This window comes from Pirellulales bacterium (assembly GCA_035656635.1).
Classification (GTDB): Bacteria; Planctomycetota; Planctomycetia; order Pirellulales; family JADZDJ01; genus DATJYL01.
Map to the genome: position 1 here is coordinate 57,672 of DASRSD010000158.1, position 46,711 is coordinate 104,382.

Consider the following 46,711-nt stretch of genomic DNA (forward strand, 5'->3'; position numbering starts at 1 on the left):
TTCGCCGGGCGAACATTACCGCATGGGTAGCAGCAACTCGAAAGATGGCTGCAACTAGGGTAGTAGCTGACGCACGGAGAAATTGGCTCCGCAATCAACGCTGGCTGGCAAACAAACTGTTCGGCCACGACGGGTTGGCAAACCGGGTAGCAAGATTCGCAGCAAGTCGGATAGCAGTAATTGCAGCAATAGTCATAGCAGCAGTTACTGTGGCAACAATGATTGGAGCAGCAATCGTGGGGACAATTACTACACCTTGCCCCGTTGCCGCCCGTTTTGGCCATTGCATTTTGTACGGCAACGAAACTCACTACCAGCAAAACGGACGCAACAATTTTCACGGAACGTATCATGGCACAGTCCTCCATACTCGAACTTCTTTTTTATTTCGGCCCGGGCACGGTGCCCGGGCCGCTAAGAAATTCAGCGTGGAACGGGCCGGGATGTTACCATGGGCGAGAAAGCCTGCACCACAGCACTTACTCAGTTTCTAACCTGAACGGCATGGAAAATTTGGATAGCGGCCAATTGAATTGCATGAAACAAAAGCGTGGGGGCGGTGCTGCTCCAATTGGTTGCGGAAGGCGCACAAAAAAAGCCAGGTTCCGACAAGCGGAACCTGGCTAATTTTTGGCTCTTTCGCATGGCCAGTACACAAGTTGTGTACTACCCCTGCGGAGAGACTAGCGACGATAGCTCACGTGAGCAAACGCATACGGAGCCCGATCGCTGTTGATCGAGGTCATCGGAGCCGGGGGAGCAGGAGCGGCAGACTTGTCGTCCTTCTTCTCGCCACCGCAGCTCGGGGCTTCGCCGCCGCAGCAGCTATTTCCGCCACAGCAGCAGTTTCCGCCACAGCAGCAGTGGTGACGGTGATGATGGTGGTGACCACCGCAGCAGCAGGAATTTCCGCCACAGCAGCAGCAACCGTGACCAGCGACGGCCACTTTCTCACCGCCCACTAGGGCGATGCCGACGATCGCGATAAATATCGCGATGCCTAAAATCAAAATACGGTTCATCCTCGAATCCTCCAACAAAAACAGGTACCTTGGCGTAACAAACACAATACCGTCCAAACTCGTCACCCCCGCTTGGGACGGCCGCCAAGCGAAGGAACCAAAAATCCGTTTACGTCCTATTGCTGATCGCGTCTGCTGGCCTAATCCTTCCGGCTGCCAAGTAATAAGCTTTTCGGATTACGCAAAGAAACGCGAATAGCTAGGTTAGGACGTTAAGTTAGCATGGAACGACTTCTTGTCAAGCATCCATACAACAGATTACAAAGCTCTGGAGGTATGGGTCGACTGCGAAAAATGTTCCTTCAACTGTACATCACCTTTATGCCGCGCCTAGTGAGTAGCGAAAAAAAAACAGGATCCCGCAAATTGCGAGATCCTGTCAATTTTACAATCAAACTTTAACGTCTTTATTAGCAATGCATTACAGCGAGTTAAACAGGCTGTAATATCAAACTAAATAGAATTGCGCAGACTCCGTAGTTTGCGCGAAATATTCCGATGATTTCGGTTATTATCTTGCCACCGGTGCCGCCATAGCCGGCCGTTCGGCTTGTGGTTGACCAGTCTGCTGGTTTTCTGAACCGCCACTGGTGCTATCATGCAGCAATTGCTGCTTGCGGAGCATGTCTTCCGGGTCTTCAAAGTTAAGAACCAAAGGGGGCTGATCGGGAAATACTTTGGTCACCATTCCGGCAATTCGCCACCCCTCATCCTCACGCCGCAGCACCCAGATGATATTGTCAGTGCGCGTGTGTCCTTCCGCATCAACCTGGTCTGTCCAGTTGCACCAGACGTGGGCGCCATCCTTATTGGGCGTGACGTACTCGACCTGGCCCACTTTGAATTGAGCTGTCGGACTGCCCGGGGGCGCCACGACCATTTGCATTTCCGTGGTTTTTTGCCGTGCCAAGGGGGTCAGCATGGTGGAAGCCTGCTGATCGTTGCCCGTTCGCACCGCTTCGAGGAAATCAAAAACGGCCCGGTCTGGCGTATCGGCGGCGAAGCCATTCGCGGAACTGCCTGAGGAAACTCTGTTGTTGGCCACGTTAGCTTCCGGTTGGCTTGTTTGGCCGCAACCGACGATAAACAGCAACAAAGTGACCGGCCAAAATTTGCGGTCCATAGTGGCTGCTCCCTTCCCTGGATAATTTAAATTCAAAATTTTCTGATGGTGGATGACCGCGGCCGTTTTCCTAACTAACGGAATTGCGCGCAATCGGGATTAGCGCGGGGCGAAAGTTTCGCAAGAAGCGCCGCACAGGTCAAGAGAAAAACGACTTTGGGCCCTGTCTTAATTGGCCGCCACGGGGAGCCCAGACCTGCTAGCAATGCCTTCAGAATCGGCAACCGCAAACACGCTGTGCCTGGAGAGTCCCGATTGTTTAGCGTCGGGGGGTTCTCGAACAAAAAATACATACAGCAGTAGCGCAAATAGCAGCACCACGAGACCCAACAGGACCAAGCTCAGCGTCGCCCGGATTTCTCGCTTTCCACGGTGACGTTGCCGCAACCACGTTGCCGGGGTAGCGGTGGAAGCCGTGCCGCGGACCGCCTCGGCCAAGGGATCATCCAGCGAAGAAGCAACTGCTGAAACTGGTTGTGGTTGTCCGGCGGTTTGGTTGCTATGCCACTGTGGGAAAACCGAGGCGGCCGATTGCCAATGAGGCCAGCCTTCGCGCCACAGCATGTCATCGGGACTAACGCGTCCTTCGGAAATCCACATGCGTAGTGCGGTTTCATCAACCGGTCCATATTGCTGGCCGGCGGCAGTTTGCACATACCAATCGGAACTGGAGCGGATGCTGGCTACCGGGGGGTGGCTCCCTGCCGGCAACAATAAATCCTCCGCAGCCCCTGACCCGGACAGGGCCGAAAGATCAACTCCCAAATCGTTCGGCTTTGGCGAGGCAGTAATCATCGACCCATTTGGCGACGACAGCGCCGGCGTTTGCCGAGACACCACGGCCGGCTCAGAGGGAATGGTCGTGATTTCTTCCTCTTCGGCATCATCTTCATCATCCGCGACGTCGGTCGCCGAGCTGGCAATCGCTGCCGCCTTGGTACGATCGCGCTTTACGCTCTCCAGGGGAATATCAATCCGCACGCCGCACTTTGGGCATAAGCCTTTCTTGCCCGCCAGAAAGGACTTTACATGCACCTTATGCCCATTGGGGCAATAAAACTTGATGCCCATCGAATCAGCCTTGAATCGTCCGGTGTTTTTCCATTACCACACGGTGTCCACCGTCAATGTATTCCACCCGCGACATATAGTTCCGCATGAGCATGATGCCTCGGCCGCCGGGCCGCTGCAGATTTTCCGACTGAGTGCAATCGGGCACCAGCGTGGGATCAAACCCAGCGCCTTCATCTGTAATTTCCAGCAGTAGCCGGTGCGGACTGAGTTTACACGCCACGTGCACATGTTTACTGCTGTCGGATCCGTTGCCATGGCGGATGGCGTTCACCAGGGCCTCTTCCACGGCCAGATGAATACCGAAGATTTCGTGCTCGCTCCATTGCACTTGCTTTAGAACATGGAGCAACTCGCCCAAGAACGGTTGTCCCGCTCCGCGCAGGCTGGGAAACTTGAGTTCCCTCGTCCAAGTCCAATCTGAATGATTGTTCATGCGCTGCACGCTCTGTTCCGCGGTCTGCTGCCTATTCCCTACCTAAATTATAATGATCTGCAATCCGCCAGCTATGCGGAATGGGGCCATTTTGCGCGGATTTTTGCCTGTCGTTTGCCACGCCATTTGCTCCAACCGCGCGGGTTCAGTATGCTCTAGGCACTGCTCTTGTCACGGCTTCTTGGCGTGCCGATTTCATGCAACCCAGCACCCGTCTGCCAACAAAATCCATCGAATTCTCCTGGTTGCCGCGATACTTTCGGCCTGCGCCTCCAGCGGCGCCAATCACGAACCCTACGGTAGTCCGTGAACAATATGCATACTTTCGGCCGCGCATCCTATTTTGGACGACAATCGGCTATGGAACGTTTTACTTCGTCCGTAAGAACTATTCGTTTTGCATGCCGCTTTTGGAAAAACAGCTGGGCTTGTCGAAAACAAACCTGGGATTGATTCTGACCCTGCACAGCGTTTTGTACGGTGTTTCCAAATTTGCCAACGGAATTGTTGGCGACCGTGCCGATGGGCGCAAGTTAATGGCCTTCGGATTGGCGACGTCGGCGGTGGTAAATGTGTTTTTCGGATTGAGCACGGCACTGCCGGCTTTGATCGTGTTTTGGATGATCAATGGTTGGTTTCAGGGAATGGGTTACCCACCCTGCGCTCGATTGCTGGCCCATTGGTTTTCGCCACAGGAATTGGCGATAAAAATGTCGTTTTGGAACGCCTCGCATTCGCTGGGCGGCGCTGGCATTTTGATTTTGTGCAGTTATTTGGTCTTTTGGACGGGAAGTGGGCCGGACGAACCGGGCGATTGGCGGATTTGTTTTTTTGTTCCCGCCGGAATTGCTTTAGCGGTTGCCGGTGCACTTTGGCTGTGGCTGCGCGATACGCCAGAATCGATCGGCTTGCCCGAGCTACCTGGAACACACGTGGTTGCCAAGTCACCAGAATATGATCAGCCGCCGCAAGAATTTCGGGCATTTCTTTGGGAGCGAGTCTTTTCCGACAAATATATTTGGATTGTGTCCGCCGCAAATTTTTTTGTGTATGTGCTGCGCTATGGAATTTTTGACTGGGGCACCACCATGCTGAAGGAAACAAAAGGCATCGATATTAAAGATGGCGCTCGAATGCTTGCCTTTTTTGAGTTTGCAGGCTTAGGCGGAATGATTCTTACCGGATGGCTAACGGACCGCGTATGTGGTGGCCGTGCGGCGCCGATTTGCGTGGTATGCATGTTGTTGGCGGGCTTGACCATGTTCTTGTTTTGGCAAACACCGCCACATCATATGTGGCTGAGCACGGCTTTATTAATGGCCGCCGGTTTTTTCATCTATGGCCCACAAGCGCTGGCCGCTGTAATCGTCGTTAAGCTGGCGACCAAGCGTGCCGCAGCCACGGCCGTTGGTCTGACCAGCATTTTTGGCTACGCCAGCACCGTGCTTTCCGGTTGGGGAATGGGTGCGCTGGTGCAACATTTGAATTGGAACTGGGCGTTCGGCGAGCTGATTGCATTTGCCGTGATTGGCGCTATTTTGTTTGCCGCTGCGCTGCCGGCGAATGTGGAAAACTATTCGCAGCCGGTTCCCAAGTGAGTATGCGGCCGTCGAGCTACGCCAGAGAGCCGGGCTACGCCAGCGAGAAGTGCCAACTAAAACGCCGCGATGGCGTCGGTTTCGTCATCTTTGATGTCGAACAGCTTGTTGAGCTTCGTGATGGCGAACACTTCGTAAATTTCCGGCCGAATGTTGCTGAGCTTGAGCCTGCCGCCGTTGGCTTTCACTTTTTTGTCCAGCGTAATTAGCTTGCCCAGCGCGGCACTGGAGAGAAATTCCACGTTGAAGAAGTTGAGCAGCAGGTTTTTGCGCTTTTCTATCTCGACCAGCTTAAACAGCTCCACGCCCAGCTCTTGAATGTTGGCTTCGTCCAAGATCTTGCGATCGACGAAGCGGACCACGGTCACTTCGCCTTTCTGCGTAACGTCAATACGTCGATTACCGGCCATGGGGAAACCCTCGAGAAAATCAGGCCGCTCAAAGTGGGCAGACCACCCACCATGCGTAGAAACGTAATCATATTCGCCCGGGTGCCAGTGTCAATGGTTGCTATGTGCGGCTCGTGCGGCAAATGCGCTGGCTAAACCCGCCATTCACGCCACTCACGGGCCTAAGGGCGCGATGCGTCTGAGTAACATCCTGTTTCGTCGAAGCAACATCGTGTCATTGGCAGATGGCCAGCGCGTTGACGCTGCAAGAGTGCAACTATGCTGGCCAACAAAGTTTAGGCGAAATGCCCCGCCAGCGGCCTGTTTTGGGTATCGACTTTGCCTAGGCTATGCAGCACGTTCGCTGCTCCATCAGGAGCGTTTGTTCGTACCCTCCGATTCAAGCTGCAAGCCAAGTGGCCGGGGCCAATGTTTGTGGGCTTTCAACGAATTTGCTCGTATCGATTATGCCGCCTGGCACAGTCTGCTGCTTGGCTGGGTAGCGGCGCTTTTGCGTTCCTGCTTTCCCAGGCTGCTGTAGCGACATTCGCCGGCGAGCCAATTGCCGTAGCGGTTCATAGCGGCAGAATTTTTACCGGCGAAGTGGATTCACGCACCGACGGCTCGCAACTTTGGCTGCGATATTCGGAACCGGGTCTAACACTTTACCGGCCGATTGATTGGGACAACATTGTGCTGGCCCAGCGCGGCGACCGGCAATTATCGGCCGTGGAATTAAAGTCGCAAATCGATGAATTGAAGTCGCCTGACGAAAGTCAAGATTTGGCTGCGGCGACCCCTGCACTCCCCCCTGCCACTACCGAAGAAGTGCCGCATCCGCGGCCTATTCCCTGGCAACCCGACACTCGACTATCGGAATATATTCAAGCGGCGCGGGAAAACAATACGCAGGTTAATTCGGTTTCCATCGACGCCCATCTGGCGCAATGGAGTCGCACGGTGCAATCCAACGGGATCATTTTGCACGTCTTCCCGTTGGATGCCTACGGCCACATGGTGTCTGTCGATGCCACTTTGGATGTGGAATTGATTGCCCAAACGCCGCCAGGCTTGCATGGAGGGCAATCGCTGCCGCGCATTGACCACTGGACCGTACGGATTACGCCCGATCAGTTTGGGCCCTCCGGAGCCGTCGTCAAGCTGCCGTTCCAAAGCGTGCAGCCGGAATTCGATTTGAACTATGGCCCCTACGGGTTAGTTCACGCCACGCTCAACGTTCCGGGAGCGGGCTCATTCGAAACGAGCCAAGCCATGACGCGGATTCGACAGTACAGCGAGGTGCGGGACGAGCAGCAGCAACGGACCGGCTACCGCTACTTCGATGTCGAACGAGTTGACCGCTGGGCGCCGTGAAAATAGTAGGTGTACAGCAGGATGCAAAAAAGCGTGGTCATTTCAGATTCCCTTCTGATATTAAAGTAATTGCCCTTCTTGATTCGCTCTTTGCAAGTTCGGCGTTGCTATCCGCCCGGTTTTTTCATCGCCAGGCTGTGCAAAATGCAAACGGCGCCACTCGAAACCAATGCCCAACCAAGCCATTGTGGTGGCTGAATCACCTTGTGGACGGCCGAACCCGGCAATACCGCCATCATGCCCGATGGAGCCGATGCCATGTGGGTAGCTAAGAACTGGGTGGTTTTTTCGTTCAACGTGGCCGATTCCACCAGCCGAAACTGAATGCCCAAAAGCACCAGCAACACGCCGATCATGAAAAACTGATTGCGATTGAATTCCATTGGCGCTCGGTGACCCTTGATAATCCTGTTTGGAGGATGCGGTCTTTAGCCGTTCATCCCGTGGTATCGAATGGCGGCTGCTAGCGTCTTTATCTACCCGGCAAAGTTGACGCCTGTTGCGAAATTGCCGCTGGCAGCGGCGGTGAGGAATGCACGGTGCGGCAACGATCCGGCGATCTTCTGCTGAAAGTGGAAGCGAGTCTTCCAACCGATCTTGTCGCAACGACCCGTTTTCGCTACAAGCCTTGGCCCGGAGCAGTTTTTTGCTGCCGGAGTCTGTTCCCAGGTGTTGGAAGGTTCCTTGCAGCCATGCGGAACAGTCTGTTGGCGCCCCTTTTCTATTCGCATTCGCGATTTATTAGCCCTACATTCAGGAGAGTTCCGATGCGCTTTTCCAGCGTCATCGCTTTTATGGTTTGCGCCGGCTGGCTGGCGCTGGGTTCCGTCGATAGCGTCTCACGCCAGGCATTCGCAGCGGACCAGCTTCCCTTTACCGCCTACGCCAATTCCAACGACGTGTATGTTCGCAGCGGACCGGGAAAAAACTACTACCCTACCGATAAATTGCCCCAAGGCACGGCCGTGGAGGTTTATCGCCAAGATCCGGGCGGCTGGTACGCCATTCGCCCGCCGCAGGGAAGTTTTAGTTGGGTGCCGGCCGATGCCGTCAAGCCACTGGGCGAGCATCTGGCGGTGGTGGAAAAAGATCACGCCATGTGCTTCGTCGGCACGCGATTTAGCAATGCGCGCGATGTCCATCAGGTGCGATTGGACAAAGGGGAACAAGTAGAAATTCTCGACATCAAACAACTGGGCGACGGGCCCGATGCTCAAACCTGGTGCGAAATTGCGCCTCCTTCGGGCGAATTCCGCTGGGTGTTTAGCAAATTCCTCGATCGTGATCCACCCTCCGGCCTGTCTCATGCAATTGCCGACGACAGCCATGCCGCACGGCAGCATGCGGAGCTAATGGGCGATGTCCCTGCTGCATCACCAACCGAGTGGACAACCAAAGGAAGCGGCGCGGTGGCCACTTCGGCATCAGCGGCGGCCGGCGGCATAGCCAAGCACGAATCCGATTGGCGGGCCACCAAGGGCGCAACTGACGACAAATCGGCGCCGGCGGTTGATCCCTTTCAGGCGGAACTAAACGCGATTGATTTGCAGGTTTCGCAAATCGTGGTTGATGACCCGGCAACGTGGGAATTCACGGCGTTGCGTCGCCGCACTGAAGCGCTTCTGCCCAGTGCAGATACCGCCTTGGAGCGCGGCCGCGTGCGATTGGTGCTTAACCGCATTGCCCGGTTTGAAGACGTGAAGCACCGTCAGGATTTGCTCGGCGATCCCGGAAGTGCCACGGCCAGTGCGCTGGCCAGCCATCGGCCATCGGTCTTGCCAACAGACGATCCGGATCGGTTCGACAGCGTCGGGAAACTCACTCCAGTAATTTCACAGCGACCAAATGCCCCGGCTTACGCGCTGGTCGATCCGTCGAACCAAGTGGTTTCGTTCATTTCGCCGGCCCCAGGAGTCAATTTGCAGCCCTACGTCGGCAAGGAAGTGGGCATCAGCGGCCAGCGCGGCTTCATGCCGGAACTACAAAAACCGCACGTAACGGCCATGCACGTGAACATTCTCGACGACGGTCCAATTCTGCGGTGAACGAATAGGCCGTCGTGACCAACGGCGGCTCGAACGTTTCTGGCGAACGTGTAGCGACAATCGCCGAATGCTCACAGCATCCGGACCGGACGGCGTGGCCGTCCGGCTGTTCTTAACGCGCCACATTGAACTGTGGATCGCTATAGTGCGGTTGAGAGGATTTGAACCAGCAACCGAGCACATCCGACAGGCGTCGGAGGAGCGCAGGGCGGTAGCTAGAGCCAACTGTGCGACAACCAGTGCGGTTGAGAGGATTTGAACCTCCACGACCTTGCGGCCACAAGCTCCTGAGGCTTGCGCGTCTGCCAGTTCCGCCACAACCGCTGATTCTGTTTGGCGAGCGTTCAATCTAGGGCTAAATGTAGCGGCCTTCAAGGCCGGCGAATTCCTGTAACATCGGTCCAGGCAGGCGATTTCCCGCCGTTTATGCCGGATATGCGGCCCGTGCAAGTCTCCCTGCATCTGGGCAGCATGCCAATCTAAGGTAAGCGTGCGCAAACAGAAGTTATAATTCTCAGTCACCAACTACGAATTGCGCTTTCGTCATAACTTGCATTTTCGGTCGCCGGCCATGGCTTACCTTGCACCCCATGTTTTCGAAAGCAAATTCACTTGCCCTCATTGTGATACGGTAGCGAAGCAAAATTGGCAGGCGCGAACCGAAGATTTCTCGCAATTTGAATCGCCCGAGCATAATGCGATTCGCGTCGCCACCTGCGAGCAGTGCAATCACTATTCACTATGGCATGCGGACGTAATGGTTTACCCCAATCATGGCGCCGCGCCCCCCTCCAATCCCGACATGCCCTTGGAGGTGAAGCAATACTATGCCGAAGCGGCGACCATCGCTCTGAAATCGCCGCGCTCGGCAGCGGCGCTGTTGCGGCTGGCTATTCAACTATTGTGTGCAGAACTCGGCGAAGACGGGCAGAACCTGGAATTCAGCGTTATGTCCTTGGTGCGTCGCGGCTTGCCTATCACAATTCAGCAAGCCCTGGATGTAATGCACGTGATCGGCCCCGACGCAGTTCGGCCAGGGTTCATTGACACGGACGGCGAGCACGTTGTTTTTCGACTGTTTGATTTATTGAATTTGATGGTCGAATACATGGTGACGCTGCCCAATCGCGTCGACACGCTCAACAATCGGCTGGCGTGCGAAACGTTGGAACTAATTCAGCAGCGCGGCACGTAAGCAGCCAGCTTCGGCAAACATCCGCCGCATTTCTCGCCAGCTCTAGTTAGTAGCGCGGCACGCCCGGATCAATTTCTTGCGACCACTGGTCGATGCCACCGGCCAGGCTTTGGACTTGTAAGAAGCCTTGGCCGCGCAGCCAGCGTGCCACGCGCATGCTGCGGCCGCCATGATGGCAATACACCACCACTTGCCGCTGCCGATGCGGCTCAAGTTCGTGCAGGCGCTCGGAAATTTCGCTCATCGGCATGAACTGCGACGGGGTAATTTTGGCCGTGGCATATTCGTCCGCCTCGCGGCAATCGAGCAGCAAAAAATCTTCGCCGGCGTTCATTTTTTGCTGCACGCTGCGGCAATCGATTTCCAGCGGCAGGCTTGGTTCACTGTTCATGGTGTCGTATCGTTGTAGATCTATTATGGGTTGCGCTGTAACCAATCGGCCAGGCCTCGTTCTCCGCGGCGCATGACGTAATTGTGGTTCGCAGCGAATAGCCACTTCAAGAGCGGCGACAAGCGATTCAGCCAACGCCCCTGCGTGGCCACGTTCCAATGCAGCGTCACTTCCGTTCCGGCGGTTTTCCCGGCGGCGGAGCCCGGCGGCGTGTTGGGCGTAATTTCTTTCAACACAAACTGCCCGTCCCCGACCAAATCGCCTTCCGCATTATATGCCAAATCGTGCGGCGGCTCGGAGCGCGTAATGGTCGTCGTGTAATGCAACGAATAGGGAAGAAAGCCCCGCACCGCTCGCTTGCCGCAGGCTCCCACGCCACGCGGATTCTCAGGCGTAAGGCACTGATAATACGACACGTTGGGCCACCACAGCGGGTAGTCTTCCGCTGCATTCAAGGCTTTCCACACCTGGCCGATCGGCTCGGAAAATCGCCAAATGGTTACAAAGCGATATGCAGCCATAATCGGTTATTCCAGGAAGGCGGAAATTGCAGTCCGCATAATTGCGCTGCCTGGCAAAGTGGTGAAGGTAGTTCCCAGCAGACGACGAGGTTACGATTGACGGAACATTTCGGCAAGACGAATGTGCGCGATCCACCGCTACCCTAATCATCCCCGATGCAACCGCTGCCGTTGAAACATGCCCGTCGCCGCTTGCAAGCGTTTCGGGATGACAATGGAGTCCCGCACATTACCGCCGGCTCCTGGCGGGCCGCGCTATATGGACTCGGCTACATGCACGGGCTCGATCGGCCCACGCAAATGCTATTTGCCCGAGCATTGGCCAGCGGCCATTCCGCCGAGCTCATTGCCGATAAGCCGGAGCTATTGGAAACCGACCGGTTTTTTCGCCGCGTCGGTTTGCACTTGCTGCTGGAAGACGAAGTGCGGCGGTTAGACGACCGCTCCTTCGGCGACATCACCGCCTATTGCGAAGGGGTGAACGACGGCCTGCACGAATCGGGCCGATCGCTGCCAATGTGGGCCACGGGGTTTCATCCACAACCGTGGAATCAGCAGGCGGTGCTGTTGATCGGCAACTTATTGAGCTACGGCGGATTAGCCGTCGGCCAGCAACAAAACGAGCGGCTGCTCGTGGAGCTAATTCAAACCGGCATTGACGACACCCGCTTGCGCGAACTTTTTTATCCGCAACTGGAACGGGTGAATTTAGAACTGCTGCGGCGCGTGCGAATTTCCAGCCAGCTTTCCGACGAAGCCATCGAGCTCATCACCGATCTGCCGCGGCTGGCCGGCAGCAATGCCTGGGCGGTTTCGCCGGCGCGAAGCGCAACGGGGCAGGCCCTGCTGGCCTCCGATCCGCACTTGGAAATCAATCGGCTGCCGGCCATTTGGTACGAGGCCGTGCTGCGCTGGAACGACGAATACGTGCTCGGCGCCACATTGCCGGGTTGTCCCTTATTCGGCGTCGGCCGCACCGAAAAGTTAGCCTGGGGCGTCACGTACATGAAGGGAGACGCCATCGATTTTTTCATTGAAGATTGCCGCCCCGGAGGCGCTACCGGTTGGCAATATCGCCGGGGCCAGCAGTGGTGCGATTTTCAATTGCGCAACGAAATCATTCAGCGCAAATCGGGGTCCCCGGAAACATTTCGCGTGCTGTTTAATCCCCAGGGCATTTTGGAAAGTGATCCCAGCGGCGCAGGGGCCGGCTATTACTTGTCGTTCAGCTGGATCGGCAGCTCCGCGGGGGCATCGCGCTCGATTGCCACCTGGCTAGATATTATCGGTTGCCGCTCGGTCGCCGACGCCATGGAAGTGGCCCGAGAGTGCCCCCAACCCACGTTGTGCTGGGTGCTGGCAGACAAGCTCGGGCACATCGGCCTGCAAGGCGGCGGCTGGTTACCCAAGCGAAATCCCGCCAATAGTGGTTTGCTGCCGGTGCCGGCGTGGGACGAAGCCAATCACTGGCGGGGCCGATTGGAAAGTTACTACTTGCCGCACATTTATGATCCGCCCGAGGGATTCATCGCCACCGCCAACGAAAATCTTAACGCGCCAGGCGATCCGCCGCTGGTCAGCATGCCCGTGCCAGATTATCGCAAAAGGCGCCTTGTCGAGCGGCTGAGGGAATTGCCCCAGGCAACTTTGGCCGACATGCAAAAGCTGCAATACGATGTTACTAGCGTGCAAGCCCGAGAGCTGCTGGCGGTTTTTTTGCCGCACTTGCCCGAGGGCAAGCTCAAACAGCGGTTAGCCGCCTGGAACTGCAGCTACGATCCGGCGAGCTTGGGAGCAACTTTATTTGCCAAGCTATATCGCAATGTGCTGTTGGTGATTTTTGGCGAGGCGCCGCATCGAGAAGGAGGAGGCCTCGGCTGGCGGCGAATGTTGTATTTATCGTCCCGATTCGGTTATTCCACGATGGTGCTCACGTGCATCGACCGCTTACTGAAAGAAGAAAACTCCCGGTGGTGGACTGATCGCAGCAAAGGGGAAATGATTCGCCAGGCCGCCGAAAGACTGGCCAACGAGCCCGATGAGCCCTGGGGCGAATTCAATTCCTTCCACTTCGTCAACCGCTTTATTGGCGATCGGCGAATGGGGCGCTATCTCGGCTTTCACACCAAGCAAATGCCGATGCCCGGCTGCCATGCCACGCCCTTCCAAGGTCACTTGCTGACCACCGCCAAGCGCGAAACTACCTTCGCCCCGTCGTATCACTTTGTGACCAACCTGGGCTCCGACGAGGCGTGGACCAATCTTCCCGGCGGGCCCAGCGAAAGCCGATTTTCTCCTTTTTACAAAAACGACATCGTCCGCTGGCAAACCGGTACGTACAAGCGTTTGGCGGCGGCAGACACGGCCCTAGGTGCAGAGGACAAGGAGCAGAAGCGAGAAAGCGAGCAGGACAAAACCGAGGGAGCAGCCTAACAGCGACGCAATTCGCAAAATTCTACGCCGAGCTGATCAGCCCCCATCTTCCGATTTCACTTTGGCAATCGCCGCTAAAAACTGCTCCATGCTCGGGCAGCGTTCCTCCGGGTTGGCCGTTAGGCACCACATAATTGTCTTGGCCAGCGTTTTGTTGATTTTTGGCAGCCGCTGGGTAATTTCGATCGGCGGCGCTAAATCGTGCTCCAGCGCCGCGCGGCCATCGATGCCACGCGTCCACGGCAGATCAAACGTCATGACTTCGTAAGCCGTAACGCCAAAGGCGAACACATCGACACGCTGATCGGTTTTTCTCCGCCGCACAATTTCCGGCGACATGTAATTGGGCGTGCCCGTACGATTGCCCGGCTGCATAAATTCCGCCCTGGCAGGGAGCGTCAGGCCAAAATCGATGAGCGTGACCCGATCGAATTGCGGCGAAACCATGAAGTTTCGCGGGCAAACGTCGCGATGGATGAAGCCCGCTTTGTGCACGGCGGCAATCGCTTCCGCCATTTTGCGGATAATGTCCAATCGCCGCCCGTCCAATTGCACGCTGCGGCTAATCAACAGCGAGTTCAATCCCACCCCTTCCAGAAACTCCAGCACAATGAATTGCTTATTGTCGTAGCTTGTGCCGTGCGCGATGGTCTTGACAATATTGGGATGACTAAGCGCCAGCCCAATTTCTGCCTCGCTGGGTTTATTGCACCCTTTGAAACGGCTTTCGACAATTTTTGACTTTTCCGAATCGAGAATTTTCAAGCCGACTATTTGTCCGGTTTGCCGATCGCGGACCTTGAAAAAGCTGGACATCGTGCCGGAAACCGTCTCGCGCAGCATTTCGTACTTGCTGTCGATGTCGACCTTGCTGGACAGCATCGACAGGAAATGATCGAACAATTTGGCCATACGTAGCAGTTCCTGCTGCCGATGATGCCGACCGGCCGCCAGATGTCGGCCAACACCGCGGAGTATGCCGACTCAAAGGAGGTTCTGTTCCGTCACGTTCGCTGCCCTTCAATTTACTGTAAAGACAGCGGGCTGATCAGGCAAGCGGATCAACGAGGCTTCGGCGAATTTCGCGGCGGCGAAAGCTCACAGCGATCCGGCAATGGCCCTTCGGCCAAATAGGCGCCGCCCCCTCGCGCTTTGGCATTGTACATGGCGGCGTCGGCCCGCGAAATTAGTTCTTCGGCCGTCAGCACTCCGTCTGCAGCCGTGGCAATTCCGATGCTTGCGCCGATGGTTATCGCCCCGGCGCCCGTTCCGTCGAGGGCAAAGGGCAAATGCAAATGTTCCAAAATCCGCTCGGCCACATTGATGGCGTCTGCCGGCTGATCGAGATCGTCCAGCAAAATAATGAACTCGTCGCCATCGCGCCGGGCGACCATGTCTTGCGGCCTCACCGCTTCCACTAAACGATGTGCCGCATTCACCAACAACTTATCGCCCAGCACATGGCCGTATTGATCGTTGACGCTTTTGAAGCGATCCAAATCGACAAATAGCACGGCAAAGCAGTGGTGCATTCGGCCGGCTCGTTCGATGATTCGCTCCAAGCGGCGCTGGAACAATCGTCGGTTGGGAAGCCGTGTCAACGGATCATGAAAGGCATCGTCAAATGCATCCCGGCGCGGCATTCCGCCATCGGCGGCGCCGCCAATCGGCCGTAAGCCCAGCACCGTTAGTTTCCGTTCGTCCGTCAACACAGCCGAGTGGTTTTCCGGAGTTACTGCGCTGAGTTCGCGCTCCGCATCGGCCAGGGGATAAAGATGCAGCATCACTTCCCGCAATTCGTCCGTGCCGGGGTCAATGGCTCGGCTCAGAACAAAGCCGCTGATGGAATCGACCAGCGACGAAAGCTGAAGCTCGGGCAGCAAATCGGCAAGCATCCAGGAGCCAATCCCCTGGTGCGAGGGCAGCCATGTATCAGCAGCGGCGTTCAACGCCCGCAATTCTTCTGTGGAAGAATCAACAAGAAACAACGCTTCCGGCAGGGCGTCCAATACCGCCTGACGCAGGCCGGCAATCGACCGACTTCGGCCGTCGGAAGTCAAAACAAGTGGATTCATCAATGTTGCCGCCTCAGAGAACGTGAAACGTGGCGCTCACGTGTCCTGGCCTTGTCATGTCAGCTTAGTCGTCGATTGCATGGCTGGCAAGTTACGGCCCAACTTGAACGCCGTGCGAGCTAGCAAAACATGCAGATTCCGAATATCGTTATAAGTATGCGTGATTTAGGCGGTTACGAAGCCGCATCGACCTCGCTTGCCAGCGTTGGATTTTCGATTCGTGTTATTTGTAGTTAGAAATTTATAAGGGCAACCTTTCCAGCAAATCATGAGTGTTGCCCTCATTACCGGTTCCGCAGGGCTGATTGGCTCGCAAGCCAGCCGCTATTTTGCCGAGCTGGGCCTGGATGTCGTGGGCATCGACAACGACATGCGCCGGCATTTCTTCGGCGACAATGCATCAACCCGCTGGCAGCGCCAAGCGCTGGAACAAGAACTGGGCCCGCGCTACCGACACGTGGATGCGGATATTCGTGACGCAGATGCCATCCGGGCCGTTTTTCAACATCACGGTTCACAAATCGCGCTGGTGATTCACACGGCGGCTCAGCCGGCGCACGATTGGGCAGCCGGCGATCCAACGACCGATTTCAGCGTCAATGCGGTCGGCACGTTGCAGCTTTTGGAAGCCACGCGCTTGGCGGCGCCGGAAGCGGTGTTTATTTTCACCTCCACCAACAAAGTGTATGGCGATGCCCCCAACCGCTTGCCGCTCGTGGAACTTCAGACGCGCTGGGAAATTGATCCCGCGCATCCCTGGAGCAGTGGCATTCCCGAGGAAATGTCAATCGATCAAACACTGCACAGCCTGTTCGGCGCGTCCAAAGTGGCCGCCGACGTGTTGGTGCAAGAGTACGGCCGCTATTTTGGACTGAAAACGGTCTGCTTCCGCGGCGGTTGCATTACGGGACCTAACCACAGCGGCGCACAATTGCATGGCTTTTTGGCATACTTGGTGAAATGCGCCGCCACCAACACGCCCTACACCGTCTTCGGTTATCGTGGAAAGCAGGTCCGCGACAACATTCACAGCAGCGATTTAATTTCCGCCTTTGCACATTTTTTTCGTCAGCCGCGCCGCGGCGAAGTGTACAACATGGGCGGCAGCCGCTTCAGCAATTGCTCCATGCTGGAAGCGATTAAGTTGTGCGAAGACCTGACGCACAGGAAACTGCATTCCACGTATTCCGATGCCAACCGGATGGGCGATCACCAGTGGTGGATCAGCAGCGTGGCCAAGTTTCAACAGCACTATCCCGATTGGAAACTGACGTATGACGTGCCGCGAATTATTCGGGAAATTTACGAGGCCAACGCCGACCGCTGGAATCCTGATGGCAATCATTGAGCGCAGTGCGGAAAACCCGCAACCGGCGGCGCACAATGGTTAGGACCTTTTAGAAAATTTCCGGGCTTGTGCGGCAATATCTAGCTCGGCCATTTCATTCCACGCCGCAAGCAGCTGTTGAAACACCTTTCCAGGCTGGCCGTTGCCAATTGCCTGGCCGTTTAAGCGCGTGACCGGAAGCAAGCAATTCGGCGTGCTGCTGACGAATGCCTCATCGGCGCGGGCAAATTCATCCGGCTTCAAATCTTTGTTGGCAAATGGAATTCCCAATCGACCGGCCAACTCGGTCACCACTTGCAAGCTGATTCCAGGCAGAACTTGTTCCAGCGGCGGCGAAACTAAGCCCCGATTGGCATAGTAAGCCACGACGTTGGCCGTCGACGTTTCGGAAATCAGGCCGCCCGCGTTCAACAGCAAAGCCCGCGATCCTGGCTCGGCCTCCGCCGCTTCCTGATCGGCCAAAAAATAGTGCATGCGGCTGCGGCACTTCAAGGCCGCCGGCCAACATTCCGGCGGAACTTGTTGGATGGGGGTTGTGCGCAGCGCCACGCCTTGCTGATACCGATCGGCCCACAGATGAAACGGCAATCGATAGGTATGCAACCCGACAGTCGGTCCACCGGCAACTCCCTCCGCCATGGATGTGTAAGGACCCGGCGTAATGAAAATGCACAGGCCCAAGTCGTCGGCCGGATCGATCAGCCTGCGGTTATCGGCCACGAGCCGGGCGGCAATGTCGGCCAGCTCGGGCAACGATTCGCGCGGTTCAATGCCGGCGGTTTGCAGCGAAGTGTGCAAGCGGTTCAAATGCTCGGGCAGCCGAAACAACTCGCCCCGAAAAGTTCGCAATTGCTCGGTGACCGTGGCGCCTAGCACGAACCCGGTGTCATATACCGGAAGCACCGCCTGCGAAGCGGGAAGCAATTGACCGTTCAAATAAGCAACCGGCTCAGGCATGGCGACGCAAAATGGCGGAAAGCAACTCGATCTTGCGGCGAAAATCAACGCATCATTTTCCAAGATGACAGACGGAGCCAATCGCCGTCAAGCCACAGGAAAATTCTGCACGTTTGGGTTCGGCCTTCGTTAATCGGCCAATCCAACATACGGCCGCATCATCGCCACGATGCCGGGGTTATAAAAATAGTTTCCCCAATAATGCCGTTTCCCCACGGCGCAGCACATATTGTATTCGCTCAACTTGCTGGCGTTTTCACCCAACGGACCCACCGCGCCGGTGTAGCCCAGAGCTTGGGGCTTATTGCAGGGATCAATCACGTCGTAACGTTTTAAGGCCATGTCGCAACCATTGTTCAGCGACAACATTCGCTCCACCGCCGGCAGGGCCTCGCCGTGGGCGTGACCAATGGCCAGCCAATCATTGTTCACGGCCGGCGCCACCAACACAGCCTGCATGGGCGCCAATCGTTTCGTGGGCGGCAGTGCCCAACCGCATAATGTGCCCCCGCCCAGCAGATGCAACGCCCCGGTTACAATGCGGGCGCCGAAGCTGTAGCCAATAATATCGACCTGAAGGCGCGAATCCATTTGGCTCACCAGCCAGCCCAAGTAATAGCCGTCGACATTCGTGCGGGCGGCTTTCACTCGGGCGTCTTCTTTCAAGCCATGAATGGGAGCGGAGGGCCAGGAAAAAATGACGAACCGGATGGGCCTATCGCCGGAAACACCGGCCGTTAATTGCTGATAGATTTCCATGGCATCTTCGCGCGCTTCGTCGGCATATTTCCGATTGCCATGCACCCAAAACACCGTGGGCAGCGCGGCATTGTTGGCGGCTAGAAAAGCGGCCTGCGAAGAGCGGTTCCACTCGTGCGCGTTCAAATCGCACTGCCACACTTCCAATTGCGGCGGACTGGCTTCGTGATCGGGACAGCCCAGGCCGCGTGTGCTGACCAGCCACACCTCGTCGTGCGTGCGCGGCAAGCAAACCGCAGGCTCAGGAGGGCATGCAGCCGACGAAGTGCCGCAGTGCGCATCGTCGGCGGTTGCTGGCCGCAACGCGGCGGCTATCAGCGCCACGTACACCGTAGCGCAAGCCGCGAGCACTTTCAGCCCAGGTGCCGGCCGCGGCCACGAAACGAATGACCTTTGCATAATCGGCAAATCCGCCAGAATCCGTTTTTGCGGTGAAGATGTTGCGCGCGGACCTTCCGCGGTGCGTCACAACACGTCATATAGGGGAAAATTATCACCTTTTCCGCCCACAAGTGTTGAGAAAAAAAATCCCGTTGCGAAAAAAAATCGTGCGTGTTGCGTTTGCACATCACAGGGCGTGGTGTAGAGTTGCTCGACCCAAACCGAATCGCCTCCCCTCCCGATTTCGTTTTGCACTGGAGAGTTGAGCCATGAGAAGGCTTTTAATTGTGACGACCCTGGCGGCTTTGACGAGCGTATCGCTTGGCTGCTGTGGCATGGGAAATCCTTGCGGCGGCATGTTTGGCCGACGCGGCGAATGCTCGCCTTGCGGGGAGCCCGTTGAAGCCGCTCCCTGCGGCTGCAACCACTGCGATGCCTGCAGCGGCGGAGTAATGGGCACTCCCATGATGACCGCTCCGGCCACCACAGTGACGCCAGGTCCGGCTTACACCACCGGCTATTTGCCGCAGAAGTAAGCTCACCGTTTGCGGAACCTGATGGGCGTGTTTGACCGGCGACAGATCCTGCGCGGGCAATGGGCGATGGAATCATCGCTCTGCCATTGCCGTTGAGTCAGGTTGTTGCAGTGCTCGATGTTCCGCTCGCGAATTACAAATCAAAAAATTTGCCGCTGCGCGCGCCGTGCCATCCTGAACACGAATGCACGCAGCGGCGAATCCCGCTTGAGGCGCCGGCAAAAGTCGGCGCCCAGGTGAGGAACTTCGTTTCCATTGCACAGGGCGAATGATGCACGGTTTTGCTTCCCGTTCGCGCTCTTCACGGCGCGGTCGATTGTTTGTGCGCACCGTCGTAAAATCGGCGGAAACAAATCGCACAACTTCACCCGCTTTACCTCTGCGAAAAACCGATTTATGCGAACTCACTCGCCCCGCGCTGCCAGCCGGCACGAAATCCGCCCGGTAAAGCCGCTGCCAGTTCCACCGCCTGCGCCGTCCCCGCATCCGGAACTGAATCTGCCGCTGATCTTCCAGCCGTCGCTCAATTAAATTTGCCACGAGTTACTGGCCGCCGATCGTGCCCCGCGCTGCGTAGGCTCTATCTCTTCGATTGCCGGTCGGTTATGCTCAATACTGCGCTGGTTGCAGGCCGCTGCGGGGTGGCAGAGTGGGTGCCCGGGGTCGAGGCCGCCGAGCCACCGGAATCCAACCGGTTGGGGGGCTCACTTCGTTCGACCCCAGCCACCCGACCGCTGCAGCACCGCGCGAGATTTTCATAAGATGCGGCCCAGCCGCTCCGCCATTGAGTATCGAAATGTCGCATGCCGCAGAAACTGTCGATTCCATTTCACTGGCGCGCGAAGCCGCCGCCGGACTGGGCGTGGCCCAAGTAATTCTCAGGCCGCGCAAAGCGCAGCCTTTTTTCGGCCGGCATCCGTGGGTTTTGGATACCGCGATTGATCGAATTGAAGGCACAGTTTCCAACGGCGACATCGTCGATCTCATTTCCGACAAAGGGAAGTTTATTGCCCGCGGATTTTATAACGGCCACAGCCGCCTTCGTGTGCGGCTTTACACGTGGGATGCTGGCACTCTGCTGGACGAAGCACTTTTTCGCCGCCGCCTGGAAACGGCCATCGCCCTGCGAAAGCGTTTGGGCTACGACAACCCTGCCGGCGCCGCACGGCTGGTGTATAGCGAAGCCGACGGACTCAGTGGGCTAATTGTCGACCGCTATGGCGAATATTTATCGGTGCAGGCCACGTCGCTGGCCGTTTGGCAGCGGTTGGACAAAATTGTGCCGCTGCTTATCGATTTAGTTCATCCGCGCGGAGTGGTGTTGCGCCAGGAGCGCGGCGCCGTACAGATGGAAGGCATGCCGCACGAGGAAGGACGCGGCTGGGGCGATTTGCCCACGGGCCCTGTCTTCATCGAAGAACATGACCTGCGCTACGGTGTTAATTTGCGCGAAGGGCACAAAACCGGATTGTATTTGGATCAACGTGAGAATCGCCGAGCGGTGGCCAACTACGTGCAAGGCCGGCGAATGCTCGATATGTTTTGCTACAGCGGCGGCTTCGCGCTCAATGCCGTAAAACACGGCGGGGCCAGCGAAGTGTTATGCGTCGATAGCAGTGAAAAAGCGTTAGCGCTCGCCCGAGCCAATGCGGAGTTGAACGGGGTCGCTAATCTTCATTTCCAACCCGGAGACGGCTTCGAGACGCTGCAAGAATTGTCGCTGCAAAAAGAACGCTTCGGCATCGTGGTGCTCGATCCGCCTAAGTTTGCCCGCAACCGAGCGGCAGTGAACGATGCCTTAATGGCCTACCACCGCATCAACCGGTTGGCCGTGAACTTGCTGGAGCCAGGCGGAATTTTGGTTACGTGCAGTTGCTCCGGTCACGTGCTGCGCGAAGATTTTCTGCACATGCTCTCGGGCGTGGCTCAGCGCAGCAATCGAGAAATTCAAGTGTTGGAGCAGCGCGGCGCGGCCCCCGATCATCCCATTAGCACCACTTGCTTGGAGAGCGAGTATTTGAAGTGCTTTGTCTGCCGCGTGGGATGAGGGAAGGCATGGCCACTTATCCCAAGGTCGCCCAACTCAAAAATCCCGCGGCGCTAACTGCGCGCCTGGCGGAGTTGGGTTTGGAATTGCCCCTCGACGAGCGCATTCTCACCGCGGCCGAAAACTCCCCCATGGCCCAGCCACTTATGATCGGCGGCATGCGGATCGGCAACCGTTGGTGCATTCATCCCATGGAAGGCTGGGATGCCAATCCGGATGGCTCGCCCTCTCCGCACACGCTGCGCCGGTGGCGAAATTTCGGCTTGAGCGGGGCGAAGTGGATTTGGGGGGGCGAAGCGGCGGCCGTGCAGCCCGATGGCCGCGCGAATCCCCATCAAACCTTGGCCACTTCTTCAAACCGCAACGGTTTGGCCGCGCTGTTGAGCGCATGCCGCACGGCCCATCGAGAAGCGTTCGGAAATGACGACGATTTGTTCGTCGGCCTGCAACTCACCCACTCGGGCCGGTTTTCTCGTCCGCACGACAAGCGATTGGAGCCGCGAATTGCGTATCATCATCCGCTATTAGATGCGAAGTTTGGCATCGACCCGCAAGATCCATCCATCGTTTGGACCGACGATGATTTGGAGCGTTTGATCGTTTCGTACGTTACGGCGGCCGGCTTGGCCGCAGGAGTTGGCTTTCAGTTCGTCGACATCAAGGCCTGCCACGGTTATTTGATGCACGAATTTTTGAGTGCCCGTTCACGGCCTGGGCGATTTGGCGGCGATTTAACGGGCCGCTCCCGGCTGCTGTTTTCGGTTGTCGAGCGCATTCGCAGCCAGTTTCCACAATTGATGGTGGTCGTGCGGCTGAGCGCTTTCGACACGCTGCCCTACAAAACCGGCCGCGAAATTGGCCAGCCGCTAGATTATCGTCACTTATTGCCATACGAATATGGTTTTGGCGTGGATCCAAACGATCCGTTGAAATTCGACATGCGCGAGCCCATCGAGCTTCTTCGTCGCTTGCACACGGCAGGCGTGGCGGCGGTGAATTTGTCGTGCGGCAGTCCGTATTACAATCCGCACATTCAGCGCCCGGCAATTTTTCCACCCAGCGATGGTTACTTGCCGCCGGAAGATCCTCTGGTGGGCGTCGTGCGGCTAATTCAAGCGGCCCGGCAATGCAAATTGGCGGTGCCGGAAATGCCGATGGTGGGCTCCGGCTATTCCTATCTGCAAGATTACGTGCCGCATGTGGCGCAAGCCGTGGTGCGGGCCGGCTGGATCGATGCCGTGGGCTTGGGCCGGATGGTGTTGGCTTATCCCGGCTTGCCGGCCGATTCGCTCGCCACCGGGAAACTGGCCCGCAAATTAATTTGCCGCACCTTCAGCGATTGCACCACCGCCCCGCGCAACGGCATGATTTCCGGCTGCTTCCCGCTCGATCCATATTACAAAGCGCTACCGGAAGCGGAGGAACTGCGCGACATCAAAGCAACAATTGAGGCCGAGGAAAAAGCATAACGTGCCGCGGCTTTCAGCGTCGCGCCGTGGCCATTTCTTTTCGATTGCTCACCGTAGTGGCAGCGGAACTGGACGCTTGCGGCGTGCTGTTTCGAGCGACTTGTCCGCGGAGTGTTTCCGGCGCAAGGAATGCCAAGCTTGCCACAATCATCATCACGGCAAAGCTCACCGAGCCGCCAATCACCGCCAAAGCGGCCCACATCAATGCGCCCAGTACCAGTAAAATGGGCCGGGCCAGCGGATTCCAAATTAAAAACACAAAGCACAATTCATAAATCAAAATGGCATGCGTAAAGAAATTCACGATGTATTCAAACGCCAAACCTATTCGGCTTAATCCCGTCAAGTCGATCAATCGAGATTCGGGTCGGGCCATCAGCCACCACAGGGCGGTTCCCTGCCACCACGCGGCCCCTTGTAACTGGGCAATGATCATGGCGGCGTAAATCAGCGTCAAATGAATTTGCAGCAATCGAATGGCAACGGTTGCGGCGCTCGACCAGTAAATTTCGGATTCGGCCGTTCGGATGGCGCCCACTTCTCGCTGACGACGCCGGCGTCGGAGCCAAGCATCGATCGAAAATTTGGCGCCCGAGGGACCCAAGCACAAATAGAACATGACCAGCGCCAAAACTTCGTCCACCGGCCGCATCATCATCGGCATGCGGTGAATGCACGACAATACATACACCAGCGATGCCACGGTGGCCACTCGGCTGAATAATCCAATCAGCATCATAACCAGTGCCGCCAGGCCCAGCCCGTAAATCAACCACAACTGCGAGGGCGAACCGGTCCAATCGAACAGCGAGAATGCGGCTTTCGAGGCGTCGCCTGATGCTCCTTGCACAAGCTGTGCTAATTCAGCAGACAGTAATCCATTGGGCCCAAACCAGCTTTGCAAGTCGGGCAGCAAACTCAGGTACCACCATAACGCGACCACTGCCGTCAGCACGCGAATCAGCGACAACACAATTGCGTCGCTGGGCGCGAACCAAAATCGGGTCCAGCCCGCTCCAAATCGGCTGCCAGCGGTGCGAAGGTAATTTCCCATACAAACAAATCGCTATGATCTGATCAAAGAACGGCTGCTAATTCGGTTTTTCGGGGGGCAAGGTCAAATCATTTCCGTCGCCATTCAAGGGAAGCGGCAATTTTCGATTGGTGTTGGTGGAGCTGGACCCACTTTTGCCCCCCGGCGGGCCCGGCGGCGTATCCGTAGAAGACGAATCACCAGCCGGCGGGTTTTGCAGGCGGCTGCGGCCACGCGGGCCGGTCACCGGGGCTACGTCGCGCTTGGCCTCGCCCAAATCGTGGACTTCCCCCTGCCCCAAGCTGTTCAGCGTTATATCGCCCGCGTAAACATTGGCAAACGTGCGGGCATTGTTTGGGTCATGCAGGCCAGGGTCGTCGGCTCGGGCTTCTTCCATCGACAGCGGCTGGTGGCGGCGAATTTGCACGCGCACCTCTTTGGCCCCATTCTGCTCTAATAAATTTTCACTAATTTTTGTCAGCAAGGTTTTATCGGGCGCATCCTCATAAAACTGCATGGCCAATGTCCGCACCAAGGCTTTATATCGCAAGCGCTGTTCGCCGTGAGAATCGGCCGGAGGAAATTGCCGCGCTTCGGTGTGGCCGTCGGGATAGGTTAACGTCAGGTCCACTGTGTGGTCGTCATCGGTGGAATCGCCATACGATAGCCAGTAATCGTGCGGGGTATCCAGGCACAACGCATACATGTATTGGGCCAGAACCGGAGTGGATTTCAGCGCCAGGAACAACTTGGAATCGTTGGGCGAATCGATATCAACCACCGGAGGCGAAAGCAGCGCCGGAGCGTTCGGATTCCACGTTAGCGCCAGCGCCACGCCAAACAAATGAAACAAAATAAACAGCGTAACCAAAGCCCGAACGGTTTCGTTGGGCATTTTTGCCGTCGGCGGCGGCAAATTAGGCTGCGTGGCGGCGGGGGAGGACGGAGAGGTGCTCATCGCATCACTTCAGGAGGGTGTGCGGTGCATTGGCTAGCTTCCACCACAATGTTGTGCATCGACTGGCCAAAACCGCAGCCTCGAATCTGCTTTCTCCCCTTTGCGCAAGCCGTACAGCCTGCATCGGGCGTATAGCCAGCGTGCCAATCATCGCCGGTACATCCCACATGCTACACTTTTCTAGCAAGTTTTTCACCGGCTTGCTAGTTTTGAATTTTCCTGGTAGCGGGCCAGTTTGATTTTTCAGGGTGGCTGGGGTCGAACGAAATGAGCCCCCAGTCGCAGAAATTCCGGGGGCTCGGCGACACTCGACCCCGGCCACCCAAACTGTTTCCATCAAATTGGCCCACTACCATTTTCCTCGCGCCGAAACGAACATGCTCAACCTAACTTTCCTTGCGGGTGTGCTCCGATCGAAATTTTTGGCGGCTGGGGCCGTTTGCTTCACGATTGCCACAGCCAGCGCCCGCGAAATCTATGTGAACAACGCTTCCGGCAGCGACTTGCTGGACGGCGCCGCCACCTCGAACGTAAATCCTGGCCAGGGGCCCTTTCAAACCATTGCGAAAGCATTGCGCACCGCCGGGCCGGGAGACCACATTATTTTGGCCAATACCGGTCAGCCTTACCGTGAGGCTGTGTCTCTGGTGGGCAGCCGGCTGAGCGGAACAGCCTATCAACCGTTCACCATCGAAGGCAACGGCGCCACGCTGGACGGCACAACCCCTGTGCCGCAAAACGCTTGGGAATGGTTTAGTAACGACGTCTTCCGCTTCCAGCCGGAAGGAAAGCAGTTCCAACAGTTATTCCTCGATGGCCAGCCGGTGGCGCGCCGGCCGGCCGCCGGAAATGGCACGAATGAAAAAGTTCCAGCGCTGGAGCCCAAGCAATGGGCGCTGGTCGAGGGCTGGGTTTATTTTCGAGTAGAGCCCGTCACGCTCCCGCAAAGCTATGCGATTTCTTACGCGGCGCTGCCCGCCGGATTAACGCTTTACAAGGTCGGCAATGTGGTCATCAGCAATTTAACCATCCAGGGCTTCCAACTCGATGGCGTTTATCTGCACGATGTCACCGGTCCGTGCGATTTAGTCGGGCTGAACTGCCGCTGGAACGGTCGCAGCGGAGTGAATGTACTGGGCGTTTCACAAACGCAGCTCGTTTCCTGCACGCTGGACGGCAATGGGGTGCATCAGCTCCAGCTCGATAACTACAGCGACTGCGATCTGCGCAACTGCCAAATACAGGGAGATGCGGCTGCCCAGTGGCAAATCGGGAAATTCTCCAAGCTATTTGTCAATGGCCAGCCGCTCCAATCGGCCCCGTCGAAATAGCTGGCCGGTTGATTTCGGTGAATTTCGTGCGACTTTATCTCGCCGGATCTCCTGTGACCTTCCCGCCGCTGCTTTCCGCTGCCATTTCTGCTTCCACTTTGTGCATCATCGCCGAGACTTCGCGCCGGTTCACGAAGTAAATGACCGCCCCCACCATGGCAATGGCAATGGTGACCAAGCGGTAACCTAGCGATACCAAAAAGCCAGCGCCAACAATCGCCGCAGTTCCCATCAGTTGGAGATACATCAATTCCACCAGCGCCTCGAACGTCCCCAGGCCATTGGGCGCCAGCGGCAGCACGCCGGTGATCATCGCCATGGGCACCACCACCATGTGCTCGCCCAAAGAAGGCGCGTTGCTCAGCAATCCGCGCGCAATCAACCAAAATCCAATTGCATACAGCGCCTGGGCAATAATCGTCAGCACCACGGCAACCGGCAACACGGCCCAATGCCGGTAATACATTCGAGAGGCGCGATTGATCCGCTCGATGAATCGGCCCACCCGGGGCAAATCGTGCAACCGCCGAGAAATGGGTCCTTGCGAGAAACCAGGCATTGCCGAAACCACAACCAACACGGTGCTGATGCCCGTGCACCAAAACATCACTCGGCACGCCAGCCGCACGTCTTCCGATTCGAAGTGCCACATGCCGGTGAATAAAATCGCCCCGGTGGCCAGCAGAAACAAACCGTACAGGCCGGTCATTCGATCGACCAGCACCGTGAGCGCCGCTTCGGTTCGCCGGCCGGGTTGCTCACGGGCCAAAAAACCGGCCTTCACGAAATCGCCGCCGACCCCGCCGGGCAGCACAAAATTCCACAAGTAACCCAAAAATCCCAAGCGAACGGTATCGCGCAGCCGCAGCGGCAAGTCTACCGCACGCACCAGAAAGTGCCAGCGCAAAATGGTCACCAGCGTGGCCGAAAAAGTGATTGCCGCGGCCAGCGCCAGCAAATCCCAATGCTTGGGCTCAGCTAATAGTCGAGACAAACTTTGATCCCGCACGACGCCGCTGACTAGCCACGCGATAATCGCCGCGGGAATCAGCCATCGGCATAAATTCCAAAGCAGTTTTTTCAAACGATTTACACCTTTACTGGAACACGGAAGCCGCTGCCGCGATTGACAATCCGCCGCCCAGTCAGTTACTGTTTGTAGTTTGCCACACAGACGAGCCGATTTTAATTTCTACTAGATTCCTGCGAAACACCAGGGGGATTAGCTCAGTTGGGAGAGCGCTTGCATGGCATGCAAGAGGTCAGGGGTTCAAGTCCCCTATCCTCCACTTAAAATCCACTGCCTGAAATCCACGGCTTTGGAAATCGGCCGCTGGGAACCTGGGAACCGTAGAAAGGGCTATCTTGCATCGGCCAGCCAGCCTGTTTGCGTGAGCTAAACTTGCAAGGCTGATTTTCCCTTGCCACCCGGTTTCGCTTGCTCATGCACACCAATAGTCCCGTCAGTGGTTTTGCGCGTCTTTCTCCCTTCGCAGCGCGCAGCGTATTGGCCATGACCGCGGCGGTTGCCGTTTCATTTGTAGCGATCAGTCTATCGCCCCTGGCCGGCGGTTTTGTCAGCCAGCATCCCACGGGGCCCGGCGACGTGCCGTTGTACCTGGCGGAAATTCAACGCATATCACACGGCGAAGGTTACTACGAAGCCGCCAGTCACGAGCTGCACGCCCGCGGTTATCCTACGCTCAGTCCGTTCAACTGGCGTACGCCGCTGCCGATCTGGCTCTTGGGAAAACTCCCCAACGAAGCTGCAGGCCGATTGCTGATCGGCGCGTTGGCGTTGATGTTGTTAGGTTTGGCACTGGCCGTGATTGCCCGCGACGGAGGAATACTGCGCGCCCTGGGTTGCGGATTGATTATTTCCGGCGCGTTGCTTCCCGGCTGGCTGGAGCAAATTTATGTGATGCCGGTGGTGTGGGCCGGCATTTTGATTGGGCTTTCGCTGTGCGCCTATGGATTGAACCGTCCCGGCTGGGGCATCGCATTGGGACTGTTGGCCATTGTGCTGCGTGAACTGGCGGCGCCTTATGCTGCGGTTTGTTTGGCGCTGGCGGTGTGGGACAAACGGTGGCGCGAAGTGTTGGCCTGGGGTCTCGGCCTGGCGGCGTTCCTGGCGTTTTACGCTTGGCATGCGCAGCATGTTATGTCGCTGGTTCAGCCGGGCGATCACGGCCACGCAACAAGCTGGCTGCAATTTGGCGGCGCGCCATTTGTGATTGCCACCGCGCAAATGAACGCTTACCTGCTGCTTTTACCTCAGTGGGTAAGCGCCGTTTTTTTGCCGCTGGCAATGTTGGGCTTTGCCGGTTGGAACACGCCCACGGGCCGCCGCGCCGGATTGGCCGCTTGTGCGTTTGTCATTTTCTTTGCGTGCATTGGGCAACCGTTCAATCAATATTGGGGATCGCTCATCGCGCCGCTGTTGGCCTTAGGCGCCGCTCAAGCTCCGACAGCAATTTCTGACCTCGTCCGCCGCAGCCGCGGCCTGGCTTGCTACCCGCCCGCGACGTTTGCCAGTGTGAACATTTGACCTCTGGCGGCTCTCTGTTCGATTGCGGCCAGTGCCTTTCTCATTGGTCGCCAACTTGCTACAGTAAGGCTCTTGTGCGGCGAGACCGTAGCTCAGGCCGGTAGAGCAACGGACTTTTAATCCGTAGGTCCTGGGTTCGAATCCCAGCGGTCTCACTGATGTTTGCGCTATCCACTAGGGGGAGGTGATCATAGCGCGCTGCTCTGGGTGGGAACGTGCAAGCGATGGGCAGGAAAAACACTGCTGAAGACAGCAGCGGCGCTCGCGCGCGGGAAGAGCTGGACGCAACAGATCAAGAGCGGGAATTGCGCCGCTATGTGACGCGAAAGCAATGGCAACGCAATCAAGCGTGCTGCGCAAGTTGATTTCTTTTCGCCTTCAGCGCCGCCCAGTGTTCCTCCGTGGCGGGCACAATGTAACTTAGTTTGCGTTGCGCCAGCGATTTACCACCCAGCGAGGCATACATTCGTCCGTCAAAGAGTTGAACGTAGACGGGTCCAACGAATAGAACGCTCGCGATTTCTAACACTTCCGCCGCGGGTGAATTCTCATTGGGCATAATCGCGACGTGGCTGTTACGCTCAAGCATCGTCACGGGTTCTTTCGCATTGCGTTCTGTCATAAGCCACCTATTGCTGATAATTGCCCATTGTGATATTGCCCGTGGTGCTCCTCAATTTTTTCTTCGCACTTACCGATGGCAGTATCCCGATCAAGAAGCGGCTCGGTGGGGCTGCCTTGATTCGCGCATTGCTTGCATTCCCAAAAGGCAAAGAAACCACCTAAGCGGCGGTAAACGCTGATGGAATAGTCGATGCCATCCCGCGAAAGTGCACGGGAAATCACAAAAGTAACGTCTGACATCGTGTCACTCTAAACCAAGAAAATTGCCCAAAAATGTCCCAACTGCCGCTGTCTTTCCGTTGCTGCTAAGCGGATAATTACATGTTACCGAACTTTCGGATGCGTTCTGTGCGGTACCGTACAGACGCATTCACTCTTTTGCCTTCTCATAGGAACCATCACCCTCGACGTCAGGCGGCGCGGTAGGCCGTCCATTTCATCGGTGGTTCTTTCTAGCCAAGGTCCGAAGGACTCAGGCCTACCGATGAATCATGAACCCGCGGAGCGGGGGCGTAACCGGCTTTTAAGTCGGTTGCAACCGCAAGATTACGCGCGGCTCTTACCGCAATTACGAAGCGTTATTTACGAATCGGGGCAGCTACTTTACGAAGCCCATGCACCGGTCGATTTTGTTTACTTTCCCAACGATTGCGTGTTGTCAGCCGTTGCGGTCTTAAACGATGGTACGGGAATCGAAGTTGGAACCATCGGCAACGAAGGGGCTGCCGGGCTCACCGCCTTTATAGGCCCTTCCGTTTCGCCAACACGAATGTTAGTCCAGATTCCAGGCGGCGGAATGCGAATGGCTGCAGAATTCCTGGAACAGGAGGCGCGAGCCAATCGAACGCTGCACGATTTGTTACTGCGCCATCATCACGCCTTCCTGGCGCAAATGACGCAATCGGTGGCCTGCAACGGCGTACATCCGCTGCTTAAACGTTGCTGCCGCTGGTTGTTAATGACCCACGACCGGGTAGGAAAAGACGAATTACCGCTGACCCATGAATTTCTGGCATTCATGCTCGCCGTCCGGCGGCCTGGCGTGACAGAGACCTTGAATAAGCTGGAAGATCAAGGACTTATCACGAACAGCCGCGGCATGATCCAAATCGTGGACCGTACCGGACTGGAAGCGGCTTCGTGCGAGTGTTATCGAGTTGTCCAGGAGGAATACGAGCGGCTGTTAGGCTCGGCATAAATTCTGACGTGGCGACTCTGTACGATACCGTACAGTTCGTATATAATCAGGGCGTTCCTCCTTTCTCGGATGGCCACGCCCTTGGGGATCGTGCCCACATTCGGGTGCCCTCTTTAACCGTCTTGCCCATCCGCCTTCATAAAGGGCTGGGATATGGGCGAGGTAAATACCGACCTTCGCTGCCCGAAGTGCAATTCCGACCATATTGCTTGGCATGGGATTGAAAACGATAGTCGCCAGTCCACTCCCGCTGGAAATTTTAGCGAGCCTGCCCGAAACCCAGCGGCAGTCATTCACAAATGGGAATGCTTCAAATGCGGAAACAATTTCCGCGAACGTCTGGAATAAGAATTGCGCCTGTCGTCTGTCGTGGATCGAGGCGCTTTCCGATTGGCAGGAGATACCGTTGCTTCGCCTAGATAATTATGTCCATTCGAAAAATGATACTGGCTTTTGTGGTCGGCATACTCGCCTCCATCGTGGTGATGGCCCTCTAGAATCGCAGTGAACGCGCAGCATTCTTTGCGCGGCCGTTAAGCTTTATCTAGCCGTGCAGCCAAGTGGTGGTCTCTGCTAGCACCACGCGTTTTGTTCGCTCAAGTCAGCCATGTTGCCGCATCGAAATTGATAAGGGGTAACACGTTTGTTGACTGTGGCGAACGTTCCTCGGGCGCCTGCTTTTCCAACTGCGCAGCCGAGCCAAAATTTTCACGCCAACGGGCCTTCCGCTTTTCTGCAAACTATGAATGCGCAGCCGCAAAGCAATGAGGCCAATGAAACAGCCCGCTCACTGGTGCGCACAGCCTCTAAGTTAGCGGTAATCTGCTTGCCGCGACTGGTTCGCTTTCGAAATGTGGCTTTCGTGGCGGTCGCGCTAACGGCCCTTAGTGGCTGCACGACGAGTTTTCCCCAATGGGTACACAATGGCTTTAAGGTGGGGCCGAATTATGCGCCTCCTGCCGCTCCTTTGGAGGCACAGTGGATCGATGCCACCGATCTACGGTTATTGACCGGACCCGTGGAAATTCGCGAGTGGTGGACAGTGTTCAACGACCAGACGTTAAACGGATTGATCGAGACGGCATATCGGCAAAACCTTGATCTCAAAACGGCCGGCCAACGCATTTTGGAGGCCCGGGCACAGCGGAACATCGCGGCCGGAAATTTGTTTCCGCAGTCGCAAAGCGCCGATGCGCTGTATGCCCACGCCCAATTGCCCGACAACGGCGCGTTGGCATTGCCGAGCACTCTCAACTTGTGGGCCACGGGTTTTAATTTATCGTGGGAGCTCGATTTTTGGGGCCGCTATCGACGCACTGTGGAAGCTGCCGATGCCGATTACGACGCCCGCGTTGAAGATTATCACGATGCAATCGTTATGTTGCTTTCGGAAGTTGCGACCAATTATGTGCAAATGCGAACATACGAGCAGCGATTGCAGTTCGCAGCGCAAAATGTGGAGATTCAAAAAGGATCGACCCAAATTGCAGAAGAGCGCTTTACCAAAGGCGTGGCCACCGAATTAGACGTTCGACAAGCGCGTTCCAATTTGCGGCAAACCGAGTCGTTGATTCCGCCGTTGGTTACCGGCCGCTGGCAGGCTGCCAACGCCTTGTGCGTGTTGTTGGGCATGCCTCCCACAGACTTGGCAATACAACTGGGCGCGGCGCCCATTCCAAAAGCGCCTGCCGAAGCGGCCGTGGGGATTCCTGCCGAATTGTTGCGGCGACGCCCTGACGTGCGAAAGGCGGAACGGAAAGTTGCTGCGGAGTGCGCGCGCATTGGGGTGGCCGAGGCCGACTTGTATCCGCGGTTTTCGATCGATGGGTTTGTAGGCGTAACGGCCAATCAAATTAGTCAGTTGTTTGAGCCCAGCAGCTTTACTGGAATTGTTGCGCCTGTGGTTCAATGGAACATATTGAACTACGGCCGAATCATCAACAACGTGCACGCACAAGACGCCCGGTTTCAAGCGTCCGTGCTGCAGTACCAGCAAATTGGGCTGACTTCACAGCGCGAGGTGGAAAACGCCCTCGTGGGCTTTTTGCAATCTCAACAACAGGCCGTGAGCCTGGAGCAAGGAGTCGGGGAGACATCGCGCTCGGTCGCGTTGGTAACGGAGCAATTTCAAGGAGGGCTGACCGATTTCAATCGGGTTTACAACACTGAGTCGTTATTGGTGACACAGCAAGACCAGCTGGCGCAAACCCTCGGCAATATCGCCGCGAATTTGATTGAAGTGTATCGTGCCTTGGGAGGTGGATGGCAATCCTTTGACTGCCATTCGCCTCCGCATGCTGAAAATGTAGTTCCTAGCGCCGTTTCTTCCGTGAAGCCGCCGGAGGAAATTTTGGCCCCCGAAAAACAGGTGCCGCTGCCGTTGATTCTGCCTGCACCCCAGGACGCGAAAAGCCCGTCGCCTGGCGCTGCCCCGGCCAAGCCTTAGCTTGCCCGCGCGAAATCGCTCAATGCATTGCCACTTGGCCCGGCTGCGATTTGCGCAAGAGGAACACCACGGGCACAATCAGCAGCGCGGCCCAAGCGAGCAGATAAAAAATATCCAAGTAGGAAAGCATGCTCACCTGACGCTGCATGGCCTGATTCAAAGCCGCCAGCGGTGTTTTGTCGCCGTGCGGCACCAAGTGGCTGATATGACCAATGGCCTGCCGATAGGTCGCGTCGAATGGGGTCAAGTGTTCGACCAAGCGAACTTGATGGAATTGGCTCCGACGGGCCAGCCATGTTTGGGCCCAGGAAATGCCGATGCTGCCGCCCAGGTTGCGGGCCAGGTTAATTAGTGCCGAGGCATTATTGTTTTTTCCCTCGGGAAGCCCGACGTACGCCACGGTGGTGACCGGCACAAACAGAAATGCAATTCCGGCCGCCTGGAAAATCCGCGCCCAAACAAAGTGGGCGAAATTGACATCGGTATTGAAGCCGGCCAGATGAAACATTGCCAGGCACTCAATCATCCAACCGAAGGCGATGATGACACGCGCTTGAATTCTTCGCAAAAGGATTGCGACTACCGGCATCAGCAACATGACGCCAATTCCGCCTGGAGTAATGACCAATCCGGCTTGCGTGGCGGTGTAGCCAAATACTTCCTGCACTAATTGAGGCAGCAGTTGGGTGGTGCCAAACAAAATAAAACCGACTGCAAGCATGATGATGTTGGAAGCCAAAAAGCCGCGATTGCGCAATAGCGGCAAATCGACAACCGGATCCCGGCACGTTAATTCACGGATAACAAGCAGCACCAACGAGACCACGGAAATCACGCTGAAGGCGACGATAAAGGTGGACGAAAACCAATCGTCGCGCTGGCCTTTGTCGAGCACAACCTGCAAGCACCCCAGGCCAATTGCCACCAGGCCAAAGCCGAGGTAGTCGACGTGAATGCCGCGCGCCCACATTTTTTTGCGGTTTTCTTTTTCGGCAGGCGGCTCCACCAGAAAGAAATAAGTTAACGCCAGCGACACAAGGCCCACGGGCAAATTGATAAAAAACACCCAGCGCCACGAGTAGTTGTCGGTGATCCAGCCGCCCAGCGTCGGTCCAATAACGGGCGCTACCACCACGGCAACTCCGTACAGCGCAAACGCCATTCCGCGTTGTTCGGCGGGAAACGAATCGGCCAAAATGGATTGCTCGCTCGGAGCCAGCCCCCCGCCGCCAATTCCCTGCAGCACGCGGAAAAAAATCAACAGCTCCAACGAGGGCGCCATGCCGCACAAAAACGAACTGACGGTAAACATCATGACGCACGCCATGTAAAACCGTTTGCGACCAATCACGCTCCCCAGCCAGCCGCTAATCGGCAATACAATGGCGTTCGAAACCAAGTAGCTGGTGAGAATCCACGTCGATTCATCCACCGAAGCGGCCATGCTGCCGGCAATGTGCCGCAGCGATACATTGGCGATGCTGACATCCAGGACTTCCATGAATGTCGCAATCGACACAATCACAGCAATGGACCACGGACTGCGTCCGCCAGCCAGCGACAAGGGCAAATCTTGGCCACCGCCGCGCGGTTGCAATTTTGTTCGGTCCGCCGGCGGATGTTCCGATTCAGATGACATTGGTAGCGCTCGTCATCGGGAGGCTCGCTATTGCTGGCCCGTTGCCTTGGGACCATCTACTTGAGCGGTCGTCGATTGCATTTGCGACGAGCCGGTTTTTCGAATGCTAACCGTGGGAATAACCGACATGCCCGGGCCTAACACCATGTCGTCCGGAATCGGTTGGTCGAAGGCAATTTTGACCGGAACGCGTTGCACCACTTTAACGTAATTGCCGGTTGCGTTTTCCGGCGGCAGCGCGCTGAACCTGGCTCCGGTTCCGCGCTGGAAGCTATCGATGTGGGCCTGAAGCTTCCGGCCAGGGTACGCATCGAAGGTGATTTCGACCGACTGCCCGCTTCGCATTTGAGTCAATTGCGTTTCTTTGAAATTGGCGGTGACCCATAAATTTGGATCGACCAAAGCAAACAGCGGCTGGCCCGGTTCAATATAATCGCCCAGCTCCACGGTGCGGTGCGTGACCCGGCCCTGAATCGGCGACACAATTTTTGTATACGAGAGATTTAGTTTTGCCTGGCCCACTTTGACCAACGCTTGCTTGACATCGGCTTGGGCACTCGCCAATTGGGCTTTGGCTAATCTGATTTGCTCGGCCGCAGAATCTGCCCGGGCTTTCGCCGCTGCGGTCTGCGCCACGGACGACTTGGCGGTAGCCGCGGACGAATCGAGCGTTTGCTGGCTTACCGAACGAGGCGTGAGGCGGTTATTTCGCTCGTAATCTTGTTGGGCGTTTTCGGCCGTGGCCTGCGCAGCCAGCACTTGAGCATCGTCGGCGGCAGCCTCGGCAATGGCCGCATCGACCCGGGCCTTTCCCTGCGCTTCCGCTCCCAGGGCCGATGCCGCCGCCGCCTGGGCATTGGCTAAGGCGATGTCGTAGTCGCGTGAATCAATTTCCAGCAACGTATCGCCTGCATTCACCAGCTGGTTGTCGTCGATCAAAAGTTTGGCAACGTAACCCGATATTTTTGGCGCGACTTGCACAGTGTGGCCGTCGATAAACGCATCGTCGGTCGATTCGAATTGTCGCGCGTACAACCACCACGCCGCGCCGACAATCACCACGACGACCACTCCGCCGATGAGCCCGAACATTAAGAACGGCCGCTGGTAGATGGGCTTACTGGGACGGCGTTTTTCTTTTCCCTCGTCGCCGTGTTCGGACTTCTGCGGATCGGCAGGTTCGTTAGACATGGGGACAGCAACACTGTATTAGAGAATGGCAAATCAGGCGGATGAGCGCTAACGGAGATTCCCTTGAATTGTAATTACCGTTGCTCTTAGCCGCTCTAATAGCAGGTGTTGTGCCCAGCGACTTTTTCATAGTGCTGATCGTAAACCAGCGAAATTCGTGGCAGTTTTGCGACCAACATGATTATCTTTCTGTCAGTCTTGGTTTCAAATCCCAATGGCCTGACTGATGTTTGCGCTATATAAATCTTCTAAACCATAATGATCGTTATACTAGATTGCTCGAAGCCTACTTCGACCATTTGGTTTCTCCGTTGATAAAAATAATCTTGGCGTTCTGCGATTTGCGTTGAGAGGTCTGGCGTATTGATCTTTTGTCAGCAAAGCAGCAACAGTATGCTGGACGTTTGGACAGTTCCAAAACTATAATTTTTATATGTGCGGACGATTCACACTACGCCGGCGGTTGAACAACATACTGCAAGAATTCGCTGCGGAGGTTCGGGGCGAGCCATTTGAGCTATTCGGGCGATTTAATATCTGCCCAACGAATCAAGTGCCGCTAATTCGGCAAACGGATACCGGCCGCGAACTGTCAACAGTGCAATGGGGCTTCGTGCCATCGTGGGCCAAAGACGCCAAACTCTGCCCGATCAATGCGGTAAGTGAAACAATCGCCACAAAACCAATGTTCCGCAGTGCAATTAAAAAACGTCGCTGCCTGGTACTCGCAGACGGCTTCTACGAATGGAAAAAGATACCGAAGAAAATTAAGGGCGACGCGCCGTGGCTGTTCCAGGTGAAGGGCGGCGAACCGTTCGCGTTTGCCGGCGTTTGGGAACGGTGGGGAAAATCGTTGGAATCATGCGCGATTCTAACAACTGCTGCAAACGAGCTAATGGCCCCGATTCACGACAGGTTGCCAGTCATTTTATCGCCTGGCGACTACGATGCCTGGCTTGATCCGGCAATGAATGATCCAGACAAGCTCACCTATTTTTATGAGCCATTCCCAGCCAGCGAAATGTCAAAAGTGCGAGTTAGCGCTTATGTGAATAAGGCAGGCAATGAAGGTGAAAAGTGCATTGAGCCATAACAGGTCAAGTGAGAAATCCTAAAAGAATTTTCATATTACGTGTGAAATGTCCATTCCTCGATTTAAATTAACCGACGACTCAATCGTCAAGCGGCTGCGCTGGGTCATGATTGCCGCAATGCTGTTCAGTATGTACAACACGTTGGCCGGGCAGCCAGCACGTTTTTGGCTCAATCCTGAACAAGCGATCCGCGGCGACGGCCTGCGCCTCCACAATTCCGTCAATCATACTTTTGAATTTTTCCTGAGCCGGGGCTGGCAGCTTTATGCGCTCTCTTGCCTGATTTACATGGCGCTGGCGTTCGTTGTCGTGTCCATCCTGCCCCGGAAGGCGGCGCTGGTGGCCGGTTTGTCCGTCATTTTTGGCCATTACTACGGGTCGTGTAACTGGTTGGCCGTGCGCTGGCATCTGGGTTTTGACGGCGTGGGCTTGTACGCCCTGCTGTTGAGTGCGGCGATTGCCTGGGTGGTTTCTCCGATTCCCAACCAGACGGGCGATGAAATCCTCCGGCGGCTCCGCTGGGTGATGTTTGGCGTGATGCTTTTTGATCCGATTCTCACCCTGATAGGCCAACCTGGCTCGTATTGGGCGCATCCAGAAACCGTGCATGAGGCCAACGGGTTTTGGCGCTGGTTCATGGTGCGGGGCTGGTCGGATTTTGTGCTGATGCACCTGCTTTACGACCTAGGCGCGTTTTGGCTGGCCTCAACTCTTCCGAGACGTTATGCGGTGGTGATAATTTTCGCATTTACATTTGGCCATTTTGACGGCGCATCGAATTGGTTGTTCTACGAATGGAGACTGGGTATCGAAACGCCGGTCATTTACGGAATCGTTTTGAGTTCGATCATCGTTTTCCTTTCATTTCGCCGCAGCAAAGAACCAAATTCTATGACTGAGAATTCGCCCGCGTCGACGGCTGCCGCCCGTACGGTCTGCTGTTGAGGATATGAAACCTCACCGTGCGGCGTCGATAAGAGCCATCATCGCCCGGCGGATGGGCGTTGGGCAGCTTGGGATAGACGGCAGCGCCAAGACGCCCAGCACGAAGGTGCTTGGCTCGGGGACGGCTGCTCTCACTGATGTTTGCACGATCTATTGGGGTGCGGTGATCATAGGGCGCTGCTCTCGTGGGAACGTGCAAGCGATTGGCGGGAAAAAACACTGCTGAAGGCAGCAGTGGCGTCCGCGCGATTTGCTGCGTGTTGCCGATCCGTTTGCAAACAACAGGCAACGGGGTGATCCTTGTGATAACCCATGGGTGCGACGAATCGCAGCGTGGCACGGAAATATCTGAGGCGGCGGGGCCATTGAAAGGCTCGGGCAACTGCATACGATTTATGCGGGGAGGGCTTCCGCAATGAAACTGCGTGTCTTGATCGTGGATGACAGCCGGGATGCGTTGCATCTTCTTGATCGTTTAATGGCTCATCACGACTGCGAAATTCGCACCTGCCAGGATAGCGTAAACGCTGTGCAAACAGTGCAGGAATTCATACCGCACGTTATTTTTCTGGACATTGCAATGCCCGGCTTAGATGGCTTCGAGGTGGCCGAAGATTTGCACGACCTTAATCTGCCAAATTACCTGCTAGTTGCGCTTACCAGCCACAGCGATGAACCACATCGCAAGGAATGTGAAGCATCCGGCTTTGAACTGTTCTTATCCAAACCGGTTTCCATTGAGGACGTTGGACACGTAATTCAGTTGGCAAAAAAGCGGTTTCTAGCGACAATCTGACGCGGTGGGCTTTAACAAAACCGCCGTCTAAACACCAATCGCCCAAACACAAACGCGGCCAGCACAAAAGTGCTGTGTTGCGGTAGGGCTGTTCTCACTGATGTTTGCGCTACCATTGGGAGCCGGCAATAACAGGGCGCTGCTGATAAGGCAACTCGCCGGCTTGCTGGGCTGTTTTTATTGCCGCCGCCATGAAAATATTCTCATGGTTGTGATCCGCTCTGCTGCTGATCGGCACGCACCAACAGCCACTGCTGCGTGCGATCGCCCCCAAAGTGAACCAACACCGGCGCCTCGGGCTTGGTGAGATTGTAAATGCCCGTATCGAATACCCGGTCGTTCGATTTGCCAATCGTCCAGGCGGCCCGTTGATTTTTCTTGTCGACCGAGCCGTAGACCGGCGTGGTGGTATCCATCAGGCCGTCATAATAATTGCCGCGAATGATGCCCTGCTTGTTCAGCGCCAACTGAAACAAATTGTTGGAGGTGGTATCGCTGCCTTGCACCAGCGCGAACACTCCCAGCGGCTGCCAATCTTCGGTGGTGGGTGCCGCGGCCTGCTGACCGGCATCGGCCAAATTGGTGGCCAATTGCGCGTACTGCTGGGCCGTGCACACATCCTGGCCGTCGTAATACACGTCGTTGTTCTCGTAAACAATGTTGTTGCCGTAGTCGTAATACGCCGGCGGTCCGGTAAAAGCGCACCAGGAAGTGACAACCGGCCACGTGGCCCAGCGCCAGGCGGCGCCGGTGCCCCAACCGGCCGCAAACCAGCAGCCCGGGTGCGCGGCATACCAGTCGGGATGAAAGCAATTGTAATAGTTGAAATTGTTGCGCACTAAGCCGGCGCGATTGGCAACATCGGCGTGCGACCAGTTGTTCGTCACGTGATTAAAATTCGCCGCATTGACGTTTGAAAACCGGCCGAGCCCGCCGTCGCCGGCAAAGCGGCTGTTGGCGTATGCGCTTTGCCATCCCCGGTCACCGGCATTGCCCGCCGCAGCGCGATCGCCAATATTGCCGGCCGCAGCGCGGTCCCCGTTGAAATTTCCATAACGATTGCCGCCGTAGCCGCCGAAGCGATCGGCACTGAAATCGCCGCCGCCAACGTTGCGGTCACCGCCAAAGTCGCCGCCGCCGAAATTCCGATCTCCGCCAGCGTTACCGCCGAAATTGCGATCTCCACCCCCAAAATCGCCACCGCCAAAACTGCGGTCGCCGCCGCCGCCGAATCCACCGCCACCGCCACCGCCGTGAAATCCTCCGCCGCCAAAGCCGCGGCCCAAAGCATCTCCGCCCAGACAAACCAATCCCACCAGCGTGGCCATCCATAGCGCTGCAATGTGGCGTGACATATCAATCAACTTTCTGAAAGTGTGAATTCGTTTCGCTCGTTGAGAAACAAGCACAGCGCCCTTGCGCGGGAAATCAATCTCTCGCTCACTTACTCTCCGTTACGCGCGTCAGTTTGATCGGCAGGCTGTCGGGCAACAGTTGGCCGCCCACCTTCCGACTGACGGCGCGCCAGGTGAAATTGTTGTTATCGACCCGGGTGAGCACGTATTCGGCCGTCAGGTCTTTGCCGTCGCTGGTGAGGCCCGTAGCGTCGATCAGCCAGCGGTAGCCATCGCGCTGCCATTGGGCCCGGCTTTGGCTGCCATCCTGATTGCTGTGCCAGGAATGAAATCCGCCGCGGCGGGCATCGTAGCCGATTTTAATCGTTCCCGATGGTCCTGCAACTTGTCCCGCGCCGCCGCTTTTACCCACGGGCTTGGCCGATATTTTGGCCAACAAAAGGGGCTGCTTGTCGTCCCAAGCGAACGAGAGATTCATCTCCTGATCTTTGGAACTCCCCTGCCACTTGCCAACCAGCCAGTTCAAATCATCCAGATGATCTTGTCCGCCGCCCCATTCCCGGCATTGGGCAATTTTCCATTGACCTCCTTCGCGCACGTCGATAGCGGCATAGCGCGTGGTGGTGGGAAGTTCCCGGGCCGCGCTGCTTTCGTGCAAAATGCCTTCCTCCACCGCCACGTCAGGCGTCAGAAAGCGAACCGATTGCACGTCGATATCTATTTTGCCTCCCTTTTTTTCCGCGAACTGCTCGGTGTAGGCCTTCTCAATAGCATCCCGGCCGCGGAGCACTTCGTTTTGATCATCCTCGTATTCGCCGTTGGCAACCCACATGGCGGCGATGGCTTTGGCATCCCCCTTTTCAAACGCGCGAGAAAATTCCGCCGCGCCCGCGCGAATGGCGCTCTCGTCTTTGCTCATTGGGTTCGGGCTGGCGCTGGGCGATGATGCATTTGCTTTCGGCGCTTGGGCCAGGGCATTCTCTGCCGCATAAGGAAACAGCAAACTTGCCGCAGCGAAAAGTAAAACGAATTTTGTTCGGAACATCGTCAGATACTCAAATAATTTGTGTTTTTTAGCGAGCCGTGCAATGGGCCGCACCAGTTGCCGTCATGGCAGCCAGTGCCGTCATGATAAACGATTCCGGCGGCCCGCAAATAGCCCGACTGCGTCAGTCGCGAAGTTCGCCATATATATACATAGCCCGACTGTGTCAGTCGGGCGGGGCGTGCCTGTAGTCGAACGAAGCACAGCCCAGCGTGTCACAATTCCGGGGGCTCGCTGCGCTCGACCCCGGCCACCCATCGCCCAACTGACTATCGACCATCACCCGTCGCCCGGCCGCCCCATCGAAAGCTTGCTTTCCACGCAGATTCAAGCTTATAATGCCCGCGGCAGGCCAAAGCTTCTTCAGGGTATGCTTGGCCTGCTTGGCGCCGAGGCCGATGCCAGGAAAGTTGCAGCAGACGGTCGGGAAAACCTGGTGGGGGGTTGGTATCTTATCCGTGGGAGCGGCTGCACCATGCAACCTCGTTGGGTAACGAGCGGGCTATTTTTGCGCGCGCTAATTCCGGCCACACGCCGAAATCAAAGACAACACTTCGCGAAGCGGCATTCGGCCTTCACGCTGGTCGAGCTGCTGGTGGTCATTGCCATCATTGGCATTCTTATCGCCCTGTTGTTGCCGGCCGTGCAGGCGGCGCGCGAGGCATCGCGCCGGGCCCAATGCGCTAATAACCTCAAGCAACATGGCATCGCAATCCAAAATTACGTGAACGTGTACAAAAAACTCCCGCCCGGCCGCTATGGCTGCGATGGTTATCGAGGGGACGAGTGCGCTATTGCCGTTAATCAAGTGCAATACTACTGCGATATGAGCGCCTGGGTGCTGCTGCTGCCGTTCCTGGAAGAACAGCAGCTGTACAACATGCTTAGCCCGTTCGATTCGCAGCGGCTACTGACCGAAGATCCAAGCCTGCAAGACTGGACAAACAATCTAAACAAGCTGAATGGCCTGGCAGAGCGGCCGGCCGTTTTCGTCTGCCCCAGCAGCATGACTTTGCCCTTTCCCGATGGTCAAACGGCAACTGTTCCCACTGCTGGCAAACCCATCTATACAACAGGCACCTACGCGTTTGTGCACGGCATGAACGGCCCGTACCCAAGCTCCAATCCCCTTTCGAGTATTGATGCCACCACGGTGAAGCTGCACAACACCGGCCCGTTTGTCTATTTGTTAACGAGAAAGTTCACCGACATTACTGACGGGCTCAGCAAAACTGCCTTCGTCGGCGAAATTCGTTCCGGCAACACCGCGGCCAGCAGTAATAAGTGGTGCATGGCCAACCGCTTTCAAGATTCACTCCGCACCACCGCCTCGCAATTGAACACGACGCCGGGATCAATGATCGTCCCCTTTTATAACGATGCTGGGACAATCGAGACGGGCGGCTTTGGCAGCGATCATGTTGGCGGCGCAAATTTTCTGTTTGGCGACGGTCACGTGAAGTTCTTTACCGACACCGTCGATTTCAAAAATTACAATGCCATGGCCACAATCAATAAGGGAGATTCGTTCAATCTCCAATGATACGCCTCTGCAATCAGCGTTTGGCAGCCGTGGCTGTTTTTTGGGCACTGGCAGTGACCGTCGGCTGCAGCGACGGCCGACCCACGCGCGTGCCCGTTTCTGGAAAAGTGCTCATTGACGGCAAGCCGGTGACGCACGGTTACGTTTTGTTCGCGCCCGATCATTCTCGTGCCGCCACCGGCGCGCTGGACAAAGATGGCAAGTTCGTTCTCTCCTGCTTCGATTACGGCGATGGCGCGGTGCCGGGCGTGCATCACGTGGCCGTGATTTCTTTGGAGCAACTTAGCGCGTCCGAAACGAAATGGTTTGCGCCCAAAAAATATGCCGACCCCGCCACCTCCGGCCTCACGCAGGAAATCACCGGCCCCACCGATTCGGTCGTCATCAATCTCACCTGGGACAACCAACCCGGCCCCTTCACCGAACGGCACTAAGTCCCGCGAAGCTTATCCGCGAGCCGAATAGCCAGCGCGCCAGATTTCCTGGTTGGTATTCTTCAATTCGCACATCAGCCAACTCGACGCTGCAAATTCGATTTTGTGTTAGGGCTGGATGATATTTCATTTTTTTACCCTCTCGCTGCGTGACAAGCCGCTTGCGCGCGTTAGCATGTCGCGCATCACCAGTCGGCAACTCCAAAAGGAGGGGTGGGCCGGCGCTGGGTGAAATTGGTTTGGAGCGCCAATTTTTCTAAAAGGCATTTCTTTAACAGCTACCTGGGAGGTGGATCATGCGTTTACCGCTGCGCGCTTGGAAATCGACCTGGAGTGCCCTGGGTTTCCAACTGCAAAAGCGATCGGCCAAGCCCAAGGGGTGCGCCGAGCGTGGCCGCATCACCGCCATCGAGCCGTTGCAAGACCGCGCCATGCTGTCGGTCAGCACCTCTTGGATGGGAACGACATGCTGTTCGGCAGCGATGGAAGCGAATCCGGGACCGACAGCGACATCCTCTACGGCGGCGCTGGCGACGACCTGCTCGTGGGCGCCGGCGGCGATGACCAGCTCTACGGCGGCGACGGCAACGACTACCTGTACGGCGAAGCGGGGAACAATTATCTCGATGGCGGCGCCGGGAACGATTACCTCTTCGGCAGCGATCCAGATGCCTCCGGGACCGGCAGCAACATCATTTACGGCGGCACCGGCGACGACCTCTTAATTGGCGCCGGCGGCGACGACCAGCTTTACGGCGGCACTGGCGCCGACTACCTGTACGGCGAAGCCGGGAACGATTATCTCGATGGCGGCGACGGAAATGATTATCTCTTCGGCGGCAATGGAGATGGCCAGGGCGCCGGAAACGATATCCTGCACGGCGGCGCGGGCAACGATTACCTCGTGGGCAGCGACGGCAACGATCAGGTTTACGGCGAAGCCGGCGATGACATCCTCTTCGGCGAGAATGGCGACGATACTTTGGACGGCGGCGATGGCGTCAATTCTCTCTACGGCCAGGCGGGCAATGATACCGATGTTTTCAATCCCGCCACCCTGAGCTCGGCCACCGACTACATTGACGAAGCCGGCAATGCCGACAGCGATACCCTCGATTTCAGCGCCTTTACCGATGGCATTACCGTGGACCTGAGCAGCACCTCCGCCCAACCCATCGATAACGCCAATTCCTCGCTGCTGTCGCTCACGCTGTATGAAAACAATGGGGTTGAAAACACCCTCGGCGGCAGCGGCAACGACACCCTCACCGGCAACACCCGCGATAATTATTTGTTCGGCGGCGATGGTGATGATACGCTCAGCGGCGGCGATGGGAACGACTTCCTGGAAGGGGGCAAAGGAAACGACAGCCTCACGGGCGGCGACGGCGACGATACGTATATTTTCAATCCCGCTAACAGCTCCACCGGCTTGCTAGGCAGCGACACAATTACCGAGTCGGCCAATACCGATTCGGACACGCTCGATTTCAGCAACTTTACTGACGACATTATTGTCTATCTCAACACCACTTCGTCGCAAACCGTCGATAGCGGCGTCCTCTCGCTGACTCTCTCCAGCGACACCGGCATCGAAAACGTCGGCGGCAGCAGCGGCCAAAATACAATCACCGGCAACTCTCGCGATAACATTTTGGATGGCCGGCTGGGCACGACCGACTCGCTAATCGGCAATGCTGGCAACGATATTCTCTACGGCGGTTCGGGAGACGACACGCTGGAAGGGGATGCCGGCAACGATGTCCTGTATGGCGGCGATGGCAGCGACACGCTGCACGGCAACGACGGGAACGATTTCCTCTACGGCCAGGACGGCGACGATCACCTTTACGGCGACGCCGGCGACGACCGCCTGGAAGGCGGCACAGGCGATGACGATCTCCACGGCGGCACCGGCGACGACACCTACGTGTACCGCTGGAATTCTGGCGAAGATAGTCTGGGAAGCGATACCATCGATGACAATACCAGCGAAAACAACAAGCTGGACTTCTCGAACTTTTACGCCACCGATTACGCTCGTCCCGATCCCACGGACACCTCTGATTCCCAAATTGTTAGCGACGATCAAATATCGATCCCAGTCGACGATGGTGACGATCCAATCTTTACCAACTTACTCGAAATCAAATTCAGTACCGCCGATACGATCAACACCTTCACCGACCCAAACACATTCACCACTTCGGTCGCCGGAGTGGCAGCGGGCCAAACGGACGCTGATACGTTCCAACTATTTGCCTACGGCGTGCAAGGGACAAATGACCATCCCGTGACGTCGGTTAACTTTTACGACGATGTCAATAACGATGGCATTTTAGATAGCGGAGACCAATTGGTCGGGACTGATACCGACGGCAGCGATGGTTGGTCTACGGATTTGACGTATGATGATAGCCAACAAAGTTGGACATACGATGATGGCGGAAGTCCGACGCCAATACCATCGAATGGTCCTGATACTCAACTTTTTGCAGCAGCCGCTAATGATGATGGCGGAGGGACGCCTAGTGATCCCGCTACAATCAACCTTGCTATGATAGTTCCCCCACCGATCGCCGCCCCGTATTTGAAACGGCAGAACAATGATTACGGCATCGCGGATAGCGCTGCCGCTTCTTCGTCTGGTACTACGGTCGTCGGTGGATTCCCGATTTCAGACGGCAAGAGTGCATCAACGAGCGACCATCAGCGATTTCTAGCCGCTTCGGCTGAACCGTTACAAGGAGCACAAATCCCTGCAAACATACTAGGAGATACAGGCAGCGCTACTGCCACAGCAGCCACCACCGCAGTTGTTAGCGGAGACAAGCGCGTCGGAAGTAACATTTTTAGCTTCGACGTTTCAAATTCTAACGCTATAGCAAGTGTTTCCGGTAGCAACGGTGCCTTCACGCAAGCGGTCGCGGGCACGGGAACCGGCTTACCGGCGCTCAACCCCGACTATTGGGACGTCTACCCAGGAGGCAACCGACAAAATGCCTCGTGGGATGTGGTGATATCGGGCACGATTACATTCTACTGGGTAGATCCTGTTCTCACGACCGGGGCGTTTGCCGATAGCGCGACGGGATTTAGCATTCAGCTTACAACCAGTGATGGTGCTTATATAAGTTTTCAAATCAATGCAGATAATAGTAGTACTGGCAATCCCAATCCAGAAACGGCTGGAGTCGCTTCAAGTGGCGCCGGTGCGGCAATTCCATCTGAGATTTGGAAGGTCAATCCTTGGCTCGGTCCTACAACGGTACCATTCACTTTCCACATTACAACCAGCCAAAATGATCCTGGTTGGATTTCCATACAAAGCCTAGCACACTCGCAAAACGTTAGCGCGACA

42 protein-coding genes and 3 tRNA genes (1 of these 45 running past the window's edge) are annotated in these 46,711 nt (G+C 56.5%); 23 read left to right on the forward strand and 22 right to left on the reverse strand.

Translation table 11 applies throughout. The annotated features are described in order from the left end of the window. On the forward strand, positions 1-494 hold the 3' portion of the coding sequence (locus VFE46_16100; GenBank protein HZZ29522.1) for a hypothetical protein. The gene continues 244 nt to the left of window position 1, outside the view; only the last 494 of its 738 coding nucleotides appear in the window; its start codon lies beyond the left edge, outside the window; the stop codon is at positions 492-494. 189 nt (positions 495-683) lie between these two features. Here the strand turns inward: VFE46_16100 and VFE46_16105 are convergent, their stop codons facing one another. The 4 genes from VFE46_16105 to VFE46_16120 all read right to left on the reverse strand — a co-directional run bounded on the left by VFE46_16105 (position 684) and on the right by VFE46_16120 (position 3,652). Next, complete coding sequence (locus tag VFE46_16105) at positions 684-1,022, reverse strand: hypothetical protein (GenBank protein HZZ29523.1); 339 nt, start codon at positions 1,020-1,022, stop codon at positions 684-686. A gap of 511 nt (positions 1,023-1,533) precedes the next feature. Continuing rightward, the gene (locus tag VFE46_16110; protein HZZ29524.1) at positions 1,534-2,145 is read right to left on the reverse strand and encodes a hypothetical protein; all 612 of its coding nucleotides are present in this window, start codon (positions 2,143-2,145) and stop codon (positions 1,534-1,536) included. A 168-nt stretch (positions 2,146-2,313) separates the two neighbouring features. Beyond that, positions 2,314-3,216, reverse strand: coding sequence for a DUF4339 domain-containing protein (locus tag VFE46_16115; protein ID HZZ29525.1), 903 nt, complete (start codon positions 3,214-3,216; stop codon positions 2,314-2,316). A 4-nt stretch (positions 3,217-3,220) separates the two neighbouring features. After that, a complete protein-coding gene (locus tag VFE46_16120) occupies positions 3,221-3,652 on the reverse strand; it encodes an ATP-binding protein (protein HZZ29526.1) in 432 nt (143 codons plus the stop codon). Positions 3,653-3,849: 197 nt separating this feature from the next. On the opposite strand from VFE46_16120, the gene VFE46_16125 reads away from it, so the two are divergent. Further along, positions 3,850-5,250, forward strand: coding sequence for an MFS transporter (locus tag VFE46_16125; GenBank protein ID HZZ29527.1), 1,401 nt, complete (start codon positions 3,850-3,852; stop codon positions 5,248-5,250). Between the two features lie 56 nt (positions 5,251-5,306). Here VFE46_16125 and VFE46_16130 read toward each other — a convergent pair whose 3' ends face one another. Further along, entirely contained in the window at positions 5,307-5,660 is a 354-nt protein-coding gene (locus VFE46_16130; GenBank protein HZZ29528.1) for an STAS domain-containing protein, read from the reverse strand. Between the two features lie 408 nt (positions 5,661-6,068). Between VFE46_16130 and VFE46_16135 the strand changes: the two genes are divergently transcribed. Further along, entirely contained in the window at positions 6,069-7,013 is a 945-nt protein-coding gene (locus tag VFE46_16135) for a hypothetical protein (GenBank protein HZZ29529.1), read from the forward strand. A gap of 107 nt (positions 7,014-7,120) precedes the next feature. On the opposite strand, the gene VFE46_16140 is transcribed toward VFE46_16135, so the two are convergent. After that, positions 7,121-7,396, reverse strand: a complete 276-nt coding sequence (locus VFE46_16140; protein ID HZZ29530.1) for a hypothetical protein — start codon at positions 7,394-7,396, stop codon at positions 7,121-7,123. A 384-nt stretch (positions 7,397-7,780) separates the two neighbouring features. Here VFE46_16140 and VFE46_16145 point away from each other — a divergent pair, with 384 nt between their 5' ends. Then, complete coding sequence (locus VFE46_16145) at positions 7,781-9,058, forward strand: SH3 domain-containing protein (protein HZZ29531.1); 1,278 nt, start codon at positions 7,781-7,783, stop codon at positions 9,056-9,058. A gap of 240 nt (positions 9,059-9,298) precedes the next feature. Here the strand turns inward: VFE46_16145 and VFE46_16150 are convergent. Beyond that, positions 9,299-9,382, reverse strand: a tRNA-Leu gene (locus VFE46_16150). Positions 9,383-9,629: 247 nt separating this feature from the next. Here VFE46_16150 and VFE46_16155 point away from each other — a divergent pair. After that, the gene (locus VFE46_16155) at positions 9,630-10,253 is read left to right on the forward strand and encodes a DUF4145 domain-containing protein (protein ID HZZ29532.1); all 624 of its coding nucleotides are present in this window, start codon (positions 9,630-9,632) and stop codon (positions 10,251-10,253) included. Positions 10,254-10,299: 46 nt separating this feature from the next. Here the strand turns inward: VFE46_16155 and VFE46_16160 are convergent, their stop codons facing one another. Beyond that, positions 10,300-10,644 (reverse strand): rhodanese-like domain-containing protein, encoded by a 345-nt coding sequence (locus VFE46_16160; protein HZZ29533.1) that lies wholly within the window; start codon positions 10,642-10,644, stop codon positions 10,300-10,302. Positions 10,645-10,667: 23 nt separating this feature from the next. Next, positions 10,668-11,165 (reverse strand): hypothetical protein, encoded by a 498-nt coding sequence (locus VFE46_16165; protein HZZ29534.1) that lies wholly within the window; start codon positions 11,163-11,165, stop codon positions 10,668-10,670. 156 nt (positions 11,166-11,321) lie between these two features. Here VFE46_16165 and VFE46_16170 point away from each other — a divergent pair, with 156 nt between their 5' ends. Beyond that, positions 11,322-13,598: a penicillin acylase family protein gene (locus VFE46_16170; GenBank protein ID HZZ29535.1), complete on the forward strand. Its 2,277-nt coding sequence runs from the start codon at positions 11,322-11,324 to the stop codon at positions 13,596-13,598. A gap of 36 nt (positions 13,599-13,634) precedes the next feature. On the opposite strand, the gene VFE46_16175 is transcribed toward VFE46_16170, so the two are convergent. Then, entirely contained in the window at positions 13,635-14,510 is an 876-nt protein-coding gene (locus tag VFE46_16175; GenBank protein ID HZZ29536.1) for a serine/threonine-protein kinase, read from the reverse strand. A gap of 149 nt (positions 14,511-14,659) precedes the next feature. Beyond that, on the reverse strand, positions 14,660-15,673 hold the full coding sequence (locus tag VFE46_16180) for a GGDEF domain-containing protein (GenBank protein HZZ29537.1): 1,014 nt from the start codon (positions 15,671-15,673) through the stop codon (positions 14,660-14,662). A gap of 268 nt (positions 15,674-15,941) precedes the next feature. Between VFE46_16180 and VFE46_16185 the strand changes: the two genes are divergently transcribed. Continuing rightward, the gene (locus tag VFE46_16185; GenBank protein ID HZZ29538.1) at positions 15,942-17,021 is read left to right on the forward strand and encodes an NAD-dependent epimerase/dehydratase family protein; all 1,080 of its coding nucleotides are present in this window, start codon (positions 15,942-15,944) and stop codon (positions 17,019-17,021) included. Positions 17,022-17,060: 39 nt separating this feature from the next. Here the strand turns inward: VFE46_16185 and VFE46_16190 are convergent, their stop codons facing one another. After that, positions 17,061-17,978: an aminotransferase class IV gene (locus tag VFE46_16190; GenBank protein HZZ29539.1), complete on the reverse strand. Its 918-nt coding sequence runs from the start codon at positions 17,976-17,978 to the stop codon at positions 17,061-17,063. A gap of 129 nt (positions 17,979-18,107) precedes the next feature. Then, positions 18,108-19,136 carry a hypothetical protein gene (locus VFE46_16195; GenBank protein HZZ29540.1) on the reverse strand — a complete coding sequence of 343 codons (1,029 nt, stop codon included), beginning with the start codon at positions 19,134-19,136 and terminating at the stop codon, positions 18,108-18,110. A 251-nt stretch (positions 19,137-19,387) separates the two neighbouring features. On the opposite strand from VFE46_16195, the gene VFE46_16200 reads away from it, so the two are divergent. The 4 genes from VFE46_16200 to VFE46_16215 all read left to right on the forward strand — a co-directional run bounded on the left by VFE46_16200 (position 19,388) and on the right by VFE46_16215 (position 23,170). Next, positions 19,388-19,654, forward strand: a complete 267-nt coding sequence (locus VFE46_16200; protein HZZ29541.1) for a hypothetical protein — start codon at positions 19,388-19,390, stop codon at positions 19,652-19,654. Positions 19,655-19,713: 59 nt separating this feature from the next. Then, positions 19,714-19,926 (forward strand): hypothetical protein, encoded by a 213-nt coding sequence (locus VFE46_16205; GenBank protein HZZ29542.1) that lies wholly within the window; start codon positions 19,714-19,716, stop codon positions 19,924-19,926. A gap of 524 nt (positions 19,927-20,450) precedes the next feature. Continuing rightward, positions 20,451-21,701: a class I SAM-dependent rRNA methyltransferase gene (locus tag VFE46_16210; protein ID HZZ29543.1), complete on the forward strand. Its 1,251-nt coding sequence runs from the start codon at positions 20,451-20,453 to the stop codon at positions 21,699-21,701. Between the two features lie 8 nt (positions 21,702-21,709). Beyond that, positions 21,710-23,170, forward strand: coding sequence for an NADH:flavin oxidoreductase (locus VFE46_16215; GenBank protein HZZ29544.1), 1,461 nt, complete (start codon positions 21,710-21,712; stop codon positions 23,168-23,170). Between the two features lie 13 nt (positions 23,171-23,183). Here the strand turns inward: VFE46_16215 and VFE46_16220 are convergent, their stop codons facing one another. Both VFE46_16220 and VFE46_16225 read right to left on the reverse strand, forming a co-directional pair. Continuing rightward, a complete protein-coding gene (locus VFE46_16220; protein ID HZZ29545.1) occupies positions 23,184-24,224 on the reverse strand; it encodes a hypothetical protein in 1,041 nt (346 codons plus the stop codon). Between the two features lie 37 nt (positions 24,225-24,261). Beyond that, complete coding sequence (locus tag VFE46_16225; protein HZZ29546.1) at positions 24,262-25,161, reverse strand: hypothetical protein; 900 nt, start codon at positions 25,159-25,161, stop codon at positions 24,262-24,264. Between the two features lie 404 nt (positions 25,162-25,565). On the opposite strand from VFE46_16225, the gene VFE46_16230 reads away from it, so the two are divergent. Beyond that, entirely contained in the window at positions 25,566-26,492 is a 927-nt protein-coding gene (locus VFE46_16230; protein HZZ29547.1) for a right-handed parallel beta-helix repeat-containing protein, read from the forward strand. A 34-nt stretch (positions 26,493-26,526) separates the two neighbouring features. Here VFE46_16230 and VFE46_16235 read toward each other — a convergent pair whose 3' ends face one another. Continuing rightward, the gene (locus VFE46_16235) at positions 26,527-27,576 is read right to left on the reverse strand and encodes a lysylphosphatidylglycerol synthase transmembrane domain-containing protein (GenBank protein ID HZZ29548.1); all 1,050 of its coding nucleotides are present in this window, start codon (positions 27,574-27,576) and stop codon (positions 26,527-26,529) included. 132 nt (positions 27,577-27,708) lie between these two features. Between VFE46_16235 and VFE46_16240 the strand changes: the two genes are divergently transcribed. From VFE46_16240 to VFE46_16250, 3 genes are all read left to right on the forward strand, one after another. Continuing rightward, a tRNA-Ala gene (locus VFE46_16240) sits at positions 27,709-27,781 on the forward strand. Positions 27,782-27,930: 149 nt separating this feature from the next. Next, positions 27,931-29,040, forward strand: coding sequence for a hypothetical protein (locus VFE46_16245; protein HZZ29549.1), 1,110 nt, complete (start codon positions 27,931-27,933; stop codon positions 29,038-29,040). An 81-nt stretch (positions 29,041-29,121) separates the two neighbouring features. After that, a tRNA-Lys gene (locus VFE46_16250) sits at positions 29,122-29,195 on the forward strand. 188 nt (positions 29,196-29,383) lie between these two features. Here the strand turns inward: VFE46_16250 and VFE46_16255 are convergent. Continuing rightward, complete coding sequence (locus VFE46_16255) at positions 29,384-29,662, reverse strand: hypothetical protein (protein ID HZZ29550.1); 279 nt, start codon at positions 29,660-29,662, stop codon at positions 29,384-29,386. Beyond that, on the reverse strand, positions 29,659-29,904 hold the full coding sequence (locus VFE46_16260; protein ID HZZ29551.1) for a hypothetical protein: 246 nt from the start codon (positions 29,902-29,904) through the stop codon (positions 29,659-29,661). The genes VFE46_16255 and VFE46_16260 overlap by 4 nt, the downstream gene beginning before the upstream one ends. 244 nt (positions 29,905-30,148) lie before the next feature. On the opposite strand from VFE46_16260, the gene VFE46_16265 reads away from it, so the two are divergent. Further along, positions 30,149-30,862, forward strand: a complete 714-nt coding sequence (locus VFE46_16265; protein HZZ29552.1) for a Crp/Fnr family transcriptional regulator — start codon at positions 30,149-30,151, stop codon at positions 30,860-30,862. Positions 30,863-31,604: 742 nt separating this feature from the next. Beyond that, a complete protein-coding gene (locus tag VFE46_16270) occupies positions 31,605-33,308 on the forward strand; it encodes an efflux transporter outer membrane subunit (GenBank protein ID HZZ29553.1) in 1,704 nt (567 codons plus the stop codon). A 19-nt stretch (positions 33,309-33,327) separates the two neighbouring features. On the opposite strand, the gene VFE46_16275 is transcribed toward VFE46_16270, so the two are convergent. Together VFE46_16275 and VFE46_16280 are read right to left on the reverse strand one after the other, a co-directional pair. Further along, positions 33,328-34,947, reverse strand: a complete 1,620-nt coding sequence (locus VFE46_16275) for a DHA2 family efflux MFS transporter permease subunit (protein ID HZZ29554.1) — start codon at positions 34,945-34,947, stop codon at positions 33,328-33,330. Between the two features lie 27 nt (positions 34,948-34,974). Further along, a complete protein-coding gene (locus tag VFE46_16280) occupies positions 34,975-36,138 on the reverse strand; it encodes an HlyD family secretion protein (GenBank protein HZZ29555.1) in 1,164 nt (387 codons plus the stop codon). Between the two features lie 433 nt (positions 36,139-36,571). On the opposite strand from VFE46_16280, the gene VFE46_16285 reads away from it, so the two are divergent. From VFE46_16285 to VFE46_16295, 3 genes are all read left to right on the forward strand, one after another. Continuing rightward, positions 36,572-37,231: an SOS response-associated peptidase gene (locus VFE46_16285; GenBank protein HZZ29556.1), complete on the forward strand. Its 660-nt coding sequence runs from the start codon at positions 36,572-36,574 to the stop codon at positions 37,229-37,231. Positions 37,232-37,277: 46 nt separating this feature from the next. After that, a complete protein-coding gene (locus tag VFE46_16290) occupies positions 37,278-38,177 on the forward strand; it encodes a hypothetical protein (GenBank protein HZZ29557.1) in 900 nt (299 codons plus the stop codon). A gap of 415 nt (positions 38,178-38,592) precedes the next feature. Then, positions 38,593-38,973, forward strand: a complete 381-nt coding sequence (locus VFE46_16295; GenBank protein HZZ29558.1) for a response regulator — start codon at positions 38,593-38,595, stop codon at positions 38,971-38,973. 203 nt (positions 38,974-39,176) lie between these two features. Here the strand turns inward: VFE46_16295 and VFE46_16300 are convergent, their stop codons facing one another. Together VFE46_16300 and VFE46_16305 are read right to left on the reverse strand one after the other, a co-directional pair. After that, positions 39,177-40,328: a hypothetical protein gene (locus VFE46_16300; GenBank protein ID HZZ29559.1), complete on the reverse strand. Its 1,152-nt coding sequence runs from the start codon at positions 40,326-40,328 to the stop codon at positions 39,177-39,179. Between the two features lie 85 nt (positions 40,329-40,413). Then, on the reverse strand, positions 40,414-41,373 hold the full coding sequence (locus VFE46_16305) for an SgcJ/EcaC family oxidoreductase (GenBank protein ID HZZ29560.1): 960 nt from the start codon (positions 41,371-41,373) through the stop codon (positions 40,414-40,416). Positions 41,374-41,743: 370 nt separating this feature from the next. Here VFE46_16305 and VFE46_16310 point away from each other — a divergent pair, with 370 nt between their 5' ends. The 3 genes from VFE46_16310 to VFE46_16320 form a co-directional block, all read left to right on the forward strand. Next, the gene (locus tag VFE46_16310) at positions 41,744-42,916 is read left to right on the forward strand and encodes a DUF1559 domain-containing protein (GenBank protein HZZ29561.1); all 1,173 of its coding nucleotides are present in this window, start codon (positions 41,744-41,746) and stop codon (positions 42,914-42,916) included. A gap of 29 nt (positions 42,917-42,945) precedes the next feature. After that, on the forward strand, positions 42,946-43,350 hold the full coding sequence (locus tag VFE46_16315; GenBank protein HZZ29562.1) for a hypothetical protein: 405 nt from the start codon (positions 42,946-42,948) through the stop codon (positions 43,348-43,350). Between the two features lie 466 nt (positions 43,351-43,816). Then, positions 43,817-46,711 (forward strand): calcium-binding protein (locus VFE46_16320; protein HZZ29563.1); only part of this gene is annotated, 2,895 nt, incomplete at its 3' end.

What these genes read in the sequence shown, in the direction of transcription:
- VFE46_16215 (HZZ29544.1), top strand. Translation starts at nt 21,710, where the DNA reads ATGGCCACTTATCCCAAGGTCGCCCAACTCAAAAATCCCGCGGCGCTA.
- VFE46_16165 (HZZ29534.1), bottom strand. Translation starts at nt 11,165, where the DNA reads ATGGCTGCATATCGCTTTGTAACCATTTGGCGATTTTCCGAGCCGATC.
- VFE46_16125 (HZZ29527.1), top strand. Translation starts at nt 3,850, where the DNA reads ATGCAACCCAGCACCCGTCTGCCAACAAAATCCATCGAATTCTCCTGG.
- VFE46_16190 (HZZ29539.1), bottom strand. Translation starts at nt 17,978, where the DNA reads ATGCCTGAGCCGGTTGCTTATTTGAACGGTCAATTGCTTCCCGCTTCG.
- VFE46_16275 (HZZ29554.1), bottom strand. Translation starts at nt 34,947, where the DNA reads ATGTCATCTGAATCGGAACATCCGCCGGCGGACCGAACAAAATTGCAA.
- VFE46_16195 (HZZ29540.1), bottom strand. Translation starts at nt 19,136, where the DNA reads ATGCAAAGGTCATTCGTTTCGTGGCCGCGGCCGGCACCTGGGCTGAAA.
- VFE46_16280 (HZZ29555.1), bottom strand. Translation starts at nt 36,138, where the DNA reads ATGTCTAACGAACCTGCCGATCCGCAGAAGTCCGAACACGGCGACGAG.
- VFE46_16115 (HZZ29525.1), bottom strand. Translation starts at nt 3,216, where the DNA reads ATGGGCATCAAGTTTTATTGCCCCAATGGGCATAAGGTGCATGTAAAG.
- VFE46_16170 (HZZ29535.1), top strand. Translation starts at nt 11,322, where the DNA reads ATGCAACCGCTGCCGTTGAAACATGCCCGTCGCCGCTTGCAAGCGTTT.
- VFE46_16175 (HZZ29536.1), bottom strand. Translation starts at nt 14,510, where the DNA reads ATGGCCAAATTGTTCGATCATTTCCTGTCGATGCTGTCCAGCAAGGTC.
- VFE46_16120 (HZZ29526.1), bottom strand. Translation starts at nt 3,652, where the DNA reads ATGAACAATCATTCAGATTGGACTTGGACGAGGGAACTCAAGTTTCCC.
- VFE46_16220 (HZZ29545.1), bottom strand. Translation starts at nt 24,224, where the DNA reads ATGGGAAATTACCTTCGCACCGCTGGCAGCCGATTTGGAGCGGGCTGG.
- VFE46_16270 (HZZ29553.1), top strand. Translation starts at nt 31,605, where the DNA reads ATGAATGCGCAGCCGCAAAGCAATGAGGCCAATGAAACAGCCCGCTCA.
- VFE46_16135 (HZZ29529.1), top strand. Translation starts at nt 6,069, where the DNA reads ATGTTTGTGGGCTTTCAACGAATTTGCTCGTATCGATTATGCCGCCTG.
- VFE46_16200 (HZZ29541.1), top strand. Translation starts at nt 19,388, where the DNA reads ATGAGAAGGCTTTTAATTGTGACGACCCTGGCGGCTTTGACGAGCGTA.
- VFE46_16110 (HZZ29524.1), bottom strand. Translation starts at nt 2,145, where the DNA reads ATGGACCGCAAATTTTGGCCGGTCACTTTGTTGCTGTTTATCGTCGGT.
- VFE46_16300 (HZZ29559.1), bottom strand. Translation starts at nt 40,328, where the DNA reads ATGTCACGCCACATTGCAGCGCTATGGATGGCCACGCTGGTGGGATTG.
- VFE46_16205 (HZZ29542.1), top strand. Translation starts at nt 19,714, where the DNA reads ATGGGCGATGGAATCATCGCTCTGCCATTGCCGTTGAGTCAGGTTGTT.
- VFE46_16145 (HZZ29531.1), top strand. Translation starts at nt 7,781, where the DNA reads ATGCGCTTTTCCAGCGTCATCGCTTTTATGGTTTGCGCCGGCTGGCTG.
- VFE46_16155 (HZZ29532.1), top strand. Translation starts at nt 9,630, where the DNA reads ATGGCTTACCTTGCACCCCATGTTTTCGAAAGCAAATTCACTTGCCCT.
- VFE46_16290 (HZZ29557.1), top strand. Translation starts at nt 37,278, where the DNA reads ATGTCCATTCCTCGATTTAAATTAACCGACGACTCAATCGTCAAGCGG.
- VFE46_16210 (HZZ29543.1), top strand. Translation starts at nt 20,451, where the DNA reads ATGTCGCATGCCGCAGAAACTGTCGATTCCATTTCACTGGCGCGCGAA.
- VFE46_16140 (HZZ29530.1), bottom strand. Translation starts at nt 7,396, where the DNA reads ATGGAATTCAATCGCAATCAGTTTTTCATGATCGGCGTGTTGCTGGTG.
- VFE46_16265 (HZZ29552.1), top strand. Translation starts at nt 30,149, where the DNA reads ATGAATCATGAACCCGCGGAGCGGGGGCGTAACCGGCTTTTAAGTCGG.
- VFE46_16310 (HZZ29561.1), top strand. Translation starts at nt 41,744, where the DNA reads ATGCTTGGCCTGCTTGGCGCCGAGGCCGATGCCAGGAAAGTTGCAGCA.
- VFE46_16295 (HZZ29558.1), top strand. Translation starts at nt 38,593, where the DNA reads ATGAAACTGCGTGTCTTGATCGTGGATGACAGCCGGGATGCGTTGCAT.
- VFE46_16225 (HZZ29546.1), bottom strand. Translation starts at nt 25,161, where the DNA reads ATGAGCACCTCTCCGTCCTCCCCCGCCGCCACGCAGCCTAATTTGCCG.
- VFE46_16180 (HZZ29537.1), bottom strand. Translation starts at nt 15,673, where the DNA reads ATGAATCCACTTGTTTTGACTTCCGACGGCCGAAGTCGGTCGATTGCC.
- VFE46_16160 (HZZ29533.1), bottom strand. Translation starts at nt 10,644, where the DNA reads ATGAACAGTGAACCAAGCCTGCCGCTGGAAATCGATTGCCGCAGCGTG.
- VFE46_16105 (HZZ29523.1), bottom strand. Translation starts at nt 1,022, where the DNA reads ATGAACCGTATTTTGATTTTAGGCATCGCGATATTTATCGCGATCGTC.
- VFE46_16185 (HZZ29538.1), top strand. Translation starts at nt 15,942, where the DNA reads ATGAGTGTTGCCCTCATTACCGGTTCCGCAGGGCTGATTGGCTCGCAA.
- VFE46_16255 (HZZ29550.1), bottom strand. Translation starts at nt 29,662, where the DNA reads ATGACAGAACGCAATGCGAAAGAACCCGTGACGATGCTTGAGCGTAAC.
- VFE46_16305 (HZZ29560.1), bottom strand. Translation starts at nt 41,373, where the DNA reads ATGTTCCGAACAAAATTCGTTTTACTTTTCGCTGCGGCAAGTTTGCTG.
- VFE46_16285 (HZZ29556.1), top strand. Translation starts at nt 36,572, where the DNA reads ATGTGCGGACGATTCACACTACGCCGGCGGTTGAACAACATACTGCAA.
- VFE46_16260 (HZZ29551.1), bottom strand. Translation starts at nt 29,904, where the DNA reads ATGTCAGACGTTACTTTTGTGATTTCCCGTGCACTTTCGCGGGATGGC.
- VFE46_16130 (HZZ29528.1), bottom strand. Translation starts at nt 5,660, where the DNA reads ATGGCCGGTAATCGACGTATTGACGTTACGCAGAAAGGCGAAGTGACC.